The sequence below is a fragment of the Enterococcus sp. DIV1090 genome (genome assembly GCF_050537975.1).
Taxonomy (GTDB): Bacteria; Bacillota; Bacilli; order Lactobacillales; family Enterococcaceae; genus Enterococcus; species Enterococcus faecalis.
Map to the genome: position 1 here is coordinate 503,229 of NZ_CP172917.1, position 57,671 is coordinate 560,899.

At 36.7% G+C, this 57,671-nt stretch carries 47 protein-coding genes, 1 tRNA gene, 1 riboswitch and 1 other annotated feature (2 of these 50 cut by a window edge); of the genes, 35 read left to right on the top strand and 13 right to left on the bottom strand.

Features of this window, described 5'->3' with window-relative positions:
• Nucleotides 1–970, top strand: the 3' portion of a protein-coding gene (locus IGL48_RS02505) for a heavy metal translocating P-type ATPase (protein ID WP_033594587.1). The gene continues 935 nt to the left of window position 1, outside the view; only the last 970 of its 1,905 coding nucleotides appear in the window; the start codon falls outside the window, past its left edge; its stop codon occupies nt 968–970.
• A 35-nt stretch (nt 971–1,005) separates the two neighbouring features.
• Complete coding sequence (locus IGL48_RS02510; RefSeq protein ID WP_002361276.1) at nt 1,006–1,725, top strand: MgtC/SapB family protein; 720 nt, start codon at nt 1,006–1,008, stop codon at nt 1,723–1,725.
• A gap of 47 nt (nt 1,726–1,772) precedes the next feature.
• Here the strand turns inward: IGL48_RS02510 and IGL48_RS02515 are convergent, their stop codons facing one another.
• Both IGL48_RS02515 and IGL48_RS02520 read right to left on the bottom strand, forming a co-directional pair.
• Complete coding sequence (locus tag IGL48_RS02515) at nt 1,773–2,510, bottom strand: amino acid ABC transporter ATP-binding protein (protein ID WP_002355616.1); 738 nt, start codon at nt 2,508–2,510, stop codon at nt 1,773–1,775.
• A 1-nt stretch (nt 2,511) separates the two neighbouring features.
• On the bottom strand, nt 2,512–4,680 hold the full coding sequence (locus IGL48_RS02520; protein WP_002361277.1) for an amino acid ABC transporter substrate-binding protein/permease: 2,169 nt from the start codon (nt 4,678–4,680) through the stop codon (nt 2,512–2,514).
• Nucleotides 4,681–4,958: 278 nt separating this feature from the next.
• Here IGL48_RS02520 and uvrB point away from each other — a divergent pair, with 278 nt between their 5' ends.
• From uvrB to IGL48_RS02560, 8 genes are all read left to right on the top strand, one after another.
• Nucleotides 4,959–6,956, top strand: coding sequence for an excinuclease ABC subunit UvrB (gene uvrB, locus IGL48_RS02525; protein WP_002355618.1), 1,998 nt, complete (start codon nt 4,959–4,961; stop codon nt 6,954–6,956).
• 117 nt (nt 6,957–7,073) lie between these two features.
• Nucleotides 7,074–9,893: an excinuclease ABC subunit UvrA gene (gene uvrA, locus IGL48_RS02530; RefSeq protein ID WP_010821437.1), complete on the top strand. Its 2,820-nt coding sequence runs from the start codon at nt 7,074–7,076 to the stop codon at nt 9,891–9,893.
• A gap of 171 nt (nt 9,894–10,064) precedes the next feature.
• Nucleotides 10,065–10,859: a YusW family protein gene (locus tag IGL48_RS02535; RefSeq protein WP_002398108.1), complete on the top strand. Its 795-nt coding sequence runs from the start codon at nt 10,065–10,067 to the stop codon at nt 10,857–10,859.
• A gap of 165 nt (nt 10,860–11,024) precedes the next feature.
• A complete protein-coding gene (gene rapZ / locus IGL48_RS02540) occupies nt 11,025–11,912 on the top strand; it encodes an RNase adapter RapZ (RefSeq protein WP_002355625.1) in 888 nt (295 codons plus the stop codon).
• On the top strand, nt 11,912–12,907 hold the full coding sequence (locus IGL48_RS02545; protein WP_002355627.1) for a gluconeogenesis factor YvcK family protein: 996 nt from the start codon (nt 11,912–11,914) through the stop codon (nt 12,905–12,907). The genes rapZ and IGL48_RS02545 overlap by 1 nt, the downstream gene beginning before the upstream one ends.
• A 33-nt stretch (nt 12,908–12,940) precedes the next feature.
• Entirely contained in the window at nt 12,941–13,876 is a 936-nt protein-coding gene (whiA, locus tag IGL48_RS02550) for a DNA-binding protein WhiA (RefSeq protein ID WP_002358736.1), read from the top strand.
• 232 nt (nt 13,877–14,108) lie between these two features.
• Entirely contained in the window at nt 14,109–15,032 is a 924-nt protein-coding gene (locus IGL48_RS02555) for a PEP phosphonomutase (protein WP_002358737.1), read from the top strand.
• Between the two features lie 112 nt (nt 15,033–15,144).
• Nucleotides 15,145–15,663, top strand: a complete 519-nt coding sequence (locus tag IGL48_RS02560; RefSeq protein WP_010777424.1) for a DsbA family protein — start codon at nt 15,145–15,147, stop codon at nt 15,661–15,663.
• Between the two features lie 44 nt (nt 15,664–15,707).
• On the opposite strand, the gene clpP is transcribed toward IGL48_RS02560, so the two are convergent.
• A complete protein-coding gene (clpP, locus tag IGL48_RS02565) occupies nt 15,708–16,301 on the bottom strand; it encodes an ATP-dependent Clp endopeptidase proteolytic subunit ClpP (RefSeq protein ID WP_002355633.1) in 594 nt (197 codons plus the stop codon).
• A gap of 195 nt (nt 16,302–16,496) precedes the next feature.
• On the opposite strand from clpP, the gene IGL48_RS02570 reads away from it, so the two are divergent.
• Nucleotides 16,497–17,015 carry a hypothetical protein gene (locus IGL48_RS02570; RefSeq protein ID WP_002355635.1) on the top strand — a complete coding sequence of 173 codons (519 nt, stop codon included), beginning with the start codon at nt 16,497–16,499 and terminating at the stop codon, nt 17,013–17,015.
• Nucleotides 17,016–17,035: 20 nt separating this feature from the next.
• Here the strand turns inward: IGL48_RS02570 and IGL48_RS02575 are convergent, their stop codons facing one another.
• Complete coding sequence (locus IGL48_RS02575) at nt 17,036–17,440, bottom strand: DUF1622 domain-containing protein (RefSeq protein ID WP_002383026.1); 405 nt, start codon at nt 17,438–17,440, stop codon at nt 17,036–17,038.
• A 463-nt stretch (nt 17,441–17,903) separates the two neighbouring features.
• On the opposite strand from IGL48_RS02575, the gene IGL48_RS02580 reads away from it, so the two are divergent.
• The 5 genes from IGL48_RS02580 to IGL48_RS02600 all read left to right on the top strand — a co-directional run bounded on the left by IGL48_RS02580 (nt 17,904) and on the right by IGL48_RS02600 (nt 24,127).
• Complete coding sequence (locus IGL48_RS02580; protein WP_113826016.1) at nt 17,904–20,792, top strand: isopeptide-forming domain-containing fimbrial protein; 2,889 nt, start codon at nt 17,904–17,906, stop codon at nt 20,790–20,792.
• A 24-nt stretch (nt 20,793–20,816) separates the two neighbouring features.
• The gene (locus IGL48_RS02585) at nt 20,817–21,200 is read left to right on the top strand and encodes a bacteriocin (protein WP_002358745.1); all 384 of its coding nucleotides are present in this window, start codon (nt 20,817–20,819) and stop codon (nt 21,198–21,200) included.
• A 167-nt stretch (nt 21,201–21,367) separates the two neighbouring features.
• Entirely contained in the window at nt 21,368–21,877 is a 510-nt protein-coding gene (locus IGL48_RS02590; protein WP_048949523.1) for an SA1002 family membrane protein, read from the top strand.
• 29 nt (nt 21,878–21,906) lie between these two features.
• Entirely contained in the window at nt 21,907–23,694 is a 1,788-nt protein-coding gene (locus IGL48_RS02595; RefSeq protein WP_048949524.1) for a glycerophosphoryl diester phosphodiesterase membrane domain-containing protein, read from the top strand.
• Between the two features lie 25 nt (nt 23,695–23,719).
• Nucleotides 23,720–24,127 carry an NUDIX hydrolase gene (locus IGL48_RS02600; protein WP_048949525.1) on the top strand — a complete coding sequence of 136 codons (408 nt, stop codon included), beginning with the start codon at nt 23,720–23,722 and terminating at the stop codon, nt 24,125–24,127.
• Between the two features lie 188 nt (nt 24,128–24,315).
• Here the strand turns inward: IGL48_RS02600 and IGL48_RS02605 are convergent, their stop codons facing one another.
• Nucleotides 24,316–25,758 (bottom strand): helix-turn-helix domain-containing protein, encoded by a 1,443-nt coding sequence (locus tag IGL48_RS02605; protein ID WP_010824429.1) that lies wholly within the window; start codon nt 25,756–25,758, stop codon nt 24,316–24,318.
• Nucleotides 25,759–25,920: 162 nt separating this feature from the next.
• On the opposite strand from IGL48_RS02605, the gene IGL48_RS02610 reads away from it, so the two are divergent.
• The 6 genes from IGL48_RS02610 to IGL48_RS02635 all read left to right on the top strand — a co-directional run bounded on the left by IGL48_RS02610 (nt 25,921) and on the right by IGL48_RS02635 (nt 32,679).
• Nucleotides 25,921–27,396, top strand: a complete 1,476-nt coding sequence (locus IGL48_RS02610; protein ID WP_010777428.1) for a helix-turn-helix domain-containing protein — start codon at nt 25,921–25,923, stop codon at nt 27,394–27,396.
• A complete protein-coding gene (locus IGL48_RS02615) occupies nt 27,393–28,085 on the top strand; it encodes a winged helix-turn-helix domain-containing protein (RefSeq protein WP_002383033.1) in 693 nt (230 codons plus the stop codon). The genes IGL48_RS02610 and IGL48_RS02615 overlap by 4 nt, the downstream gene beginning before the upstream one ends.
• Nucleotides 28,086–28,097: 12 nt before the next feature.
• Nucleotides 28,098–29,126, top strand: coding sequence for a DUF916 domain-containing protein (locus IGL48_RS02620; RefSeq protein ID WP_010824430.1), 1,029 nt, complete (start codon nt 28,098–28,100; stop codon nt 29,124–29,126).
• Between the two features lie 47 nt (nt 29,127–29,173).
• Complete coding sequence (locus IGL48_RS02625) at nt 29,174–29,833, top strand: WxL domain-containing protein (RefSeq protein WP_010777430.1); 660 nt, start codon at nt 29,174–29,176, stop codon at nt 29,831–29,833.
• Nucleotides 29,834–30,062: 229 nt separating this feature from the next.
• Complete coding sequence (locus IGL48_RS02630; RefSeq protein WP_282853231.1) at nt 30,063–32,273, top strand: lectin-like domain-containing protein; 2,211 nt, start codon at nt 30,063–30,065, stop codon at nt 32,271–32,273.
• Nucleotides 32,274–32,478: 205 nt separating this feature from the next.
• Nucleotides 32,479–32,679, top strand: coding sequence for a cold-shock protein (locus tag IGL48_RS02635; RefSeq protein WP_002355647.1), 201 nt, complete (start codon nt 32,479–32,481; stop codon nt 32,677–32,679).
• 656 nt (nt 32,680–33,335) lie between these two features.
• On the opposite strand, the gene IGL48_RS02640 is transcribed toward IGL48_RS02635, so the two are convergent.
• Nucleotides 33,336–33,407, bottom strand: a tRNA-Arg gene (locus IGL48_RS02640).
• Between the two features lie 58 nt (nt 33,408–33,465).
• Here IGL48_RS02640 and rpoN point away from each other — a divergent pair.
• The 5 genes from rpoN (at nt 33,466) to IGL48_RS02665 (ending at nt 40,740) form a co-directional block, all read left to right on the top strand.
• Nucleotides 33,466–34,797 carry an RNA polymerase factor sigma-54 gene (gene rpoN, locus IGL48_RS02645; RefSeq protein WP_002366210.1) on the top strand — a complete coding sequence of 444 codons (1,332 nt, stop codon included), beginning with the start codon at nt 33,466–33,468 and terminating at the stop codon, nt 34,795–34,797.
• 200 nt (nt 34,798–34,997) lie between these two features.
• Nucleotides 34,998–36,875, top strand: coding sequence for an acyltransferase family protein (locus IGL48_RS02650; protein WP_010824433.1), 1,878 nt, complete (start codon nt 34,998–35,000; stop codon nt 36,873–36,875).
• Between the two features lie 122 nt (nt 36,876–36,997).
• Nucleotides 36,998–37,093, top strand: a riboswitch (SMK box riboswitch).
• Nucleotides 37,091–38,275: a methionine adenosyltransferase gene (metK, locus tag IGL48_RS02655; protein WP_002355656.1), complete on the top strand. Its 1,185-nt coding sequence runs from the start codon at nt 37,091–37,093 to the stop codon at nt 38,273–38,275. Its footprint overlaps the riboswitch before it by 3 nt.
• A 168-nt stretch (nt 38,276–38,443) precedes the next feature.
• On the top strand, nt 38,444–39,910 hold the full coding sequence (locus tag IGL48_RS02660) for an MDR family MFS transporter (RefSeq protein WP_048949526.1): 1,467 nt from the start codon (nt 38,444–38,446) through the stop codon (nt 39,908–39,910).
• Between the two features lie 38 nt (nt 39,911–39,948).
• A complete protein-coding gene (locus IGL48_RS02665; RefSeq protein ID WP_282853292.1) occupies nt 39,949–40,740 on the top strand; it encodes an alpha/beta hydrolase in 792 nt (263 codons plus the stop codon).
• A gap of 80 nt (nt 40,741–40,820) precedes the next feature.
• Here IGL48_RS02665 and IGL48_RS02670 read toward each other — a convergent pair whose 3' ends face one another.
• Nucleotides 40,821–41,483: a TetR/AcrR family transcriptional regulator gene (locus tag IGL48_RS02670; protein ID WP_002358755.1), complete on the bottom strand. Its 663-nt coding sequence runs from the start codon at nt 41,481–41,483 to the stop codon at nt 40,821–40,823.
• A gap of 253 nt (nt 41,484–41,736) precedes the next feature.
• Between IGL48_RS02670 and erfC the strand changes: the two genes are divergently transcribed.
• From erfC to IGL48_RS02700, 6 genes are all read left to right on the top strand, one after another.
• Entirely contained in the window at nt 41,737–43,452 is a 1,716-nt protein-coding gene (gene erfC, locus IGL48_RS02675; protein ID WP_002355662.1) for a multidrug ABC transporter ATP-binding protein/permease ErfC, read from the top strand.
• A complete protein-coding gene (gene erfD / locus IGL48_RS02680; protein ID WP_002358756.1) occupies nt 43,452–45,221 on the top strand; it encodes a multidrug ABC transporter ATP-binding protein/permease ErfD in 1,770 nt (589 codons plus the stop codon). Before erfC ends, erfD begins: the two co-directional genes overlap by 1 nt.
• A gap of 166 nt (nt 45,222–45,387) precedes the next feature.
• Nucleotides 45,388–45,567, top strand: coding sequence for a hypothetical protein (locus IGL48_RS02685; RefSeq protein ID WP_239660141.1), 180 nt, complete (start codon nt 45,388–45,390; stop codon nt 45,565–45,567).
• A gap of 62 nt (nt 45,568–45,629) precedes the next feature.
• Nucleotides 45,630–46,235 (top strand): TetR/AcrR family transcriptional regulator, encoded by a 606-nt coding sequence (locus tag IGL48_RS02690; protein ID WP_002355664.1) that lies wholly within the window; start codon nt 45,630–45,632, stop codon nt 46,233–46,235.
• Between the two features lie 138 nt (nt 46,236–46,373).
• Entirely contained in the window at nt 46,374–47,453 is a 1,080-nt protein-coding gene (locus tag IGL48_RS02695) for an ABC transporter permease (protein ID WP_048949527.1), read from the top strand.
• Between the two features lie 4 nt (nt 47,454–47,457).
• The gene (locus IGL48_RS02700) at nt 47,458–48,126 is read left to right on the top strand and encodes an ABC transporter ATP-binding protein (protein WP_002363221.1); all 669 of its coding nucleotides are present in this window, start codon (nt 47,458–47,460) and stop codon (nt 48,124–48,126) included.
• Nucleotides 48,127–48,183: 57 nt separating this feature from the next.
• On the opposite strand, the gene IGL48_RS02705 is transcribed toward IGL48_RS02700, so the two are convergent.
• The 5 genes from IGL48_RS02705 to IGL48_RS02725 all read right to left on the bottom strand — a co-directional run bounded on the left by IGL48_RS02705 (nt 48,184) and on the right by IGL48_RS02725 (nt 52,237).
• Entirely contained in the window at nt 48,184–48,747 is a 564-nt protein-coding gene (locus IGL48_RS02705) for a class I SAM-dependent methyltransferase (RefSeq protein WP_002355667.1), read from the bottom strand.
• The gene (locus IGL48_RS02710; RefSeq protein ID WP_010824435.1) at nt 48,747–49,715 is read right to left on the bottom strand and encodes a TIGR01212 family radical SAM protein; all 969 of its coding nucleotides are present in this window, start codon (nt 49,713–49,715) and stop codon (nt 48,747–48,749) included. The genes IGL48_RS02705 and IGL48_RS02710 overlap by 1 nt, the downstream gene beginning before the upstream one ends.
• Before the next feature lie 15 nt (nt 49,716–49,730).
• Nucleotides 49,731–50,381 (bottom strand): phosphatase PAP2 family protein, encoded by a 651-nt coding sequence (locus IGL48_RS02715; RefSeq protein WP_002355669.1) that lies wholly within the window; start codon nt 50,379–50,381, stop codon nt 49,731–49,733.
• 171 nt (nt 50,382–50,552) lie between these two features.
• Entirely contained in the window at nt 50,553–51,578 is a 1,026-nt protein-coding gene (locus IGL48_RS02720) for a DUF4097 family beta strand repeat-containing protein (protein WP_002420084.1), read from the bottom strand.
• A complete protein-coding gene (locus IGL48_RS02725; RefSeq protein ID WP_002381265.1) occupies nt 51,578–52,237 on the bottom strand; it encodes a DUF1700 domain-containing protein in 660 nt (219 codons plus the stop codon). The genes IGL48_RS02720 and IGL48_RS02725 overlap by 1 nt, the downstream gene beginning before the upstream one ends.
• 316 nt (nt 52,238–52,553) lie before the next feature.
• Here IGL48_RS02725 and IGL48_RS02730 point away from each other — a divergent pair, with 316 nt between their 5' ends.
• Together IGL48_RS02730 and leuS are read left to right on the top strand one after the other, a co-directional pair.
• The gene (locus tag IGL48_RS02730; RefSeq protein WP_048949528.1) at nt 52,554–54,767 is read left to right on the top strand and encodes an autolysin; all 2,214 of its coding nucleotides are present in this window, start codon (nt 52,554–52,556) and stop codon (nt 54,765–54,767) included.
• 50 nt (nt 54,768–54,817) lie between these two features.
• Nucleotides 54,818–55,050: a binding site (T-box leader), on the top strand.
• A 120-nt stretch (nt 55,051–55,170) separates the two neighbouring features.
• Nucleotides 55,171–57,585 carry a leucine--tRNA ligase gene (leuS, locus tag IGL48_RS02735; protein ID WP_010824437.1) on the top strand — a complete coding sequence of 805 codons (2,415 nt, stop codon included), beginning with the start codon at nt 55,171–55,173 and terminating at the stop codon, nt 57,583–57,585.
• A gap of 55 nt (nt 57,586–57,640) precedes the next feature.
• Here leuS and IGL48_RS02740 read toward each other — a convergent pair whose 3' ends face one another.
• A protein-coding gene (locus IGL48_RS02740; protein WP_002383054.1) for a DUF3955 domain-containing protein crosses the window boundary here: on the bottom strand, nt 57,641–57,671 show its final stretch. Its footprint extends 194 nt past the window's final position; only the last 31 of its 225 coding nucleotides appear in the window; its start codon lies beyond the right edge, outside the window — the gene reads right to left on this strand; it ends in the stop codon at nt 57,641–57,643.

Genomic DNA, 57,671 nt, shown 5'->3' on the forward strand with positions numbered 1-57,671 from the left:
CGTTTTGTTTAAAGGTGGCTCATTCTTATCAAATTTAGCTGAAGTGAAAGCACTCGCTTTTGATAAAACAGGCACACTAACAAAAGGCAAACCTGAGGTCACAGATTATCTTTTTGTTGATGGCTTAGAAGATCGCCAAGACGAATTAGTAGCTGTTTTAACAAATATGGAGAAAAAATCCAATCATCCATTGGCGACGGCGATTGTTAATCGCTTTGAAGCAGAAACAACGGCTTTAAATTTAGAAGTAGAAAATATTGTCGGGGTGGGTTTAGTAACGACCATTGCAGACACAACTTTTAGAATTGGTAAACCATCTAGTTTCGAACAAGTGCCAACAATCATTGAGAAACAAACAACGAAATTAGCGAGTGAAGGCAAAACGGTAGTGTACTTTGCCGAAAATGAACAAGTGATTGGTTTAGTGGCATTGATGGATGTTCCTAATGAAGAAGCAATGAACGCCATTCACTATTTCAAGTCACAAAATATTGAAACAACAATGATTACAGGAGATGCAAAACTTACGGGTGAAGCAGTTGGTCGCTTAGTAGGCGTGGACCAAGTTTTTGCTAATGTTTTACCTGAGGAAAAATCAGCGATTGTTGATCAATTAAAACGCGAAGTAGGAATGACAGGGATGGTTGGTGATGGCATTAACGATGCGCCCGCTTTAGTGAATGCTGACATCGGAGTGGCGATGGGGGATGGTACAGACATTGCTATCGATGTTGCAGACGTGGTAGTGATGAAAAATGATCTTTCTAAATTAGGCTATGCTCACCGTGTCTCAAAACGCTTGAATAAAATTGTGCAGCAAAATATTATTTTTTCAATGTTAGTGGTAGCAACGTTGATTATCTTGAACTTTTTAGGTATTGCGAATATCGCATTTAGCGTACTTATTCATGAAGGAAGTACCTTAGTGGTCATTTTTAATGGCTTGCGTTTATTAGTTAATACAAAATAAGTCAAATAGTCACTTGCAAGAAAGGAGAGAAAGCGATGAATTCTTTAAAAATGATTGAACTTTCTCTCACCGACGTTGTCATTCGGATGGCTCTAGCCGTGGTTTTTGGAGCATTGATTGGGTTAGAAAGAAGTATTAAAAGAAAAGGCTTCGGTATCAGTAGTAATGCCATTTTATGTTTGGCCTCTTGTACGATTTCCATTTTACAGATTCAATCGGTGGATATTTTAGTCGATGTGGTGAAACAAAATAGCGCCTTGGCATCCATTATTTCTATGGATATTACACGATATGGCGCCCAAGTGATTAGTGGTGTAGGCTTTCTCGGTGCGGGGATTATCGTTTTTAGAGAAAGGAAAGTTTCTGGGTTAACGACAGCAGTAATGATGTGGAATGTTACTATTATTGGTTTAGTCATTGGGATGGGCTTTTTAACCATTGCATTTATCAATCTCGTGGCAACTTTGCTAGTATTAGCTCTGGCCCATTTTAAACGAAAAACTCCTTTAAAACGATTGCAGCTTATCGTAAAAATGAAGGAACCCATGATTAAAGAAAGCCGACTGCATGAACAACTTCAAGCTTCTTTAGAAAAAGGGGAGCGCTTAGTAGAATTGACTTTGGAATCCGAACAAGAGGCAGTGACAGCAAAGATTTCTTATGTAGGCAAAGAAGATTTCTGGCATTCCAACTTGCACCATCTCTTAAAAGAAAAAGGGCACGTTCAATCTGTCTCTGTCACGGAAACAATTTAACCATAAAATAAAGCACTTGGGCGCTAGCGCGCGCCAAGTGCTTTTGTTTAAATATTTAATACTTTATCTAAGAAATCTTTTGTTCGAGGGTTTTGAGGATTTTCAAAGACTTGCTCTGGCGAACCATCTTCTAGGAAGTTACCGCCATCAATGAACATTACTCGATTAGCCACTTCTTTTGCAAAGCCCATTTCGTGAGTAACGATGACCATTGTCATTCCTTGTTTTGCTAAATCTTTCATTACACCAAGAACATCGCCAACCATTTCTGGATCAAGGGCTGATGTTGGCTCATCGAAAAGCATAATATCAGGATTCATCGCTAACGCACGTGCAATTGCGACACGTTGTTTTTGACCACCAGATAAAGAATCTGGATAGGCATCTTTTTTATCTGCCAACCCAACACGTTCTAAAAGTTCTAACGCTTTTTTCTCCGCTTCGTCTTTTGATAAGCGGCCTAAATCGGTTGGTGCTAAAACAATATTTTCTAAAATAGATAAATGTGGGAACAAATTGAAATGTTGGAAAACCATGCCGATATGTTGACGGACTTGGTTGATGTCCGTATTTTTATCTGTCAAGTTCGCACCATCAATAATAATGTCTCCGCTAGAAGCTTCTTCTAATTGATTCAAGCAACGTAAAAAAGTACTTTTACCAGAACCAGAAGGACCGATGACGCAGACTACATCGCCTTCGTTAATAGAAACATTAATGTCGTTTAAGACCGTGTTGTCACCATATTTTTTTACTAAATGTTCAACTAAGATTTTTTCAGTCATATTAGTTCACCTTCTTTTCAAGGTTTTTCGCTAATTTAGTTAAGCTAGTAATTAAAATTAAGTAGATTAACGCAATAACGAAGTAAACCATTGTACTTTGTAATGTCCGAGCAACAATAATTTTTCCTGTTTGTAGTAGTTCGATTAAGCCAATTGCTGAAAGGATAGTTGTATCTTTCAATGAAATAACAAATTGGTTAATGAATGAAGGAATCATAATGCGAATCGCTTGTGGTAAAATAATTTTTTGCATTGTCCGATTATAGGAAAGACCCAAACTTCTTGAAGCTTCCATTTGGCCAACTGGAACAGCTTTGATTCCGCCGCGCACAATTTCAGAAATATAGGCACTGGCATTTAAAGTTAATGTGATAATCCCGGCAATGAAGACCGGGATATTAAAGCCAAGCACACCAGGTAATCCGAAATAGATGAAGAACGCTAAGACCATTAAAGGAATTCCACGAATTAAATCAACATAAATGGTTGAAAGTACACGTAATGCTTTGATTGGTGAAACGCTGAATAGCCCAAAAATAACGCCGACAATTAAAGCAAGTACGAAGGAAATCAACGTTAATAGAATCGTCATCCATAAACCGTGTAACAATTGTTTCCAGTTGTTTTGCATGAAGCCAACAAACGTAGATTCGTCAGCTGTTTCTTCTTTGGCTTCGTTGCCATCTTTCACGTAAGTGCCGATAATTTTATCGTATTCACCTGTACGTTTCATTTCTTTTAAGCCTTCGTTAAACATTTCAAGTAGTTCAGGATTTTGCCCTTTTTTGACAGCAAAACCGTAAGAACCACCTTTTTCACGAGGAATTGGTGTCGCTAGTGGTTGATTTTGCGCAACCCCATAGCCAATGACAGGATAATCATCCATCATGGCATCAACTTCGCCAATTTCTAATGCACTGTATAATGCATCAGTTGTGTCTAAATACTTAATTGAGTAATCATATTTCTTTTTATTTTTTTCTAAGAAATCAGCACTTTCAGTACCAATTTTTACGCCGACTTTTTTGCCTTTTAAATCATCATACGATTTAATTTTGTCATTGCCTTTTTTGACCGCAATTTGAATGCCGCTATCAAAGTAAGGAACAGAGAAGTCGAAGGCTTTTTTACGATCATCCGTAATCGTCATGCCTGCAACCATCCCATCTGCTTGACCAGATTCAACAGCTTGGACAGCAGAACTAAAACCAATAAATTTAAATTCAACAGTAAAACCTTGCAATTCAGCTGCACGTTTGACTAAATCTACATCAATTCCGACATAATCGCCTTGGGCATTTTGAAACTCAAACGGAGCAAATGTAGAATCACTAGCAATCACATATTTCTCTTTTTTAGGAGTGATTTTTTTCATCTGTTCGCCAGCGTCTTGTGTGTTTGTTTCATCGCCTGTCGCTAAGTAGTTGTTTAAAATTTTATCATAAGTACCATTGTCTTTAAGATTTTTCAAACCAGCGTTGAACTTTTTGATTAATTCAGGGTTTTGACCTTTTTTCACTGCGAAACCATAAGAACTGCCTGTTTCTTTATCGCCAACTAATTGTAATTTTTGGCCATTTTTAACTGCGTAGCCCAATACAGGATAATCATCAACGATTGCATCCGCTTCGCCGTTTTCTAAGGCTTTATAAAGACCCGTTGCATCGTCAAAATTTTTGATGGTGTAGTCATATTTCTCTTTATTTTTTTCAAGGAAGTTGGCACTTTCAGTTCCAACTTTAGCCGCAACCGTTTTGCCTTTTAAATCATCATATGATTTAATTTTGTCGTTTCCTTTTTTAACCGCTAATTGTAAACCGCTATCGAAGTATGGATCTGAAAAATCAAAGGATTTTTTTCGCTCATCCGTAATACTCATTCCAGCAATCATGCCATCAATTTGTTTAGATTGAATCGCTTGGACTGCACTATCGAAGCCTAATGGTTTTAAATCCACTTCAAAATCTTGATCTTTGGCAATCGCATCTAATAAATCAACGTCAATACCAATGTATTTTCCTTTTGAGTCTTGGAATTCAAAAGGGGCGAATGTTAAATCCGTTCCAATTGTATATTTCTTTCCTTCTGCATGTGCTGAAGTGCCACTAATGAATGTTAGCAGAGTTACCATCATCACAAAGAAAGAAAGTAAAAAGTGTTTCCTTTTCATAAAATACCTCCTAGTTTTGCATATTGAACAATTATATAGTAAGAAATAGGAAGCTGACAAGTATTTGAACGCTAAAAAGAGAAAAAAACTCTAATTTCCTTACATTGTATGTTACAAAATGTAACATAGAAATTAAGAACAAAAGATTAAGATCAGTTGAAGTCCGAAACAGCAAAAGTGGCGAAAATATGTTCGGTATGTTAAACTAATAAGTGGACATTCTGCCAGAATGGGCCGATAATTTAAGAGAAATTAGACACTTTGAGGGGGAGTTATAAATGATCGAAAGAGAAACTTCCAATACCTTTCATTTGGCTTCTAAATATGAGCCTGCCGGAGATCAGCCAGCCGCTATTGCTGAACTAGTTGACGGTGTCAAAGGTGGAGAAAAAGCTCAAATTTTACTTGGAGCGACCGGAACAGGTAAAACATTTACAATCTCTAATGTGATTCAAGAAGTGAACAAACCAACATTAGTGATTGCACATAATAAAACACTAGCTGGACAATTATACGGGGAATTTAAAGAATTTTTCCCAGATAATGCGGTCGAGTATTTTGTCAGTTACTATGATTATTATCAACCAGAAGCATATGTACCCTCAAGTGATACATATATTGAAAAAGATTCCAGTATTAATGATGAAATTGATAAACTACGCCATTCAGCGACAAGTTCTTTATTGGAACGAAACGATGTCATCGTGGTAGCATCAGTTTCTTGTATTTTTGGTTTAGGGGATCCGCGGGAATACAGTCAACAAGTTGTTTCATTACGTGTGGGAATGGAAATGGATCGTAATGAGTTACTAAAAAGCTTAGTCGATATTCAATTCGAACGAAATGATATTGATTTTCAACGGGGGCGTTTTCGTGTCCGCGGTGATGTGGTTGAGATATTCCCAGCTTCACGGGATGAGCATGCGCTACGTGTTGAATTTTTCGGAGACGAAATTGATCGAATTCGTGAAGTAGATGCGTTAACTGGTGAAATTGTCGGCGAAACAGAGCATGTCGCTATTTTTCCGGCAACACACTTCGTGACGAACGAAGAACATATGGAACACGCCATTTCGCAGATCCAAGAAGAATTAGAGGCACGTTTGAAAGTGCTTCGCAGTGAAAACAAATTATTGGAAGCCCAACGTTTGGAACAGCGAACTAACTATGATATTGAGATGATGAGAGAGATGGGCTATACGTCAGGGATTGAGAATTACTCTCGACATATGGACGGTCGCCAAGAGGGAGAGCCGCCGTATACGCTGTTGGACTTTTTCCCAGATGACTTCTTACTTGTAATCGATGAGTCTCATGTAACAATGCCGCAAATTAGAGGGATGTATAATGGCGACCGAGCACGGAAACAAATGTTAGTGGACTATGGTTTCCGTTTACCAAGTGCACTTGATAACCGACCGCTTCGTTTAGAAGAATTTGAACAACATGTAAACCAAATTGTTTATGTATCGGCAACACCAGGCCCTTATGAAATGGAACAAACAGAGACGGTTGTTCAACAAATCATTCGGCCAACAGGTTTACTAGATCCAGAAGTAGAAATCCGCCCAATTATGGGTCAAATTGATGACTTGGTGGGCGAAATTCATGAACGGATCGAAAAAGATCAGCGGGTGTTTGTCACAACCTTAACGAAGAAAATGGCCGAAGATTTAACCGACTATTTCAAAGAATTAGGCTTAAAAGTTAAATATTTGCATAGTGATATAAAAACACTGGAAAGAACGGAGATTATTCGCGATTTACGATTAGGCGAATTTGATATTCTAATAGGTATTAACTTATTACGTGAAGGAATCGATGTGCCAGAAGTTTCCTTAATTGCGATTCTAGATGCGGATAAAGAAGGCTTCTTACGTAGTGAACGCTCATTAGTGCAAACGATGGGACGGGCTGCCCGGAACGCCGAAGGAAAAGTCATTATGTATGCAGATAAAATCACCGATTCGATGCAACGAGCTATGGATGAAACGGCACGACGTCGGGCAATCCAAGAAGCATATAATGAAGAACATGGCATTGAACCAAAAACAATTATTAAAGAAATTCGTGATTTGATTTCTATTTCCAAAACAGCTGATAAAGATGAAACAGTGGTTCAATTGGATAAATCATATGAAGATTTATCAAGACAAGAAAAAGCTGATTTATTAATGAAACTTGAAAGAGAAATGAAAGATGCGGCCAAAGCGTTAGACTTCGAAACTGCAGCCACATTACGAGATACCATTCTTGAATTGAAAGCTGCCAAATAAGTCAACCAACGGATTAAGTAAAAGATACGATGAACCATCGTATCTTTTACTAATCTTTTCTCTATAGAATGACTTGAAATGATTTGACGTAAGAGATTTAGTAAAAGGAGAACATATATGGCAAATGATAAAATTGTGATTCATGGTGCACGCGCCCATAATTTAAAAAATATTGATGTCACGATTCCTCGTGACAAAATGGTTGTTGTAACTGGACTATCTGGTTCTGGCAAAAGTTCATTAGCATTTGATACGCTTTACGCAGAAGGGCAACGACGTTATGTAGAGAGTCTCTCTGCTTATGCGCGACAATTTTTGGGACAGATGGATAAACCAGATGTTGACAGCATCGATGGTTTAAGTCCAGCTATTTCAATTGATCAAAAGACGACAAGTAAAAACCCGCGCTCAACGGTGGGGACGGTCACAGAAATCAATGATTATTTACGATTGTTATTTGCTCGGGTAGGTCATCCAATTTGTCCTAACGATCATATTGAAATTACCAGTCAGTCTGTTGAACAGATGGTTGATAAAGTCTTAGAGCTACCAGAGCGAACAAAAATTCAAATTTTGGCGCCTGTTGTGGTCAAGAAAAAAGGCCAACATAAAAAAGTGTTTGAAATGATCCAACGTGAAGGTTATGTCAGAATGCGGGTGGATGGTGAAACCTATGATGTTAGTGAGGCACCAGAACTTGAAAAAAATAAAAAACATGATATTGCGATTGTGATTGACCGTATCGTTGTGAAAGAAGGTATTCGCTCTCGCTTGTTTGATTCGTTTGAAGCGGCTTTGCGTTTAGCTGAAGGTTACGCAATTGTTGATGTGATTGGTCAAGAAGAGATGTTGTTTAGTGAACATTATGCTTGTCCTTATTGTGGGTTCACAGTCGGTGAATTGGAACCGCGCTTGTTTTCATTTAATGCACCATTTGGCGCTTGTCCCGATTGTGATGGTTTAGGTGTTAAATTAGAAGTGGACAAAGACTTAGTGATTCCAGATCCCACTAAAACCTTGAGAGAAGGAGCCATTGTTCCGTGGAACCCTATTAGTTCCCAATATTATCCACAAATGTTGGAACAAGCAGCCACCAGTTTTGGGATTGATATGGATACGCCATTTGAAGAATTACCTGCAGAGCAACAAGAAATTATTTTAAATGGTTCTGGCGAGAAAAACTTTCATTTTCATTATGAAAATGACTTTGGTGGTGTTCGTGATGTGGAAGTGCCATTTGAAGGGATTTTAAAAAATATTAAACGACGTTATCATGAAACAAATAGCGATTTTACACGAGATCAAATGCGGTTATACATGACAGAATTGACTTGTCGAAGCTGTCAAGGGTATCGTTTGAATCCGCAAGCTTTAGCTGTAAAAATCAATGGCACGCACATTGGTGAAGTCAGTGAATTAGCAATAAAAAATGCGGTCCAATTTTTTGAAGGTGTGTCTTTATCTGAACAAGAAACAACGATTGCTCGGCCAATTTTAAAAGAAGTCGAAGATCGGTTAACCTTCTTAAAAAATGTCGGGTTAGATTACTTAACCTTAAGTCGAGCTGCTGGTACACTTTCTGGCGGAGAAGCACAAAGAATTCGCTTAGCAACACAAATTGGATCAAACTTATCAGGCGTCCTTTACATTTTAGATGAACCGTCAATTGGTTTGCATCAACGAGATAACGACCGCTTGATTGACTCATTGAAAAAAATGCGGGACTTAGGCAATACATTAATTGTGGTGGAACACGATGAAGATACAATGATGGCTTCGGATTACTTGATTGATGTGGGACCTGGTGCTGGACATCTGGGCGGTGAAATTGTAGCCGCTGGTACGCCGGAAGAGGTTGCTAAAAATCCGCATTCATTGACTGGACAATATCTTTCTGGGAAAAAAGTGATTCCTGTACCAAAAGAACGTCGCAAAGGTAATGGCAAAGCGATCAAAGTCACTGGTGCCAGTGAAAATAATTTAAAAAATGTCAGTGTTGAATTTCCGCTGGGTGAATTTGTTGCTGTCACAGGCGTTTCAGGTTCAGGGAAAAGTACTTTAGTCAATCAAATTTTAAAAAAAGCACTGGCCCAAAAATTAAATCGTAATTCCAATAAACCTGGGAAACACAAAAGTATCACTGGCTATGAAGCCATTGAAAAGATTGTTGACATTGATCAAAGTCCAATTGGTCGAACACCAAGAAGTAATCCAGCGACTTATACTAGTGTTTTTGATGACATTCGCGATTTGTTTGCCCAAACAAATGAAGCTAAGGTTCGTGGCTATAAAAAAGGTCGCTTTAGTTTTAACGTCAAAGGTGGCCGTTGTGAAGCTTGTCGCGGGGATGGTATCATCAAAATTGAAATGCACTTTTTACCTGACGTCTATGTGCCGTGCGAAGTTTGTCATGGCAAACGTTATAATTCTGAGACGTTAGAAGTTCATTATAAAGGCAAAAACATTTCTGATATTTTAGATATGACGGTGGAAGATGCCGTAGAATTTTTCAAACATATCCCTAAAATTCATCGTAAATTGCAAACAATTGTGGATGTAGGCTTAGGCTATGTGACATTGGGGCAGCCAGCAACTACTTTATCTGGTGGGGAAGCACAGCGGATGAAGCTAGCGAGTGAACTTCATAAAAATTCTAATGGGAAAAACTTTTATATTCTGGATGAACCAACAACAGGCTTGCATACCGATGATATTGCGCGGTTGCTTCTAGTATTAGAGCGTTTAGTGGAAGCGGGCAATACCGTTTTAGTGATTGAACATAACTTGGATGTCATCAAATCTGCGGATCATGTGATTGATCTAGGGCCAGAAGGTGGCGACGGTGGTGGGACAATCGTGGCGACAGGAACACCAGAAGAAGTTGCTAAAGTCAAAGACAGTTACACAGGATATTATTTAAAACGTGTTCTGAAATAAACATTAATGATTAGATAAAGAATCTTGTTTTTATGGGAAACAAGGTTCTTTTATTATAAAATAACAAATATTTTTTAACGAAAATTAAAAATAAATGTTGACTTAATGTGTAATTAAAAGATATACTATGTTTGTTAACAAAATAACAATGAACACGAAGGGAAGTCTTAAATGAAAAACAAAAAAATAACAACAGGTTTATTAACAGCAGGAATGGTCTTAGCTATCGGAATCACACCTTTTGTACATAGTAACACAATGGAAGCAGCGACCTTAATTTCACAATCAGACCATGAAAAAGTAATGGGCTTTACCAAGAAAGACTTAAAAGAAGCAACGGGCATTCAATTGGAGCCGGCGACAGTACAAGCCGTTCATCAGGAATTAAAGCAACAAATCACCTGGGAAACATTAGGCTATTCCACAATTGATGCGCAAAATATTGCGACACGTTTTACACAAAATACATATCAGGCTCTGGGGATTTTAACAGATATCGCCAACCATTCAGACCTTCAATTGAAAGTCATTACCATTAATAATCCCTATCTAGCAACAGCTAAAATTGGTACCTTTAAGTGGGAAACTGTAACTCCTGAAGTTGGTGGGGACCATGAAACAGCAGACAATGAACTAACCACACCGACACCAACTGTTGCCAGTCTTCAAGAGATTGATGTAGAAATCGAATACGACGAAAATGAAATTGAGTTCACCTATGAAATAAAATCGAACGGAACAATTGAAGCAACGTATGAAGATGAATCTGCTGATTTAGAATTAGAAGGTAAGGCAGCACAAGACAAAATCATGACTCTTTTAGATGGATTGTCAATCAAAACAGCTACAAATGAACAAATTAAAGAACACATTACGAAAAAGTTAGCCGTGAATGAACAAGTAAAACAATTTGAGTTTGAAGCTAATTTTACTGATAAAACAGAAATTGAGTTTGTATTAAAATAACACAGAGTTATATAGTATAATTCAGCAATTAAAACAGCATTGACAAAAATGTCAATGCTGTTTTTCTATGAAAGAATAGAAATCTTTATAAGAATGATTGAAAAGCTTTCTTTGATACGCCCGGGGTGTTATAATATAGTGATGCAAGTGAAGGGAGTGTTGAATATGCCAGAAAATTTACAACTGGTTATTATTACAGGAATGAGTGGCGCTGGAAAAACAGTCGCTGTTCAAAGCTTTGAAGACATGGGCTATTTCTGTATCGACAATTTACCACCAAGCTTAATCCCAAAATTTTGGGAATTAATTAAAGAATCTGGAAAAGTTACCAAGATTGCGTTAGTGATTGATTTACGTTCACGGACCTTCTTTAGAGAAATTCAGGATATGTTAGTCGAACTTGAAAATACTAATTTTATTGATACAACGATTTTATTTTTAGATGCCACCGATGAAGAGTTGGTTTCTCGTTATAAAGAGACACGGCGTGCGCATCCAATGGCGATGGATGGTTTAGTGACAGAAGGTATTCGTAAAGAACGTGCAATGCTGGAAGAAATCAAGGCGGATGCTCAGTTGGTTATTGATACCACGGACTTGTCCCCTCGTCAATTGCGGGAACGTTTGAATAAAGAACTAGCAACGAGAGAGACACACGAATTTCGAGTGGAAATGGTGTCCTTCGGCTTTAAATATGGTTTGCCGATTGATGCAGATATCGTTATGGATGTTCGCTTTTTACCTAATCCCCATTATATTGATGAACTACGGCCGTTAACTGGAATGGATCAACCTGTTTATGATTATGTGATGGGCTTCCCAGAAACAGATGAATTTTATACAAAATTTATCGATTTACTGCGAACAGTCTTACCTGGATATAAAAAAGAAGGTAAAAGTAGCGTTACCATTGCAATTGGCTGTACTGGCGGACAACATCGCTCTGTTGCATTGACAGAACGTGTTGGCGCTGAATTAAAAGAGGAAGATTACCATGTAAATATTACCCACCGCGACCGCTTAAAAAGAAAAGAAACGGTTAATCGCTCTTAATGAAAACCTATCGAATTCGTAAACCGAAGATTGTGGTTGTTGGTGGTGGAACAGGCTTGCCAGTAATTTTAAAAAGTTTAAGAAATCAAAGTGTTGATATTACTGCCGTCGTAACGGTCGCTGATGATGGCGGTAGTAGTGGCGAGCTTCGTTCCTCTATTAATAACATGACACCTCCGGGAGATTTAAGAAATGTTTTAGTGGCATTGTCAGATATGCCACAATTATATGAAGATATTTTTCAATATCGTTTTGATAAATCAGATAGTCATTTTGCCAATCATGCAATCGGTAATTTAATCATTGCTGCTGTCTCAGAAATGAGAGGAAGTACGTATGAAGCGATTCAATTGCTTTCAAAAATGATGCATGTTGATGGACGGATTTATCCATCATCAGAACGGCCATTAACGTTACATGCCGTATTTAAAGATGGCTCAGTGGCGGTGGGAGAATCAAAAATTGCACTGGATCGCAAGACAATTGACCATGTGTTTGTGACAAATACACACGGAGAAGAACAGCCAAGAGCTGCGCGCAAAGTCGTCAAAGCAATTGAAGAAGCAGACATGGTCGTGTTAGGACCAGGGAGTCTTTTTACAAGTATTTTACCTAATTTAGTTATTACAGAAATTGGTGAAGCCATCAAACAAACGGCAGCCGAAGTAGTCTATATTTGTAACATCATGACCCAAAAAGGGGAAACGGAACATTTTACGGATGCCGATCATGTTCGTGTCTTAAACGAGCATCTACAAGCGCAGTTTGTTGATACAGTGTTGGTTAACACAGAAAAAGTACCAGAAAATTATATGGATCCTGAAATTTATGATGAATATTTAGTTCAAGTAAAGCATGATTTTCAAGGATTACGTGAAGAAGGTTGCCGAGTCATTTCGACAGACTTTTTAGAATTAAGAGATGGCGGAGTTTTTCATGATGGGGAAAAAGTTGTTGAAGAACTTTTCCGTATCGTATTTGGAACGAAATATTAATTAATCAAAAGAATCAAGAGAGGAGGAGCTTAGATGTCTTTTGCCTCGGATGTCAAAAAAGAGTTGACTGGTTTAGAAGTCCATCGAGAACACGCGAAAGCAGAATTAGCAGCATTAATTCGGATGAACGGCTCACTTAGCTTAGTTAATCAACAGTTTGTCTTGAATGTACAAACGGAAAATGCTGCAATTGCTCGTCGAATGTATTCATTGCTGAAAGATCATTACCATGCACAAGCAGAATTATTAGTTCGTAAAAAAATGAAACTAAAGAAAAATAATGTTTACATTGTGCGTCTAAAACAAGATACACAAAAAATTCTAGCTGATTTGGATATTATGGATGGGGTCGTTTTTAATGGCAATGTGTCAAATGAAATCATGGGTAACGCGCAAAAAATGCGTTCCTATTTACGTGGAGCCTTCATGGCTTCTGGCTCAGTTAATAATCCGGAAACAAGTCGCTATCATTTAGAAATTTTTTCAATTTATGAAGAACACAATAATGATATTTGTAAGATGTTGAATTACTATGACTTAAACGCTCGAACATTGGGACGCCGAAATGGGTATATTTGTTATTTAAAAGGTGCTGAAAAAATTGCCGACTTTTTAACATTAATTGGTGCCACGAACTCTATGTTGAAATTTGAAGATGTCCGGATTGTCCGTGATATGCGGAATTCAGTAAATCGTTTAGTAAATTGCGAAACAGCGAATTTAAATAAAACCATTGATGCGGCTTCAAAACAAATTGAAAATATTCAATTTATTGAAAGTACAGTAGGGCTGACGTCATTACCAGAGAAACTTCAGGAAATCGCAGAATTACGGTTAGAGTATCCAGAAGTTAGTCTCAAAGAACTAGGGGAAATGATTCCTTCAGGAGCTATTTCTAAGTCAGGTATTAATCATCGTATTCGAAAAATTAATGAATTTGCAGAAAAATTACGAGAAAAAAGTGCGTAACTTTTCTGCTCCAGAAGTGAAGAATAACATTTCCGTTTGAAGTGCTATCCTTCACTTTTTCTTTAAGCGTGTAAAAAAAATAAAGTGTGCAAAAAGTGTGTAGTACTGAAGTGTAGTGTTTACCTGTGGTTTAAAGAAACGACGTTGGCACGAATGTTGCATGTAATAAAATGCAAGCGATTACTTATTGCTGTTTTTAACTAAAACATTAAAAACTATTGGAGGGGTCAAAATGGTTCAACGATTAATTAGTGCAAATGCATCAGAAATCAAACGGATGTCAAAAGAAGAGCTGTTTCAGAGTATTAAAGCGAGCGAAGGGCGCGTAATTTTATCGGAAAATGTGGTAGTTCATCCATCCGTAGCAGGTGATATCACTTGTGCGGAAATGTCAAAAGCATATGGCGCAGACATGATTTTATTGAATGTTTTCGATGTTAATCAACCGATTGTAGTAGCCGCTTATGAAGGGCAATATACTGCGGAAACATGTGTCCCTAATGATGAGGTTGTTCATCGTTTGAAAGAACTAGTCGGTTTACCGATTGGCATGAATGTCGAACCTGTTGATGAAAATTTAGACTTAGCTTCAACGAGAGTTTCGATTGAACCAGGTAGAAAAGCATCGGCAGCTACTTTCAAAAAAGCCAATGAACTGGGTTTGGATTTTATCTTATTGACAGGTAATCCAGGAACTGGCGTGACCAACGACTTGATTGCTAAGAACGTGGCCTTAGCCAAAAAACATTTTGACGGTATCATTATTGCCGGAAAAATGCACAGTTCAGGCGTAGATGAACCAGTGGTCAGTTTAAAATCAGCTGAACAATTTATTGAAGCGGGCGCTGATATTGTCTTAGTCCCAGCAGTCGGCACGGTTTGGGGCATCGATGATCAACAAGTCAAAGAAGTTGTGGATTTTGCACATTCAAAAGGAAAATTAGTTATGAGTGCCATTGGAACTTCACAAGAAAGTGCTCAACCTGAAGTTATCCAAGCAATCGGCATTAGAAATAAAATTTTAGGCGTAGATATTCAACATATTGGCGATGCCAATATGGGCTTAGTTGGTATTGAAAATATTAAAGAGCTTTCTGATGCGATACGTGGGAAAAGACATACTGTTGCTAGAATGGCTCGTTCGATTAATCGTTAAAAAAGTGAACAGAGGCACGAATTCAGAAAATTTGAATTCGTGTCTTATGATTTTTTTATTGAAAAACGGTATACTAAAAGAGAAATAAAGGTTTGAAAGGATGAGGTTTTTTATGGATATTTCAGTAATTGATGCAACAAAAGTTAACACAGAAACAGGGCTTCACATTGGTGAGCGAAATGCCCCTGTCAAAATGATAGAATTTATCAATGTTCGCTGTCCTTATTGCAGAAAATGGTTTGAAGAGTCTGAGGAACTGTTAGCACAATCTGTCAAAAGTGGTAAAGTTGAACGTATCATTAAGTTGTTTGATAAAGAAAAAGAAAGTTTACAACGCGGCAATGTGATGCATCACTACATTGACTATTCAGCGCCTGAACAAGCACTGTCAGCATTGCATAAAATGTTTGCTACGCAAGATGAATGGGGAAACTTAACCTTAGAAGAAGTAGCGACGTATGCTGAAAAAAATCTGGGCTTAAAAGAACAAAAAGATGCAACGCTTGTTTCCGCAGTGATTGCTGAAGCCAATGCGGCGCACATTCAATTTGTGCCAACGATCGTCATTGGTGAGCATATCTTTGACGAAAGTGTTACTGAAGAAGAATTACGAGGATACATTGAAAAATAAAAAAAATGGAAACAGCGACTGTCGCTGTTTCCATTTTTTTATTTTTAATTTAAGGCGCTACTATTTTCCATTACTTCATCGATTAAACCATATTCTTTTGCTTGTTCGGCAGTCATATAGTTATCACGATCGGTATCACGTTCAATCACTTCAATTGGTTGGCCAGTTCGTTCAGCTAAAATTGAATTTAAACGTTGACGAGTATCTAAAATGTGACGAGCAGCAATTTCAATTTCTGTTGCTTGCCCTTGAGCGCCACCAAGTGGTTGGTGAATCATGATTTCCGCATTTGGTAAAGCGAAACGTTTGCCTTTTTGACCAGCTGTTAATAAGAAGCTACCCATTGAAGCCGCCATTCCTAATACGATCGTTTGGACATCCGCTTTAACGAAATTCATGGTATCGAAAATCGCTAAGCCTGCAGAAACGCTGCCACCAGGAGAGTTAATGTACAAGTAAATGTCTTTTTCTGAATCTTGGGCATCTAAGAATAATAACTGTGCAATCACTGAGTTTGCCACATTATCATCGATAGGGCCGCTTAGCATAATGATGCGGTCTTTTAATAAACGAGAGTAAATGTCATAAGCACGTTCACCGCGAGATGATTGTTCAATAACTGTTGGAATTAAATTCATAAGTAAATCCTCCTATATAAAGAAACTTTTAAAGTCATTCTATCACAAAGCACTTTGAATGCCTATGAAAAGTATACCTCTTTGGTCAATAAAGGTCAACGAAGTCGCTTGAAAAATTTTGTGTCATTTTTTATCCGAAACTTTTGGATTATGTTATACTAAAATGGAAAATTAGAAAAGAGCGAGGGGAAAAATATGTTTGTTTTTATCGCCGGAATGGTCGGTGTAATCGTCGGTGCGCTAATAGTCACAGCAAGTGCCGCCTTACATTCATCTTACAAAGAGCGAAAAGAAGTACGTTATCGTGAACTAGAACATTTGGTTAAAGAAATTGAATCATTGAATTTATTAAATAAAAAAGTCAAAGAAATTTTACAAAAGCGTGAATTATATATAGACAGATCAATTGAATACTTATCGATGGATGATTGTTTCATCAGCATCGATGATTTTATTTATTTGGAATCATTTTCTGCTCAAAATAATTTTTACTTACCGACGTACTTAATTGAAGAATTTTTCAAAAAAATTGCGCATCGTAAAGTCATTTTGACGGCCAGCGAAGTTGCTGAAATGGGTGGTCACACCTATAAAGGCGGCCGTGTTATTTTAGAAAATTTTTCAGACGAAATTTTAGCAATTATTGAAGATAAAAAACGTAAAATGCAGCGTTTGTCTAACGAACCACTTCATTATTTTAAAGCGATTAAATAAAAAAAGAACCAGCGTACCCGCTAATTTTTTGGGGTATCTGGTTCTTTTTCTTGTTGTTCCATATCGGTCATAGTGTCTTCAATTTCTTTATGTAAGAAATAAGAAATAACTGTACGAATGATCACCAAGGTTGCCAATTTCAAAATATCTTGAAAAGTTGGTTTGACAATGGATTCAATAATATCAGCAGCAATTAAAATTTCTAAACTTAACAGAATGTAGCTACCAAGGAAGTTTTTGATGAACGTATTCATTTTGGTTAAGGTAAAGCGGCTTTGATTTTGTCGTTCACTTTTAATGAAATCTTTTCCTGCTAAACAAACACCCCAAACTAAAACAATAATAGAAAAAACATTCAGTCCTAAAATACATAGCTCAAAAAGTGGGGTTAAAAGCGTCATTAACTGATGGGGCCACTCATTCATCGTATTCACTCCTACCAAAAAGCCTTTTCTTTAACTATAACGAAACGGCTGACTAACGTCAAATATTGTTGAAATAAACAGGCTAAACTATTCAGCGTATAGAAAAAAACTAAGAAAATTATGAATAGCATCTAACAATTAAGTAAAAGGATTGTAAAGGTTCTTTTACTTTTTTGTGTAAAAAAAGACTTTTAAAAGGAATCAGGTGTCAAAAAGTAAGTGAAAACCAACTTTGTCAGTGGATAGTCTTTTCATTAATTTTTAAAAGACAAATTTTACGTTTTCAAGAGCCGAATACTGCCAAGTTTTAGCCTTTAAAGGTGATAGAATCAGAAATTGAGTAAGAGATGTGTCACAAAAACAAGGAGACACATCGACTTGATGAAAGATTTAAGGAGCTGTAGTTGAAGTAAAGAGAAGCAAGTGTCCCAAACACTAGCGAAAGAAAATAGGGAGGATTAAAATGTTTAAGAAAGCAACGAAATTATTATCGACAATGGTGATTGTCGCTGGAACAGTTGTGGGAAATTTCAGTCCCACATTGGCTTTAGCTGAAGGAGCGGTTAAAGCAGGAGATACAGAAGGAATGACCAATACGGTGAAAGTGAAAGACGACAGTCTGGCTGATTGTAAACGGATATTGGAAGGACAAGCTACTTTCCCAGTTCAAGCGGGTGAAACGGAACCAGTCGATTTAGTAGTTGTTGAAGATGCCAGTGGTAGTTTTTCAGATAATTTTCCACATGTAAGACAAGCGATTGATGAAGTGGTTCAAGGCTTATCTGATCAAGACCGCGTGATGCTGGCTTCATATCGCGGCGGAAAACAATTTATGTTTCCTGATGGAAAGACAAAAATTAATTCAGCTGATTATGATATGAATGTGCGCGTCAATACGCAATTGACTTATGATAAAAGCCAATTTGTCTCTGGTTTTGGAGACGTTCGGACGTATGGTGGTACGCCAACCGCCCCAGGATTGAAACTCGCTTTAGATACGTACAATCAAACACACGGAGATTTAACGAATCGAAAAACGTATTTCCTATTAGTGACAGATGGGGTCGCTAATACACGTTTAGATGGTTACTTGCATAAAACCAATACCAATGATTCAATCAATGAATATCCAGATCCAAGACATCCTCTTCAAATCTCAGTGGAATATAGTAATGACTACCAAGGTGCAGCAGCAGAAGTTTTAGCGTTAAACCAAGAAATTACTAACCAAGGCTATGAAATGATTAATGCGTATTGGGAAAGTGTTGAATCTTTAAGTTCAGTGAATTCATACTTTGATAAATATAAAACAGAAGTGGGTCCTTTTGTAAAACAAGAGTTGCAACAAGGATCTAGCACACCAGAAGATTTTATTACAAGCCAATCTATTGATGATTTTACAACCCAATTAAAACAAATTGTCAAAGATCGTCTGGCTCAATCGACACCAGCAACAGCTTCATTAACAATTGCTGATCAATTTGACATTCAATCGGCGACCGCTACGGACGATGCTGGAAATGATGTGCCTGTTCAAATTAACGGACAAACCATTTCGGCAACTAGTACAGAAGGTTACGTAGGAAACATCACGATTCACTACGAAGTCAAAGAAAATACAGCGATTGATGCAGCAACCCTTGTAAGTAGTGGGACAATGAATCAAGGAACAATTGCTAAGGAATTTCCAGAAGCGATGATTCCTAAAAATGACAATGCGCATGCGTGTGACGTGACGCCAGAAGATCCAACGATTACAAAAGATATCGAAGGCCAAGAACATTTAGACTTAACTAATCGTGACCAAGAATTTAAATGGAACGTCAAAACAGCCTTTGGCAACGAAACAAGCACGTGGACCCAAGCCAGCATGGTAGATGACATTAATAAAATGTTAGACATCACTGATGTAAAAGTCACTGATGAAAATGGTAAAGATGTTACAGCCAATGGCACAGTAACACAAGAAAATAACAAAGTAACTTTTGAAATGAACAAACAAGCAGACAGCTATGACTATTTGAGTGGTCACACATACACAATGACCATCACCACTAAAATTAAAGCTAGCGCAACGGACGAAGAATTAGCGCCTTATATTGAACAAGGTGGGATTCCCAACCAAGCCGACTTAAACTTTGGCAATGAAGGTGACGTGTTACATTCCAACAAACCAACCGTAACACCGCCACCTGTTGATCCAAATATTACTAAAAACGTAGAAGGACAAGAACATTTAGACTTAACTAATCGTGACCAAGAATTTAAATGGAATGTCAAAACAGCCTTTGGCAACGAAACAAGCACGTGGACCCAAGCTAGCATGGTGGATGACATTAATAAAGTGTTAGACATCACAGACGTGAAAGTCACAGATGAAAATGGCAAAGATGTTACAGCTAACGGCAAAGTAACACAAGAAAATAACAAAGTAACTTTTGAAATGAACAAACAAGCAGACAGCTACTCATACTTAGCTGGACATACGTACACAATGACTATTACCACTAAAATTAAAGACGGCGCAACCGACGAAGAATTAGCGCCTTATATTGAACAAGGCGGGATTCCCAACCAAGCGGACTTAAACTTTGGGAACGAAGGTGACGTGTTGCATTCCAATAAACCAACGGTAACACCACCTGCACCAACACCAGAAGATCCAACGATTACAAAAGATATCGAAAATCAAGAGCACTTAGATTTAACCAACCGTGAAGATAGTTTCGATTGGCATGTCAAAACAGCCTTTGGCAACGAAACAAGCACGTGGACCCAAGCCAGCATGGTGGATGACATTAATAAAGTGTTAGACATCACAGACGTGAAAGTCACCGATGAAAATGGTAAAGATGTTAAAGCTAACGGCACAGTAACACAAGAAAATAACAAAGTAACTTTTGAAATGAATAAAAAAGACGACAGTTATACCTACTTAGCTGGTCACACATACACAATGACTATCACCACTAAAATTAAAGCTAGCGCAACGGCCAAAGAATTAGCGCCTTATATTGAACAAGGCGGGATTCCCAACCAAGCCGACTTAAACTTTGGCAATGAAGGTGACGTGTTACATTCCAACAAACCAACAGTGACACCGCCTGCACCAACACCAGAAGATCCAAAAAAACCTAAACCTAAACAACCGTTAAAACCGAAGAAACCGTTGACGCCTACAAATCATCAAGCACCAACGAACCCAGTCAATTTTGGAAAATCAGCAAGTAAAGGAATTCATTTACCAATGACTAATACAACAGTAAATCCACTTTACATGATTGCAGGTTTAATTGTCCTTATAGTGGCTATTAGCTTTGGCATAACAAAAAATAAAAAAAGAAAAAATTAAACAAACTAAAAAGGAAGAAAAAACATGAATAAAAAAATTTCGTTCAGTCTGTTAATTTTGTTACTTAGTTTGTTGGTAGGTTTTACATTTATTCCGCATAAAAAGGAATTAAGTTTCAATGAGTATCAAGAAAAAAAACACTCTGGCGAAACATTTTATGTTGTTTTAAAAAAGAAAAACTGTTCAGATTGTCAGGATTTCGAGAAACTATTACAAGCACCTAAACAGGTTTACTATGTAGAATTAACCAACAAAGAGACCATGAAGGAATGGTCAACATTTATCCGAGAAAATAAAGTTTTACATGTGCCATCTATGTTTAAAATAGATAACGGCCATCTCAAGAAAATTGATGGAGAAGGAGATGCGAATCAATTATTCGCAAACTATCAAAAAATAACGAAGTAAAAAGAATAAAAAGACAAGACAAGTTTTCTTTATTAGGAAACTTGTCTTTTTTATAGTGATAGTCGTTTATTAAATAACATGTGAAATATTTTACAAATATATTTTGGTTTGATAAAATAAACGCAAACATATGAATTTATTTTCATTTGTTTTGAGAGGAGGAACGAATGATTGAATTGATTTTACTTTTGTCGGTGATTCTTTTAGGTTTATTGATTGGAAATAAAAGAGTTGATAAGTGGCTTTTTCTTAAGGCATTACTTTTGTTTTCTGTTATGCTAAGTGTGAGCATCTTAATTTCGGTAGCTATGTATTTATTATTAACAATAGGCGTTGCAAACGTAATAGGGCAGTGGTTAGAGTCGTTATTTCTTTTAGGGATAGTCGTTATCATCAGTACGAGTCTTTTGTTATATTTTTTATTGAATTTAACGACGAAAAAAATTGTTTTACCCATCACTTTAATGAAAATAATTGAATCTTATATTCAATGGGTATTGATTTATGTTACTATTTATCAAGTGATTTTTGATCAGTTTATTGTTTCTTCAGAAGTAAAAAATACGTTACAAGGGACTATTGATGAGCCAGTCGCAATCATTATTGTTATTTTGCCATCATTTATTTCAATTTGGATTGCCGTTGTTTTATTTAGGATTCGTATGGAAGAACTTTAATCAGATACTTTTAGAATGGAGGAGTTTGTATGTCTGCTTGGCAAACATTTAAAAATGGAACAAGGCAATTTTTTAAAGACATCTTGCAGTACTTATGGTTATTTTTTACTTTAAATGTCTTATTATTATTGGTGGGTGGGGCTTTTAGTTGGGCTACTTCCAACGCACTAAAAACTCAAGGTATTCCTTATCTTTCGTTTAATAACCTGAATTTACTGTTAGAAAAGCCGCTTGCTCTGGTGTTATTAATTCTCTTGTTGTTACTTTTTTTAGGTGCAGTTTTTTATCAGTTTACCTTTTTATTATTAGGGATTTTTCAAATACGGCAAGACCATCGCTTTCATTTTAAAGGAGTTACCAAGGCATCTTTTAAGGTTCTTAAAAAGCAAGGTGCCCGTTCGTGGTTATTCTTTTTCGGTTATTTTGTTGTCATTGTCCCTTTTGGTAACCTGATTTTCCAAAGTAATCTATTGACGAAATTTGTGATTCCAGATTTTATTGTTGAATTTTTGTCCCAACGAATTCCTTACTTGGTTGGGTTACTGGCCTTTGGGTTATTAGTCTGGTATTTAGCTATTCGTTTCATTTACACGCTTCCATTAATGATTCTGGAGAGAAAAAAAGCGGGCGAGGCAGTTAAGGCTAGTTGGTCAATGACAAACAAACGATTATGGTTCATTATTCGTAATATTGCATTTGTGACGATCGCGGTATTTGTTTCAACGTATGTTATTTATGTGTTACTTTATCTTCTACAGTTGAAGTTAGATACCTTGAGCGATACCATTAGCTTGCTAGGTGGGATTTTAAATTTAACCGTTGTCCAATTTTTACAGTTTGTCTCTAATGCTTGGCTTTCAGTATTACTGATTAATTTCTTATATACACAATTAAATGTTCAAGCAGAAACGACGACAAAAATTTCCTTTGACAAAGAAACCAAACGTAATAAATTAGTGACTATCGGGATGGGCCTAGGACTATTCACCATTTTTGGCGGCTATATAATTTTCAACGCTGTTTACTTAACAGGGCTATTAGAATCAAAACCTTTGATTATTTCGCATCGAGGGGTCACCAATAGTAATGGGGTACAAAATACTATTCCTGCTATGGAAAGAACCATTAAATTTAAACCAGATTATATTGAAATTGATGTTCAAGAAACCAAAGACCATCAATTTGTTGTGATGCATGATGCCAACCTTCAAGAACTCGCCGGCGTTGATGGCACGCCGCAAGAATTTACGTTGGCTGAATTAACAAAAATGACCGTTAAAGAAAATGGCCAAGAAGCACCAATTGCCAGTTTTGATGATTATTTAGCGAAAGCAAACCAAGCCAAACAAAAATTACTAGTAGAAATTAAAACGTCTAAACAAGATAGTCAAGGTGCGCTTTCTAACTTTATTGAAAAATATGAACGTCCTCTGATAAAGAATAACCATCAGGTTCAATCTCTCGACTACAATGTGATCAAAGCGTTTAAAAAAGCCAAATCAAAAGTAAAAGTTAGTTTTATTTTGCCCTATAATTTCACTTTTCCAGAAACACAAGCTGATTTGTATACAATGGAAGCTACTACGTTGAATGATACCTTCATTTTAAAAGCTGACCAACAGAAAAAAGCAGTTTATGCTTGGACAGTTAATGACTCAGAGGTACTAAGTAAAATGCTCTTTATGGACGTTGCTGGAGTGATTACCGATGATTTGGAGCTGGTCAATGAAGAAGTCAATGACTTTGAAAAAAATCCATCGTATGCGGATCGTATTTTGCATTATATTTTTATGCTGCCAAGTGTGGCTTCTCAATAAAAAATGAAGAAGAGGGTTAAACGAAATGAAAAAAGAATTTTCGCGAGTACTTCTTAAAAATCAATCAGATGAAATTCTTATTTTAAAAGATCGGCCAGACACATGGAATTTCCCTGGCGGAAAACAAGAACTTGGTGAATCAGCGCTGGAATGTGCGATTCGTGAAATGAAAGAAGAATTAGCAGTGGAAATTACTGAACTTGAAGAAATTTTTACTGGACCACTCGTTTTTGATTCAATCGTTTGGCAAGGACATTTTTATTTTGCCAAACAAGCCCAAGGAAAAGTTACCCTGAACGAACCAAATAAAATTAAAGGCGTACAATTTATTAAGCGGTTTGAGGAAGTAAATTTTTCACCAGAATTAGCTCCGTTATTTGATTATTTAGCGCATAGTGATTATTTAAAGTTAAATAAAACTAACTGGAAATAGAGAGAATAGGAGTGTTTTTTGCTAGGGCTTTGTCAGAAAATTTGAAGAAGACATAGTTATTTGTTTTATCTTTTTACAAATAAAATTTTTCAGATATATTAGCATCAGAAAGTACAGAATCTAAAAAAGTTGCCATTGTTCCATAAACGTTGGAATGATGGCAACTTTTTATTAATAATTTGTTTGAATTAAGTAGTGGTGGTTAACCATTTAGAGTAGTAACTGGCAATTTCTTCTAATTGAGCATTTGTGGGAAATAAAGAGCAACAGATGATGTTTCGTTCTACCACATCTGGAATTGGAATATTCGTTAATAGTAAATCATAGGACGCTACAACTTCTTTTAAATCAACAGAAGAATCTAAAGTGAATAAGTTGTCAATTGCTAAGATATCCCTAAAACGCTCAGTAAAAAATTTTTTCATAAATAAATTATGTTCAATATCTGTAAAAAAATAGATACCCGTTTTCATTTTCGGAGGCAGTTTATTTAAAGAGGCTTGTAATTCATCCCAACGAATAATTAAGTGATAGATAAATTCATAAAATCTATCAATAGATTTATCATTAAGTATTTTTTTTAGAAAAGGAACACATTTGTCGTAAAAATAAGGATAATGATGAGTTAAATTTTCTAAGAAAAATTTATATTTTGGGAAAAGAATAAAAGCCTCTCCATAATCGGAAACAGAAAGATTATACAAATAAAGAACTATTGCATGGTAATTAGGATTACTGATTGCTAATGCTGTGGCTAGATAATCCAGTAGTTGCTCGATCTGTCTCTTTCTTGTAAGTACTTGTTGATTTTCTTTAGATAAGAAAACTAACTCTTTATAAGATTTCAGATAATGACCATTAAAGAAAATAGATTCTAAGCTATGAAAGAAAGAGGTATCCGTTTTGATAGAAAAGTAGCGGTCGAATAAATGAGAGTAATCAGCAAGATTGGAATAAAGTTGTCTATTTTCAGAAAAGAATGCTAAACTACCTACTTGTTTAAATCTAAGCACGATTGAATAGACATAAAAACTAAATTTATCGATATCAATGTTTCCAGCAAATTTGAGAATAGGTAAAGACTCCTCAAATAGTTGATTAAAAAAAATATTCTGTTCTTTTGAAAGAAGTTGAGTAGATGTCACATAGGATTCTTTCAAGAATGCTATAAAAAAATTTATTATTTTCGTTTCATCGCCACTGAAAGTAAGTGGTGACGTTTGAATTTTAAAGCTAAACTTTTCTAAAAGTATCTGATTGATACGAGTAATCATTCGCTTAACTGTTGAATTGCTGACGTATAGTGCTTCTGCTAACGCCTCAGTCGAAGGATAGGTGTTGAAAATTAGTTGCTGTAGGAGCCTAAATTCAGGGGCTACTTGTAGAAAACAACTATATACATATTCTATGTTTGTATTGTTTGGAAAATGTAAAAAATATTCTAGGTTTGCAGTTTTAATAATTTCACAGGGAGAAATAATGCTGTTCAAATCAGCTAAATCATTAAGCAAGGTTGTATGATTATATTGGAAGTGCTCTTGGATGGTTGTTAATTTTTGATAAGGATTGTCGTACAAAAAATCAATTACTGTTAATTTTCTTTGGAAAGAATCAGATAATAAAGCTCTCATAAATATTATCCTCCATGTTTTCCGCTCAAAATTTATAATTTTTCTTCTATTTTTTGAGCCAAAATTTTTATGCGAATAGAATATACTGTATAAAGTAAAACTATTTGTGGAAAAGATAGTAATTTAATTAAAAAATTTTTTTATATGAATTGGAGTTTTAAGATGAGTAAAAATTTTATTACATATGAAAAATTTGAACAATTTTTAGAAAAACAGGATAAAAATGTTTATGATATTTTAAAATTCATTGCGAGCAGTGAAAAAGTATCGCTTACATATGAAGAATTATATGAAATAACAAATTTATCGGTTCAGACACTGTATGAGTTACTTCGTAAATTTATAGAAATACTTCCAGTGATAGATAAGAATCAATCCTTAAGTGTTCACATAGAAAGTTATAATTGTTATTCATTTCATAAAAAGCCAAGTTTTACTTTGGATTATTATTTTGCCGTTTTTCTCAGAAGAAGTCAATATTATCGTATCCTTATAGATTTATTGTATGGGAAGCAACGGACGATTGAACAGTACACTGAAAAATTATTTATTAGTGAGTCTTCAGTCAAGCGAACGATGAAGCAGTTAAGAGAAATTTTGGATGGATTTTATCTGAAAATCATTAAAAAAAATAAAAAGTATCTCTTAGTAGGCGATGAAGAAAAGATTCGCTATTTTTATTTCATTTTATTTAAAATTAGTAGCAATGCACCGGATGATCTATATTCTGAAGAATCAATAAAACGAATACAAACAGATTTTCAAAAAATCTATCCTAATATTACCCAGAATACGTTAGAAAACTTTTTATATTTTTTACATGTTACTAAAATCCGAATGGCGCATGACTTTCGTTTGCAAGCAAAAGAAAATCACTTTGAAGTAATTAATCGATTATTTACGCTGAAAGATTTTGAAACCCAGTTAGGGAAATATATTTTTTTTAATGATGCGATGAATAATCAAGTTGAATTAGAATGTTTATACTTTTTTATCAGTACTGATGAGTTATTAACAATTGAAACAATTTTAAGTGTTTCCGCTTATCTTTCTCCAGCTATCTTATCGGAAGAAGCTTTTTTGATTGGGAATACAATTCTTTATCAGCTTTCTCAATATTTTGACATAAAGTTTAGTCCAGAAGAATATTTCTATCTCGGTGCAAATTTTTATTTAAAAATAAAAAAGAGTGAAATTTTTTATTACTATCACTTTGAAAAAAAGTATTTAGATAAACCTATTGAGAAATACATCAATAAGTTATTTTCCGATTTCTCAAAATACTTTGAACGAAATACTGGAGAAAAGCTGCCTTTACCAGTTGACTATCTTCAATTAATTCTCTTAGAAATACTTTTAGAAAAAGATAAAAAAATTAGCGTGTTAGTTTACAGTGCGCTTGGAGATAGGGACAAAGTTAGGATTGAGAAGAAACTACAAAAGTTTATTACAATTCCTATACGTTTTGTTAATCGTTTAGAAGAAAACCCACAATTGATTATCTCTAATCGTTATCTGAAAAGTAATCAGAAGATTCCGATTTTTTATATTAGAAATTACTTTATGAACACTGAATTAAACAATATCTCAAAGTTTGTAGAAGAATTGTATTTTTTAGAGAAAGGATATAACCAATGAAAGTGAATATAATTTGTATCGGTAATAATTTGAATAGTATTTATAAAGATGAAATAGAAGAATATTTTGCGGAAAGTAACCATTATTCAGAGAAGGAATTAAAAAATATCAAGCCAAATAAAGAGGAGATTTATCTTATCTATCACTCGAATGAAGTAGAGAATGATTTGAAATATGAAGTGATTATAGCATTGTGTAAGAATTTTAAAGTACCTATCTTTGTTTTGTCGGATTGTCTGTCCTGTTCCGAGCAAATCATCTATTTGAATTTAGGGGTCATGGGTTTTCTGACAACAAAATTTACACCAGCAAATATCAAAACAATTTTAGCGAATAATTATTCTTTTTTCCAAGAATTGAATCAACAAACTGAGGCGATAGAGGCTCCCTTAAATTTTCAAATAAATTCACAAGAAAGAAGTCTGCGCATAGGTGATTCAAAACAAGTTCAATTAACAAGGTTAGAATTTAAATTTTTTAATTCTTTGTATCATAAAAAAGGCCATGTTGTGAATTATGAAGAAATCGCAAAAAATATATGGGAAAAAGAAACGTTTGAGAAAAAAGATACAGTTCGTTTGTCAATTATTGCTAAGCACGTCAGAGAAAAACTACGAGAAATTGCTGGGAATTCAGACTATATTTATACGGTGCGCTCGATTGGTTATAAGTTTAAAGAAAGCTGTTAAGGAGGAGTTCTTATGGTAAAAAAAATTAGTTTATTCATGATGATTTTTATGGCAATTGCTGGTTATGGTCTTTCGGTCTGTGCTGAAGAAGATCAAGCAATTCCATATAGTGCCACAGCAATCATTCCTGAGAACCAACTAAATAAAAATGTCAGTTATTTTGATTTACTTGTTTCAAAAGGAGAAAAACAAATAGTAACTATTCAAATAAACAACAGTAGCAACAAAAAAATAAAAATAAAAATCACACCCAATACAGCTAAAACAACTAGGAATGGAACGATTGACTATTCTGGTATGGATTTAAAGAATACGGATAATCTAAAGTATCAGTTTGATAAACTCGTATCAAAAGAGCAAGTGGTCTCGATTGAACCTCATACAAAGAAAAACGTTGATTTTGTATTATCTATACCAAGGGAGGAGTTTCCAGGGATTATTTTAGGTGGATTTTATATTCGAGAAGAAAAAGATGAACAACAGGTAGAGTCTTTAAATAAGACTGTTCAAATTACTAACGAGTTTTCTATGGTTATTGGCTGTCAATTAAGAATGAATGAGGAAAAAGTGCCCAAAGATTTTCAATTAAACAAAGTTAAACTGGGTACGTATGGTGGCTATTTTTCAATTATTTCTTCTATTTCTAATGTTTCTCCGTCGTTAGTTTCATTCTATTCTGTTGAAAAAACGATTCAAGATATGAATAGAAAAGAAATAGCAAAGTTTAAAAAAGAAGGGATTTACATCGCACCTAATAGTATTTATGAAGCGCCAGACAAAATTGAGGAAAACAAGCTTAAACCAGGTAAATATAAGATGCTACTGACGATAGAATCGAGAGATAAAAAAAACAAATGGCGTTTATCTGAGGATTTTGAAATTACATCTAAAGAGAAAAAAGGTGTCCAAAATGAAGCAATACCGAGTACCAAAATCAGTAATCGAAAAATTATTTATTTAGTCACCTGTATCTGGTTTGGGCTAGTTATTTTATTACTTATGATATTACTTTTAAGAAAGAGAAGAAATAGGGATAGATAAGAACGAGTTGTTCTTATTTATATATATATTATTTAGGAGGAAGAAAGATGAAGAAAACGATTTTATTTTCAATGTTAGTGGGATCAACATTATTTTTAGGTAAGGAGGCTTTGGCAGTTACACCTGCAATTTCAGAAGGAACTGCGACATTACAAGCACTTACGGAAGAGGAGGCTGGCCCAGTTACGCCGCAAATTACAGATCCAGAAAACCCCAACGGAACGGGTCAAACTGGCCTTCTAACATTGGACGCTGTTCCTAGTTTTGATTTTAAGGGGGAAGGATTATCCGGTCAATTTATGGACACATTAACACCAACCCAAATTGAAAATGGGTATGAAAAAAATGCTCAAATTACAGATCGAAGAGGAACTGGAGCAGGTTGGAATTTAAGTTTAAATATCTCAAGCTTTAAAAGCGCGGATGTCGCACTCAAGGGAGTTAATATCACAATTCCCGTTAGTCTTGAAGCGGGAACAGATAATACCTCTGCAGCCCCGTCAATTGTTAAATCAATTTCTGGTATCGTAGATCCGGTTTCAGGATTTGATGCGGGAACGGTTGTGTCAGCCAATGTCGGTGAAGGATACGGGACTTGGATTTCTAAATTTTCTGGTGCATCTTTGAATATTGCAGACGGGAATTCAGCTGGTAGTTACAAAAGCACTTTTACTTGGACAATCGCGCAAGTTCCAATTGGTGAATAGCAAACAGACGCATCCAACTTACTATAGTAGATTTACTTGGACGTTGTCACTCATTCCACAATAGGAAAGTGAAGAAACCATTAGGAGGGATTATTAATTGAAGTGTAATTTAATAAAAGGATTTAGTTTGTTGTGTTTACTCGCTTATTTTTTAATATTTTCAAGTAGTGTTCAAGCAGATGAGACAATACCAAACAGAGTCTCACTAGATGGAATTTTTACAACAAACTTGGGAGTATCTAATAATTCCTCCGAAGTGGTTGATGATGTCGGCGTTATTACGAATGGTCTGCCAAATCAAGTAGGAGCACTCTGGAGTACAGAATATAATTTATTGGATTTTAAAAAAGATTTTAATATGGTTGCTTATGTTAAACAGACTGGGGTTGCTGGTGCTGCCGGTGATGGTATGGTTTTTCTTTTACAAGGGGCCACGCCAGAATTAAAATGGTTTACCTATTCGGGGGCTTCAATGGGAGCGCTTGGGGAAAATAAGTATAAAGGCACCTTAGGTATTCCTAATTCTATTGGGATAGAGTTTGATTTATATGGCAATCGAAGTTCACAGGACGGTTTTTTTGATAATGGTATTTCTGGCGTATATAAAAATAGTCATATTGCAGTCATTTATCCAGGAATGGAAGCAGGTTATCAAGATAATTATGTGCTTTTAGGCACGTCAACAAGATATGTAAAGCATGATAATTTGATTACAGATGTTGACTTAGCTAACGGAAATTGGAATAGGTTAGATTTACATTGGCAAACAAACGAGTCGGATTTTACGAAGGGCGTTTTGGCGTATCAAATTAATGGGGGTACGCCAATCATCATAAACTCTGAAATATTGAACGCGCAAGTTTTTTTAAATGGCAGTGTATCAACGGCTTATTGGGGATTTACTGGATCAACAGGACCTACATATAAAGCTGTTCAAAATGTTGTTTTTCAAAGAGTACCAGGTTTGGTGGACGCAAAAGTAAAGATGAACGTAGTAAACAAAGACGGTCAAGAATTTCCAAACGGTGCAGTGCTAGAAGGCAATACAACCTATACAGTAAATGTTACAGCAGACTGGTTGGACGGCAAGCAGAACTGGCAAAATATTTTACTAGAAACAACTTTACCTGAAGGAATAGAAGTAGTTCCTGATACGACGACCATTGATGGAAATAACATATCAGATACTTTAATTTGGTCAGCGAATACGTTAAAGACGAGCGACAATCAAATTCCGCCATTAGGTAATAAACAAGAGAACACACAAACTTCTTCTACCATAAGTTTTAAAGTGAAAACTAAAAATGATAATTTTACCAATCAGAATATTACAAATCGTTTTTCTGGAAGAAATGCGATTTATAATTTAGAACCTTATACGTTTACTATCAAGCCTGTAACGCTAAGTGCTACAATTACATCACCTAAAGATCAAGCGGTTATTGTAGATAATAATTTAACTGAATTATCGATTGAAATCAGTTGGATAGCGAAAGGTACCGCTTCTATTACGCAAGCGATTGGTTATGCGCAAGGCGGAGAACTTCAGCTTGTTACATTAAACCAAGAAACGATCACGAATGAAGAAGGTAATTTTTCTTATGATATGATCGAAGCATTCAAAAAATTGTCATATGGTGAATTTTCGGTTGAGTATTTATTGAAAAATGAAAATAATTTATCCACTTCTTCTAAAATCACATTGTTTAAACAGAATGCTCCATCAGTTTCGTTAAAAGAAACTGAGCAAAGTAATACTTTTTACAAGGGCAGTCCAATAAAAATACCTGTTTTAGTAGAAGATAAAGATAGTTCTTACTTAGATATTATAATGGAGGTAGAAGGGCAAAGTGAACCATATCGACAAACAATTGAACATATTCCTGGTGAGACACAAGAAGTAGAATTGAACTATGATACCTCACTTTTAACACCAGGAATCTATACGTTGAAGATATATTGCATGGATTCAGAAAAAAACAAATCTGAAATTCTCTCTTTAGATGATATATATCTAGAAGGATTTTTAGCATTTGAAAAAGTGCCACAAGCATTTAGTAGCGATGCATTGAAAATTGGTGGAAATCCTGAAAAAGTTACTAATATAGGGGAAATAGCGATAACTGATAGTCGTGTAAAACGTGACAATTGGCTATTGGAAGCCCATTTAGTAGATTCAAATTTCGTCAATACAGCAAGCGGAACGTCAAAAGCGTTAACTGCATCTAATAATTTTTTCTATTATCAGTTAGATGGACAAATTACATCCATTAGTACGGAACCAGTGACTATTTTACGGAGTAATCCTACTGATACAGCAACTAGAATCACAGTCAATCAAGAACAAGCGAATGGTTTTTATTTTAACCCCAATAATGCAATGGGAATCGGAACGTATCAAGGGAAAATTCAGTGGAATCTAATCTCAGCCCCAACATAAGTTGAAAATAAGTAATTTTTCTTGTTTAGAAAGTCCAAGGAAGAGTCGTGGGCATTGTTTATTCCTAATAAATGTGTTATAGTAATTAAGTAATCAATTTTGATAAGTAATTTGAGTTATATATTTAAAAACTATACTTCTCCTTTTGCCACTCAACATTTTTTGCAATAACTTGCATATTTTTATGCACTAGGAGGAAATATATATGAACAACGGTACAGTAAAATGGTTTAACGCAGACAAAGGTTTTGGATTTATTACAGGTGAAGATGGCAATGATGTATTTGCACATTTTTCAGCTATTCAATCAGATGGATTTAAAACTTTAGATGAAGGCCAAGCAGTAACTTTTGATACTGAAGAAGGTCCACGCGGCTTACAAGCAACGAACATCGTAAAAGCTTAATAATGAGTGAAAACGGACCATGTGTTGGTCCGTTTTTTTGATAGCTGTTGTCTGATCTCGCCATTAATTACATAGCAAAACAAAGCAGATGCCATTTAAAGGAGGAGAATCTGAAGATGACCTTAACTGAGCTGTTACTTGTAAGTGGATTATTTTGGCTAGTAATCATAATTGGTGTGATTGCGGGTAGTATATTTCTAATTAAGTATTTTAGAGGTCGGAGCTGAACGGTTCTGTTCCCGCCAATTATCAGGTTTTAAGCCTGGGACAAAAATCCAAAGTGATTTTTGCCCTAGGTTCTTTATTTAATTAGGGTATCAAGTTTTAGGTAAAATAATTAACAAATTAAAAGCAATTTACTATATAATCAGAAAGGGATCTTTAAGAGAGAAGCAGGTGTTTGCTTGTCGTAATACTTTGTTTAGCAGATAGAAAAAGGAAACGTTATGCGTTACAATAGGAACGGAGGAATTTTAGCCTTATTGGATTTTTAGCTGAAGCAGAACAAATGTTGTCGCGCTAAGTGCGATTGAGCTTGCCACAAGCAACATTTAAAAAAACTACGGATAGAAAAATCATTCCTAAACAAGAAAAAAACACTCTATAGATGAATAAAGAGTGTCTAGAAACGTTGATAAATCAACATATTTAAATAACGCGCCCTGAGGGAATCGAACCCCCGTCTCAAGAACCGGAATCTTACGTGATATCCACTACACTAAGGGCGCGGCACGAATACTAGTTTAGCTGATATTGACAAAAATTACAAGAGGGAGGACGAAAATAATGAAATTTGAGCAACGAATGTCCCAACAACAAAAACAAGTCCAGAAGTTGGCCATGACTCAACAGCTTCAACAATCTATTCAAATTTTACAATTTAATACGGAAGAACTCGCTGCCTTTGTTGAAGCGAAAGCACTAGAGAATCCATTAATTGATTTACAAGTAGACACGCAGTACACCACAGATTTTCCGATAACTAGTCGTTCTTATACCAACCAAGACGAAGAAAATAATTATATGAATCAAATTCCAGACTATCATTTATCATTATTTGAGTCTTTAATTGATCAAATTCATTTGAATTACCGCGATACATACTTGCGAACATTGGTTTTGTTTTTAGTAGAATATATAGACGTGAATGGTTATTTAACGATTTCGTTAGAAGAAGCGGCAGAGAAAACCGAAGCAAGCGCCATTCAAATGCTAGATGCATTAACTTTGTTACAACAGCTAGATCCAGCAGGTGTGGGGGCACGCAATTTACAAGAATGTTTGATGCTACAAACAGAACGAGACGATACCGCGCCTAATTTAGCGTATATTTTATTGGAGGAAGAGTTTGATGCCTTAGTGAGTCGTAAATGGGGCCCGTTAGCTAAAAAATTCGGGATTGAATTAGCAGAAATTCAATTGATCTTTGATTATATACAAACGTTATCGCCAGCGCCAGGGAATATTTTTGATGCGACCGAGGAATTGTATATTCGACCAGATTTAACTGTCCGAATCAAGGAAGATCGAATAGTGGTGATTTCCAACAAAGCCGGTCGACCGACATTAAATTTTCAAGAAAATTATTTCAAACGAATGCAAGAGACTGACGACAAAGAAGTCCAAGAATATATTAAGGATAAGAAAAACGAATTTGAATGGTTAGAGCGCGCAGTGAATCAGCGGGGGGATACAATTTTACGTGTAGGGCAAGAAATTGTGCGCCGCCAAGAAGCCTTCTTTTTAGAAGCAGATCGGCCATTAAAACCAATGACTTTAAAAGAAATTGCGGATGCTTTGTCTATTCATGAATCGACAGTTAGTCGTGCGGTCAATGGAAAATATCTAGAAACCACGTTTGGCGTCTTTGAATTGCGCTCATTCTTCTCCACAAGTATTCTTTCATCAGAAGAAGATGGCGAGGATGTCTCAACAACGATGGTTAAAAAGCAACTACAAAAATTAATTGATGAAGAAGTAAAAAGTAAACCGTTATCTGATCAAAAATTAGTCGAGCGATTAAAAGATTCAGGCATGGAAATATCCCGGCGAACGGTGGCAAAGTATCGTGAAGCCTTAGGGATTCCATCTTCATCTAAACGAAAACGATATGAGTAAACAACCAAAGCTTATGAGTGATTTTCATAAGCTTTGGTTGTTTTTTTACAATTTAAAAAATGTTGGTTTTTTGAATTGTAAAAAAAGCCTAAAGGAGACAAAGTTTGCTTGCCATTTCCTAGGAAAAAACGTATATTAAAGTTACTTGCTTCTTTAAATAAAGGAAAAGAATAATTTTATAGAAAAGTTGGAAAGCACAAATGAATCAGACAGCAAATAGCAAGAAAAAACGCTATATTACAGGTTTTGATGGCATTCGGACGATCGCTGTAATTGGCGTGATTTTGTATCACCTTTTTCCCCAAGTCATGCGAGGTGGCTACTTAGGTGTTCCGGTTTTCTTTGTTGTTTCAGGTTATCTTATTAACGACTTGTTGCGGCAAGAATGGGCAGAAAATCAGACCATTGATTTAAAAGGATTTTATGTGCGAAGGATGAAACGGCTGTATCCAGCATTAATTGTGATGCTTTTAAGTGCAGTTAGTTATATTACACTCTTTCAGCAGGATTTATTAAACAATATTCGCAGCGTTGTCGCTAGTAGTGTTTTTTATTACAACAACTGGTGGCAAATTTTTAAAGGGTTTTCTTATTTTGATGGATTTGCGACACAATCGCCATTTGTACATATTTGGTCATTGGCAGTTGAAGCGCAAAATTATTTAATTTGGCCATTACTTTTTATTCTTCTGGAACGCTTTGTTCGTAAGCGCGGTCGAATTTTCAGTTTAGTTTTAATCGGCGCCTTAATTTCGGTGACGCTGATGGCCGTTTTATATGTTCCTGGCGCAGATCCTACACGTGTCTATTATGGAACAGACACACGTGTTTTTTCTATTTTACTAGGTAGTGCATTGGCGTATGTTTGGCCAAGCACACGTTTGAAAGAAGAAATTCCAGAAGCCTCTAAAAAAATCTTAAATGGCGCTGGTTTAAGTGCCTTAATTCTTTTAGTATTAGCCTTTTTAACATTATCAGATCATACAAATTTTGTTTATTATGGCGGCATGTTTTTAATTAGTTTGGCAGCCACTGTCTTAGTGGCCGTCACTGCACATCCAGGGGCAGATATGAATCGTTGGTTAACGAATCCAATCTTTACGTGGATAGGTAAACGGAGTTATGGCATTTACTTGTATCAATTCCCAATCATGATTTTTTATGAGGCCAAAATTAAGACCTTATCGGACCATGTTTTTCTACATTCATTGGTTGAAATAGCATTAATTTTAGTAGTGAGCGAATTGTCTTATCGTTTTATCGAACATCCACTGACACGATTGTCTTATAAGGATGTCTGGACTCAATTCACTGAGTTCTTACGGAAACCGTGGGACCTTCGTGAAAAAGGGACAATGGCCTTTATGACAGTGATTAGCGTGATTGCAGTATTCGGTTTAATTGTGGCCCCAGCAAACGCTAAAAGTGCGCAACAAGAGCAACTAGAAAAAAATATTGCGAAAAATCAGCAAAAAATTGAAGAACGTAAAAAAGAAGTCCAAGAAAGTGGCACGAAAAATAGTAGCACGTCCACAGAAAGTAGTACAAAACCGAGTGAAAGCCAAGACGTTCTACCCACACAACTTACACCAGAGCAAGTAAAAAAAGCGCAGAATTTAGAAATCACAACTATTGGTGATTCTGTTATTCTAGATGGTGCTAGCGGGTTACAAGATATTTTCCCTAAAATGATTATCGATGGGGAAGTGGGCCGTCAATTGTATAGTAGCATTTCACTAATTGGTGAACTAGACAAAAAGAAAATGCTCAAAGATACTGTTTTAGTGAGTTTAGGTACGAATGGTCCTTTTACAGAGGCACAATTTGATGAATTTATGAAAGCGTTAGGTAATCGAAAAGTTTATTGGATTAATGTTCGCGTTCCAACTAGAAGATGGCAAAATCAAGTGAATAGTTTACTTAGTCAAATGGACAAAAAATACGATAACTTAACGGTCATTGACTGGTTTAATTATAGTAACGCCCATGATGATTGGTTTTATGATGACCGAGTTCATCCAAATGTGGCAGGTGGCGAGCAATATACACACTTTATCGCGGAGAAAATTTTACAGTAGCAAGAAACTTCCAGCTCAGATGAAAGGGGCTGGAAGTTTTTTGTTATAGGAAAAGCAAATATAGGTAATTTAATGATTTTCTTGAAAACCTAAGCTTTTTTTTTAGATATCTGGTATACTGTTTTTGTTACAAGTTCCCGAAAGGATTTAGCAAGTAATTGTCGTTACTTACTAAAGATGCCTTGTAACCGAAACTATTTAGGGGGAATAACATTATGACAGAAAGACATTTATTTACATCAGAATCCGTTTCAGAAGGACATCCAGATAAGGTAGCTGACCAAGTCAGTGATGCAATTTTAGATGCGATTTTGGAGAAAGATCCGATGGCCCGCGTGGCATGTGAAACATCCGTAACAACTGGTTTAGTCCTAGTATTTGGAGAAATTTCTACAACAGCTTATGTAGATATCCAAAAAATTGTTCGTCAAACTGTGAAAGATATTGGTTATACACGAGCAAAATATGGATTTGATGGAGAGACTGTCGCAGTTCTTGTAGCAATCGATGAGCAATCACCTGATATCGCTCAAGGGGTTGACGCAGCCTTAGAAGTGCGTGATCAAGATGAAAAAGACGATATTGGCGCTGGTGACCAAGGCTTAATGTTTGGTTTTGCTGTTGACGAAACACCAGAATTAATGCCATTACCGATCGCGTTAAGTCATCGTTTGGTTCGCCGTTTAGCAGAATTGCGGAAGGAAAAAGTCTTACCTTACTTACGTCCTGATGCAAAATCTCAAGTAACAGTGGAATATGATGATCAAGGTCAACCACAACGTGTGGATACGATTGTCATCAGTACACAACATGATGATGAAACAACCTTAGAACAAATCGAAAAAGATATTAAAGAACAAGTAATCAATGAGGTGATTCCTCATGAACTTTTAGATGATGAAACAAAATACTTTATCAACCCAACTGGTCGCTTTGTAATCGGTGGCCCTCAAGGAGATGCCGGCTTAACTGGTCGTAAAATTATCGTTGATACTTATGGCGGTTATGCTCGTCATGGCGGCGGTGCTTTTTCTGGAAAAGATGCAACCAAAGTTGACCGCTCTGCTAGTTATGCTGCGCGTTATATCGCGAAAAACATTGTTGCTGCTGGTTTGGCGAAAAAAGTAGAAGTCCAATTAGCTTATGCAATTGGTGTGGCGCAACCAGTGTCTATTTCTATTAATACGTTTGGTACGAGTGATCTTCCAGAAAGTAAATTAATCGAAGCAGTTCGTAAAAACTTTGATTTACGTCCAGCAGGTATTATTGAAATGCTAGATTTACGTCGCCCAATTTATAAACAAACTGCGGCTTATGGTCATTTTGGTCGAACAGATATTGATTTACCGTGGGAACAAACAGATAAAGTTGAAGCGTTAAAAGCTAGTTTAGCTGAATAATTAAATAAAAAAACAAGAAGTCAGCCAATACTTGGCTGACTTCTTGTTTTTTTTGCAATAATTTTTTTATGAAAAAGCATTTTTTTAAGACATTTTGTTCTTTTTTGTATAGAATAGCTATGGAGCAATTTAGAAAATTGACAATTGAATAGAAAAGGATGTGAATAAATGGCAAAAGAAACAAATGTTAAGTTAGTCACGGTGAGTGTTTTTGTGGCAACATTTATGACAGCCATTGAAGGGACCATTGTGTCTACTGCGATGCCAACGATTGTCGGCTCGTTACATGGCATGGAAATTATGAACTGGGTATTTTCAATTTATTTATTAACGAATGCGATGTTAACACCGATTTATGGGAAACTTGCGGATAAAATTGGTCGTAAACCTGTCTTCATGATTGGCATTATCATTTTTATTTTGGGCTCCTCGTTGTGTGGCTTTGCTCAAGATATGTTGACCTTAATTATTGCCCGCGCAATTCAAGGTGTGGGGGCAGGCGCAATTTTACCAGTTGCATTAACGATTATTGCCGATATGTATACATTGGACAAGCGAGCGAAAATTTTAGGTTTAAACAGTGCCGCCTGGGGAATTGCTAGTATTTTTGGTCCGTTAGCAGGTGGTTTTATTGTAGATACAGTCGGTTGGCATTGGATTTTCTTCATTAATGTTCCTATTGGACTTGTTTTATTGGGCTTGATTAGTATTTTCTTAGTTGAACCAAAGCGGGAACGGACCAAGATGCCAATGGATATTTTGGGCAGCGTTACTTTGATGGCAGTGTTGCTAACGTTATTGCTAGGTTTTCAAATGATTAGCGATAATGGTTTTACATTAGTAACATTTGGTTGTTTGAGTTTGAGTGTGCTCTTTTTTGTAGCGTTTGTGATGATAGAAAAACGCGCGCAAGACCCAGTGATTGATTTGCATTTATTTAATCAACCAACGTTTGTTTTAGTAAATCTTATTGCAGCGCTTATTAGCGGTTTCTTAATGGGGATTGATGTCTACATTCCGATGTGGATGCAAGGTGTCTTAGGAAAAAGTGCAGGAATTGGTGGCTTAGTTTTAGCGCCTATGTCGTTACTTTGGATGGCTGGATCATTTATAGCAAGTAGCTTTATGGAAAAATATGCTATGAAAAAAGTCTTAACGATTGGGTTATCGATTCTATTAGTCGGGGCCATCTTTTTAGTGGTAATGCCAATGGCCGTTCCGTTTTGGCTTTTCTTTGTAGTGTCTTCTGTCTTAGGAGTTGGTTTTGGGATTACTATCACAACGACTACGGTGACAGCACAAAGTACAGTGGAGCCTGAAAAAATGGGGGTTGCAACATCGTTTAATACGTTGGTGCGTACAATTGGGCAGACTGTGATGGTGTCAATTTTTGGTGTGATTTTAAATGCAGGAATGTTTGCGAAATTGGAAGCGAGCGCGTTAAACGTCGATGCAGATGTCATGAATCAATTAGTGAATCCACATACTGCAAATTTAATTCCAGCTACGTTGTTAAAACCATTACGCGGTATCCTCTATGCAGGTCTGCATAATGTTTACTTAGTCGGTGCGGGCTTAGTTGTTGTCGCTCTTTTGTTAAATATTTTTGCAAAAGCGCAACGAGCGAAGGTTTAGTGGTACACTAATAGAAAGAGTATTGGAGGGAAAAGTAGATGGCCTTTTTACAAGCAAATATTTATTCAAATGTATTGGAAATGGAAGTGAATGTGAACGTAATTTTACCACAAGAAACGGTAAAAAAAGTGGGCACAAGTACCCAAGCAGCATTGACAGATATTCCCGTGTTGTATTTATTACATGGGATGGGAGGGAATCACAGTGTCTGGGCTCGCAGAACCTCTATTGAGCGGTATGTCGCTGATTTGGGGATTGCTGTCATTATGCCGTCCACGGATTTAGCTTGGTATACGGACACACAATACGATATGAACTATTGGACGTTTATCTCAGAAGAATTACCGAGAATTTGTCATCAACTCTTTCCACAGTTAAGTACAAAACGAGAAAAAAACTTTGCCGCTGGTTTGTCAATGGGTGGTTATGGCGCCTTGAAATTAGGATTAGCGAAACCAGAATCTTTTGCAGCCGTTGCTTCTTTGTCTGGGGCAGTTAGTTTATCATCCACTAGTTTTGGGGAATTATTAAAAGTCCGTAAGCGAAGCTATTGGGAAGGTATTTTTGGCCCGTTAGATCAAATTGAAGGTTCCATTCACGATCCGCTGTATTTATTACAACAATTAGTAGAAAGCCAAACAGAAATGCCCCAATTTTACCTTTGTTGTGGGGAGCAAGATATGTTACTTTCTGCTAATCAACAGATGGCTCAAGCGTTGGAACAGGCACAGGCAAGTTACACTTTTGAAACTGGACCAGGAGAACATGATTGGGTTTTCTGGGATGAATGGATTCAAAAAGCCTTGGCTTGGCTACCAATACCAAAATAGAGAAAGTAGTTTTCGCCATTTATTTTAAAAGTTAACCCTTGGTCCGTCAGTCATTTCGACTGACGGACCAAGGGCTTTTTTTATTTCGATGAAGAGGTGTTGTCTGCTTGCAACCCATCTAAGTAGGTTTTAACGGCTTGAATAAAGGCGGATTTTTGGTGGATGGAGTGTCGAAATTGAATGCTTTCCTCCATGTACGTTAACTCATTGTCGGAGACATATTGTTTCATGTGCAGCACTTGTTCTTTTAAATAGTCATCTCCGTTCAATACTTGCGAAACGAGCTGTTTTTCCTCCGTTGCGTCCATAATCATCCCAAATAAAAGATGTTGTAAAGACGTTACTGCTAAATGAGTCATTTCTGGTGAAAAACCTGCTTCTCTTAAAATGCCCATCATTTGATTCAAATGGCGTAATCGTTGGGGATAGGCAGGGACGGTTTGGATTTCGATAGCTACGGCACAGGGAAATTGTTGATAGAGATCATAATAGTTTTCCATGAAGGCTAGTAAGTCAGAATACCATTCACCACATAATGCAGGTTCTTGAAAGTGCTCTTCAATCGCTTCAGCCATACTTTGAAGTAAGGCTTGCTTATTTTTAAAATACCAATAAATTGCGGGCGCCTGTACACCAAGCTGTTTGGCGACTTTACGCATAGAAAGTTGTTCTAAAGTGGGACTTTTTTCTAACAAAGAAAATGCGGCTGCAATAATCGTGTCTTTTGATAATTTCGGTTCCATGATTTTAGCTCCTATTAAACGTTATCTTCGTAAGTTTATCAAAAAGAAGGTACACTTTATGATAGGAAAAACTTGTGAAAAATTAACTTGTTCGCTTGTATTTTACCACTAAAAATGGTAAATTATGAATCGGCCTTATTTTACAGTGTTAAATTGGTGAAGTCAATGAGCAAATTGATTTTTTTGTAATGGGGAAGAATTCGCAGACCAACACTGAAGAAGCAGGGAACTATTTTAAGAAAGTAGGGATAAGATGGACCTTATTATTCAACACGCCAAAAAATACAAAGGCTCGGTAGTTATTGCCTTGTTGGCGGTGATCGTAATGGTTGTCTCAGCACTTTGGCAACCAAAATTGTTACAACAAGTGTTGGAAGCAATTATGAATGACGATAGCGACAAAATGAAAAACTTAGGGATTCAATTAATTGCCATTGCAGGATTAGGACTCGTTGCAGGGGTTATTAATACAATTTTTTCTGCCAAAGTTGCCCAAGGTGTCAGTGCTGACATTCGTGAAGCAACTTTCCGCAAAATCCAAACCTTTTCATTTGGCAATATCGAAAAATTTTCAGCAGGTAACTTAGTTGTTCGTTTAACAAATGACGTTACTCAAATTCAAAATGTCATTATGATTGCGTTGCAGACACTTTTTAGAATTCCTTTTTTATTTATCGGGAGTTTTATTTTAGCGATGCTAACCTTGCCACAACTATGGTGGGTGATTGTTGCACTTGTCATCGCAGTTATTTTGATTTCTATGCTGTCCTTTTCGCAAATGGGCAAGCATTTCATGATTATTCAAAACTTGATTGATAAGATTAATGGTATTGCAAAAGAAAATTTGTTAGGCATTCGTGTCGTCAAATCATTTGTTCAAGAAAAAAATCAATTGTCACGTTTTACAAAAGTGAGTGAAGAATTAACCACCCATAACTTAATCGTAGGTAGCTTATTTGCTGTGATGATTCCAGCGTTTATGTTGGTGGCGAACTTAGCTGTTGTAGGCTCAATTTTCTTTGTGAGTAACTTAGTCAAGGACGATCCAACTTTAATCGGTGGTGTCGCTTCCTTTATGAACTATTTAATGCAAATCATGATGGCGATTATTATCGGCGGAATGATGATGATGATGACTTCTCGTGCCGCTGTTTCCATTAAGCGGATTAAAGAAGTGATGGAAACAGAACCAGATGTTACCTACAAAAAAGTCCCAGAACAAGAGTTAATTGGTAGTGTTGAGTTTGATCACGTATCTTTCCGTTATCCTGGGGATGAAGAAGATACCTTGAAAGACATCTCTTTCTCTATTCAGCCAGGTGAAATGATTGGGATTGTGGGCGCAACTGGCGCTGGTAAATCTACATTGGCACAATTAATTCCACGTTTGTTTGATCCGACAGAAGGAAAGATTGAAGTTGGTGGTGTCGATTTACGAGAAGTGAACGAACACAGTTTACGAAAAACAGTTTCCTTTGTGTTGCAAAAAGCAATCCTGTTCTCTGGAACGATTGCGCAAAATCTACGCCATGGTAAACGTGACGCTTCTGAAGCGGACATGGAACGGGCTTCAGGCATCGCCCAAGCCAAGGAATTTATTGAAAAATTAGCAGAAGGTTATGATGCACCCGTCGAAGAACGGAGTAATAACTTTTCTGGTGGACAAAAACAACGGTTATCAATTACAAGAGGTGTGATTGGTGAACCTAAAATTTTGATTTTAGATGATAGTACCAGCGCGTTGGATGCTCGTTCGGAGCGGTTAGTCCGAGAAGCGTTGGATAAAGAGTTAAAAGAGACTACCACGATCGTTATTGCCCAAAAAATTTCTTCTGTTGTCCATGCAGATCGTATTTTAGTATTGGATAATGGACGTTTAGTCGGGGAAGGCACGCATGAAGAATTAGCAGCTACGAACCCCGTGTATCAAGAAATTTATGAAACTCAAAAAGGAAAGGAGGAAGCTTAATGACTGATTTAATAAAAGCTAGTAAATTTTTCTATCATTATTTAAAACGTTACAAAGTTTCTTTCCTCTTTATTTTCTTAGCAATTTTCGCAGCGACTTATTTACAAGTCAAAGCGCCGCAATTCGTTGGGGAAGCTATTCAGGAATTAGCGAAATATGCGGTTAATGTGATGCAAGGAAAAGACGATAAAAGTGCGTTCGTTTCTGTCATTTGGAAACTACTCATTTTTTATGTCTTAACTAGTGCCGCTAGTTTCATTTATAGTATTCTCTTTACACAAGTCGTGGGGAAATCGACAAACCGCATGCGGATTGGTTTGTTTAATAAATTAGAAAAATTGACGATTCGTTTCTTTGATTCTCATCAAGATGGTGAAATTTTAAGTCGTTTTACTAGTGATTTAGACAACATCCAAAACAGTTTAAACCAAGCGTTGCTACAAGTATTAACCAATATAGCCTTATTGGTTGGTGTCTTAATCATGATGTTCCGTCAAAATGTGGAACTAGCATGGGCCACAATTGCTTCTACGCCGATTGCGATTTTAATTGCGGTCTTTGTGATTAGCAAGGCGCGTAAATATGTCGATTTACAACAAGATGAAGTGGGTAAATTAAATGGCTATATGGATGAAAAAATTAGTGGGCAACGTGTGATTATCACCAATGGCTTACAAGAAGAAACCATTGACGGCTTTTTAGAGCAAAATGAAAAAGTTCGTGCAGCTACGTATAAAGGTCAAGTGTATTCAGGATTACTTTTCCCAATGATGCAAGGAATGTCATTAGTCAATACGGCGATTGTTATTTTCTTTGGTGGTTGGTTAGCAATCAATGGCTCTGTTGATCGTGCCGCTGCGTTAGGTTTAGTCGTTATGTTTGTCCAATATTCCCAACAATATTATCAACCATTGATGCAAATTTCTTCAGGTTATAGCATGATTCAATTAGCTGTTACAGGCGCTCGTCGTTTAAATGAGATGTTTGATGAACCAGATGAAATTCGTCCCGAAAATGGCGAAAAATTAGAAGAGATTAACAAAGCTGTGGCTTTAAATCATGTTGTTTTTGGCTATAATCCAGAAACGCCTGTGTTGAAAGATGTTTCTATTCATGTGGATAAAGGTGAAATGGTCGCTTTGGTCGGACCGACAGGCTCAGGAAAAACAACGATTATGAATTTAATGAATCGCTTTTATGATGTGAATGAAGGCGCCGTGACGTTTGATGGTGTGGACATTCGTGAAATGGATTTAGATAGCTTGCGTTCACATGTAGGCATTGTTTTGCAAGAGTCCGTTCTATTTTCAGGAACAATTCGTGAGAATATTGCTTTTGGTAAGCCAGAGGCCACGGATGAAGAAATTGTTCAAGCAGCGAAACAAGCGAATATCCATGAATTTATTGTAAATCTTGAGCAAGGCTACGATACTGAGATTACGGAAGAGAATAACCTTTTCAGTACGGGGCAAAAGCAATTAGTAAGTATTGCACGAACGATTATTACCAATCCAGAATTATTAATTTTGGATGAAGCAACAAGTAATGTTGATACAGTAACAGAAGCTAAAATCCAAAAAGCGATGGACGAAGCAATTAAAGGGCGCACCAGTTTTGTGATTGCCCATCGTTTGAAAACGATTCTAAATGCGGATCGGATTATTGTTTTACGAGACGGTGAAGTCATTGAAGAAGGCAACCACCATGAACTAGTTGAACAAGATGGATTCTATGCGGAACTTTATAAAAATCAATTTGTTTTTGAATAAGTCGAAAAAGAAGCAAAATGAGTCATTCTCATTTGCTTCTTTTTTTGCTATGCTAAATAGAAAAAGGAGATATATCAATGGGGAAAATGAGGAATGTACGGCAATTACGGCGCACGTTTTTGGTGCTAAATACTTTATTTGTACTGAGTGTATTCAGAGAGAATCGATGGAAAAATCAGTGCTGCTTTTTTGGTTGTTGGCTAATAGTTTTTTATCTGGACTGCAGTGGTTGATTTATTTTGGGGGCGAAAAAGGCTGGCTGATACATCTGCAGTGGTGGTATTATTGCGCGATTCTTCTCCAAATAGTAGACACATTGATTGTATATTTTTCGTTTTTTGTATAAAGGTCTCTCGTTTCTTGCCGGAGAATATGCTAAAATAAAAAGCAGCAGGGGGCGAGAAAACCATGGAAAAGCCAAATAAACGCAAAGCTGATTTAGAACGTACACGGCAAATTATTTTGTCTGTCGCTTCTGAATTATTCATGACAAAGGGGTTCAAAAATACCTCCACTCGTGAAATTGCTTTAAAAGCGAACATTACCCAACCGAATCTCTATCACCATTTTAAAAATAAAAAAGAACTGTATTTAGCTGTGATTGAAGAATTAACGTCCCGTGTTCAGGAAGAATTAGTCCCAATTGTTTCTGGAAATGCATCAGTAGAAGAAAAACTTTATCAATTAATCAAAGTTTTGTTAGATGAACATCCGACCAATCTTTTCTTAATGTTGAACGACATGTTTCAAGAAATGGGCCCTGATTACAATCGTACGCTGTATCAAATTTTCAAAAAAACCTATATCAATAATATTGCGGCTATTTTTGAAAGTGAACCTGAAACCAATTGCTTACAAGAGGGCATCAGTGTAGATGATGCAACTCGGTTTATTTTATATAACGTTAGTGCATTATTAAGTATTGAAAAAACGTACCAGCGAAAAACAGTGGATGACGATGTCAAAAAATTTATTCAATTTATGCTACATGGCGTTCTGAAAAGTCACAAATAAAAAATAGAGAAGCCCTGTTGAAAAACAGACTTCTCTATTTTTTTGTAAAATTCACTTATCAATCGATAAATAATTATTGATTTATCGATTGATAAGTGATATAGTTTATTTCGAAAAGAAGAAAGAGGTGAACCATTCATGTTTTTAGGATTTAATGAAATGAAGTATTCAAAAGGACGGTACGTCCTTGTAGTCTTGGTAATGGTCTTGATTGCTTGGTTAATTTTTATTTTGTCAGGTTTAGCGAACGGTTTAGCTCAAGGAAATCGTTTAGCCGTAGATCAATGGCAAGCGAATCAAGTGGTTTTATCAAAAGAGGCCAATAGTAATTTAAATGTATCAGTGTTAGATGAAAACGTGAAAGAAACGATTTCAGGAGGCAAAATTGCACCGATTGGTCAACAATCTTTAGCCATCCGCCCAGCAGATGATAAAAAGGCTGAATTAACGAATGTTAGCTTATTTGGGATTGAAAATGAAAGTTTTTTAATGCCAAAAGTGATTGAAGGAAACGCATTTACTGATAAAAATCAAGTGATTGCTTCAGAAACATTGAAAAATCAAGGATTTAAAATTGGCGACAAATTAACTGCAGGGAAATATGATGAGCAATTAGAAATTGTCGGCTTTATTTCTAAAAGTAGCTATAACATTGTGCCAGTTATTTACACTTCTCTGGATACTTGGCGGTCAATTAAATATGGTGACAATCCAGCAATGGCCAAAATGGTTAATGGTTTCATTGTTTGCAGCAAGGACAACGCGGAAGTTAAAACGACTAATAAAGACAGCCAAGTTCTTTCAATTTCAGATTTTATTGAAAAACTACCAGGATACAGCGCTCAAAACTTGACCTTGGATGGCATGATTTATTTCTTGATTGTGATTGCAGCGTTCATTATCGGTATTTTTATCTTTGTGATGACTTTACAGAAAACAGCAATGTTCGGTGTCTTAAAAGTTCAAGGGGTGCCGACTAGTTTCTTAGCAAAGGCAGTCATGCTACAAACCGCTTTATTGGCTGTTCTAGGAGTGGCGATTGGTCTTGCTTTAACGGGAATTACCGTGCTCTTTTTACCAGAAGCGATGCCTTATGCAACTAATGGACCACGCATGATTTTGTTTAGTGTACTATTGATTTTATCTGCATTAATTGGCGGGGCATTTTCAATTCGAACGATTGCTAAAATTGATCCGTTAATCGCGATTGGAGGTTAAAGACATGGCAAATGTTTTAGAAATGAAAAATATTTATAAAAAATATGGTGAAAAACATACAGAAGTGATCGCGTTAAAAGAATTATCTTTTGCGGTTCAGCCAGGTGAATTTGTCGCAGTAATTGGTCCTTCTGGTTCTGGTAAAAGTACCTTTTTAACGATTGCAGCTGGTTTACAGGCACCGACAAGTGGTGAAGTCATTGTTGGCGGGCAATCACTAAATAAGTTAACGAAGAAGCAACGTTTGGCGCAACGTTTTCAAAAAATCGGCTTTATTTTACAAAGCTCTAATTTGGTGCCATTCTTAACAGTGGAAGATCAATTTCACTTAATTGAAAAAGTTGATAAGTCACGTAAAAATAGTGAATTAAAAGAGCAATTGTTAGAGACGTTGGGTTTAAAAGAATTACGAAATAGTTATCCTCGTGATCTCTCTGGTGGGGAAAGACAACGGGTAGCCATTGCGTGTGCATTGTATCATGAGCCAGACGTAATTTTGGCAGATGAACCAACGGCTAGTTTAGATACAGAAAAGGCATTTGATGTTGTCCAATTACTAGCGAAAGAGGCCAAAGAGAAAGATAAAGGGATTATCATGGTGACACATGATGAGCGTTTGTTGAAATACTGTGATCGAGTGGTTCGTATTCGTGATGGTGAATTGACAGAGTAACAAAACAAATAAAAGAGAACATGATCAGATTGCTGGAGACAATCCGACCATGTTCTCTTATTTCTTTTCAATACAGAAAAGAACAGGTGGCTGATTTTTTTGATTGATAAACTCATAACGTAAGACACTGTAAACATCTTGTGGTAAGGCTTGCGTGTAATTCGTGACCAAATCAAGTTCCTCTGAACCACCTTCGTGGCCATAATAAACGACTAAAATAATGCGACTTCCTTTTACCAAATGAGGCAGTAACCCATCTAACGCCTGTTTAGTCGTAGCGGGTTTTGTAATAATTTCCTTATTACTTTTAGGTAAATAGCCTAAGTTAAAAATAGCGGCAGTGATTTCTGTTTCTTCATCTAGGACAGCATGAAGATGTTCATGTCCTAATGGAAATAACGTAGTTTGTGGGAGTAAATTAAGTTCTGTTAACTTTTGTTCTGTATTGATCAACGCTTCTTTTTGGATATCAAAGGCGAAAACTTCACCAGAAGGGCCAACCAGCTCTGCTAAGAATGCTGTATCATGACCATTTCCCATTGTTGCATCAATGACGAAGTCGCCAGGTTCCACTACTTCTTTTAAAAGTTGGTGACTAAAATGTAGGGCTGTTTGTAGCATTAATTGAAAACTTCCTTTCTTGAAATGACAGTATATTTTCCTTGATAACTGTTGCGGCGTTTCATTTCCGCATCAATCGCATTGAGGACTTCCCATTTTTTCAAGCTCCACATCGGTCCGATAATTGTTTCAAAGGGAGCATCGCCTGTCAAGCGATGAATAACAATTTCGGGTGGAATCATTTCTAACTGATCACAAATCACTGAAACATAGGCTTCTTTGCTCATCAATTGTAAGCGACCTTCATTATAATCCCGCATCATTTTGGTATTTGTCATTAAATGAAGTAAGTGCAGTTTAATCCCTTGGATATCTGAATCCTGAATAGTTCGCCGCACATTTTCGCGCATCATGGCAGGTGTTTCCCCAGGTAGCCCGTTAATTAAATGTGTACAGACCCGAATCCCGTGTTTCCGTAATTTAGCCACACCATCTAGATATGTTTGATAATCATGAGCGCGATTAATGGCAGCGCTAGTTTCCTCAAACGTGGTTTGCAAACCCAACTCTACCCATAAATAAAAGCGTTCGTTTAATTCAGCTAAATAGTTCACCACCTCATCAGGCAAACAATCAGGACGGGTACCAATGGATAAACCAACGACGCCTTTTTCATTGACTACTTGTTCAAACCGATGACGAATAACGTCAACGGGCGCATGTGTATTGGTGAAATTTTGGAAGTAAACAATGTATTGATCGACAGTTGGCCATTTTTGATGCATCAATTGGATTTCTTTTTGAAATTGAAGCGGCAGGGGATCGCTAGGTGCAACAATCATGTCGCCTGAGCCAGAAACACTACAGAACGTACAACCACCTTTGGCAACCGTCCCATCACGATTGGGGCAATCAAAGCCACCATCAATTGGCACTTTAAAAATCTTTTCACCAAACTGTTGACGAAGTGCATAGTTCCAAGTGTGATAGCGTTTATTTGGATCATCTGAATAAGGAAAAATTTGCATAATCAAGACTTCTTTCTAGCGTTGTTTGCTTTGAAATCGCCAAACAAAGCGTTTTTCTAAATAAATAGGGTAACTTAATAACAACCAAGCTAAACCAAGACAAAAACCACCTAAGATATCGCTAGGGAAATGGACACCTAAATAGATTCGACTAACCCCAATCATGAAAATCCCAATACCTAGTAAAATTTGCACACAAAGGCGGACCGTTTTATTTTTAATGAAAATTGGCAGAATCAATAAAATTGTGCCGTAGAACAAGGTGCTTCCGACAGCATGTCCGCTAGGAAAACTATACGTATGTTCAGTTACTAAATGCTCCAAAGTAGGACGTTGGCGCATAAAGAATAATTTTAATAAAGAATTACCTACGCCAGCAATTAAGGCAGTATTAATAAAGAGCCATAATGCTTCAGCATAATATTTCCAAACAATAAACAGAGCAATGACAACGATTGCTAAGATGATAATCGTCAATGAATTGGCAAATTTGGTGTACCAAATAAAAAAGTTATTTAGCTGTGGAAAAGGACGACGAACAAAGGAAGTAATCGTCTGATCAAAGCCTTTTAGCCAGGTTGGATAAAAACGAACAACATAGCCTAAAAACATAAATACTAAAAGAAAACAACTACCTGCAAATTGATAATAAAGTTTGTTTTTCATAAAAAATCCTTTCAAAATTTAATCGCAACAATCCGTATTATACCATCAAAAGAGTAAAAAATTAAAAGATAATTTCATTGCCTGATTTGGAGGGGATACAGATATTAAAAAAGTTCTGGCACCACAATCTCTCATTGTGGTGCCAGAACAGATGTTTTAACTGGCGCATGTTTATTGATTATCGTCGTCAGGAGTATCAACGGTAATATCGCCGAATTCGCTAGAAAGGTTAAACTCTGTATCCGCACGACCATTCTTATAAGATGTTCGCTCTTTGTTTAAAAGTTGAACATCGCCTAATTTTGATTCCCCTTTGATTGAAATGTTACGCAAAATTTCTCCAGAATTTACATAAATATCTCCATGGACAAGAGCGACAGTTAATTTTTTAGGCACAGCAGGCATGTCTAAAGAAAAATCACCATTTTCACTTGAAAAGTTAGCTTCTCCTTTGAAATCATAGACGCTAATATCGCCATCTGTCGTTGTTGCTTGGATGTTTCCACGAGCATTTTGCACTCGAATATCACCAGAAGTAGTCGTATTTTTGATTTCATCGAAATAGGCTGAATCCAACGTTATATCGCCGTCAGTGGTTTCAACTGTTGCTGTTTTAGCGGAAGTATCCGCTGAAAGGTAGATACCATCTGAAGAGTTAAGCGTCATTTTTTTGGCTTTAACGCCCGATAGACTAACATAAGAATTTGGTAGATTAGTTGTTAATTCGTCTACGTTAAAAGCATTCAATGAAACTTGTGAATGGGTTGAGCCATCAATCACTAACTTTTTCACGTTATTAGGAATCTGGACACTCACGTTCGGTGTGAGGTCATTAAAAATGCCAATATTAAAAAATGACAACTCGGGTTGGTTTTGTGTACGAGTGGTATTGATGGTTGCTGTTATTTTATTTTTTTCTTCTTTGACATCTAAGGTGCCTTCAGCTTTTGAATAAAAGGCATTATTCGGTGATCGTAATCCCATGTTGTTACTATCAGTTTTATAAATGGTATAAGGGCCTTTGCCTTTTAAGGATAAGTGAAGTTCTTCGCCTGCTTGTTTATTTTTTAGTGTATAACTTTCTTTTAGCGGCGTGACTGATTTTTCCGCTTGCTTGTAATAATAGACGGCGCCAGATCCACCAATTAGCATCGCTAAGACAGCAATGGATAAGAGAATCCCTGTTGTTTTTTTCATTAGATATCACCTCGTAAAACAGCAATGTTCCATTGGAAATAACGCTTAAAGACATGTGCTGAAAATTTTAAAATTGGTAGAAACAGTAACCAACCAATGATTGATGCACCAAATAAAAAGAGACTCATAGATAATTGGAAAAAGGAAGCGGCATTTGCTTGGGTAATAACACTATAAATACCATAAATTGGTGAAAATAAAGTTGCAGCTCCGGCAATGCCACAACCGACGTACATTAAGGCAATCCCTAAAATAACCCAAAACATGAAGAAAAAATTTAAACAGAAAATACCAAGCACTTGGAAAAATCGGGTTAGCGGCCGATGTTGTGGTCGTTGATAGTAAGGAGAATCATTATCATAGTAAAATTCAGATTCTTCTTCATAGGGATGATCATAAGCAGGTGTAGCCGCTGGAATTTCTTGCCAGCCATTATTTTCAATTTTTCGTTCCGTCAATTCAATGCCTTGTTCTTTTAAAATTTCTTCTGCGATAACCCGTGGTTTCCCCAATGATTTTGCCACTTGTTCTTCTGTTTCGCCTTCGGCAACACGAGCATCAAATAACGCCTTGTATTTCGCAAGAATAATAGCTTGATCTTTTGGATTTAACGCTTTTAAATAAATTTTCAGCTCAATAATAAAATGTTCTTTATTCATTCCGCTCCCTCTTTCTACACGATTCATTTCTCATCTTAAACTATAATTTCTTTTTGGGCGAATAACAAGAGGAATTAAAAAAATCAGACTAAGGTAAAGAAGCATCTACAACTAAAGTCGCAGTTTTTTTCCGAGTAGTAACAAGAGAGTAAATCCATGTTAAAAAACATTACTTCTTTACAATCTAGTTACAGTAATATGAAATTTTGTTGAAGTGTTTTTAATTAGCCAGAAAAAAAGGTATACTTGTTATAATAACAAAACTAAAAAATTACATTTACATATAAGTTAAAAAAGGAAAGTTGGGGACGTATCAATGAAGAAAGAATCAATGTCACGTATCGAAAGAAGGAAAGCACAACAAAGAAAGAAAACGCCAGTACAATGGAAGAAGAGCACTACTTTATTCAGCTCGGCGTTAATTGTTTCATCTGTAGGAACGCCCGTTGCGTTACTACCAGTGACTGCTGAGGCAACAGAAGAGCAGCCAACAAATGCGGAAGTTGCCCAAGCACCTACTACGGAAACTGGCTTAGTAGAGACACCAACAACAGAAACTACGCCAGGAACTGCGGAACAACCGACAACGGATTCGTCAACAACGACTGAATCGACAACTGAATCATCAACAGAAACACCAACAACACCAAGTACCGAGCAACCAACAGTTGATTCAACTACACCTGTGGAATCAGGAACGACTGATTCTTCAGTAGCAGAAATCACGCCAGTAGCTCCTTCAGCAACCGAGTCTGAAGCAGCGCCTGCGGTTACACCCGATGATGAAGTAAAAGTACCAGAAGCTAGAGTAGCTTCTGCGCAAACTTTTTCAGCGTTATCACCGACGCAAAGTCCTTCAGAATTTATTGCCGAGTTAGCTCGTTGTGCACAACCTATTGCGCAAGCCAATGATTTATATGCATCAGTGATGATGGCTCAAGCAATCGTTGAAAGTGGTTGGGGAGCAAGTACGCTATCTAAGGCACCAAACTATAACTTATTTGGGATTAAAGGCAGCTACAATGGACAATCTGTCTATATGGATACATGGGAATATTTAAACGGCAAATGGTTAGTGAAAAAAGAACCTTTCCGTAAATATCCTTCTTACATGGAATCATTCCAAGATAATGCGCACGTGCTAAAAACAACTTCTTTCCAAGCGGGCGTTTACTATTATGCTGGGGCTTGGAAAAGCAATACAAGCTCGTACCGCGATGCAACTGCTTGGTTAACAGGTCGTTATGCGACAGATCCTAGCTACAATGCTAAATTAAATAATGTCATTACCGCATATAACTTAACTCAATATGATACACCATCTTCTGGTGGAAATACTGGGGGCGGAACAGTTAACCCAGGAACAGGCGGTTCTAACAATCAATCAGGAACGAACACGTACTATACTGTAAAATCAGGAGATACCTTGAATAAAATTGCCGCGCAATATGGTGTGAGCGTTGCTAATTTACGCTCATGGAATGGCATCTCTGGCGATTTAATTTTCGTTGGTCAAAAACTCATCGTGAAAAAAGGTGCTTCAGGTAACACTGGTGGCTCAAACAACGGTGGCTCCAACAATAATCAATCAGGAACGAACACGTACTATACTGTAAAATCAGGGGATACCTTGAATAAAATTGCCGCCCAATATGGCGTGAGCGTTGCTAATTTACGCTCATGGAACGGCATCTCTGGCGATTTAATTTTCGTTGGTCAAAAGCTCATCGTGAAAAAAGGTGCTTCAGGTAACACTGGTGGCTCAGGCAACGGTGGCTCTAACAATAATCAATCAGGAACGAATACGTACTACACAATTAAATCAGGCGATACCTTGAACAAAATTGCCGCCCAATATGGCGTGAGTGTTGCTAATTTACGCTCATGGAATGGCATTTCTGGCGATTTAATCTTCGCTGGTCAAAAAATTATTGTGAAAAAAGGTACTTCAGGTAACACCGGTGGCTCAAGCAATGGTGGTTCTAACAATAATCAATCAGGTACGAATACGTACTACACGATTAAATCAGGCGATACCTTGAACAAAATTTCTGCACAATTCGGTGTTAGTGTGGCTAACTTACAAGCCTGGAATAACATCAGCGGTAGTTTGATTTTTGCTGGTCAAAAGATTATCGTGAAAAAAGGCGCCAACTCAGGTTCAACGAATACGAACAAGCCTACGAATAATGGTGGCGGTGCGACAACATCCTACACGATTAAATCAGGCGATACGTTGAATAAAATTTCTGCACAGTTTGGCGTGAGTGTCGCTAATCTACGTTCATGGAACGGGATCAAAGGCGATTTAATTTTTGCTGGTCAAACAATTATCGTGAAAAAAGGCGCTTCTGCAGGTGGCAATGCTTCTTCAACAAATAGTGCATCAGGCAAACGCCATACAGTTAAAAGCGGTGATTCACTTTGGGGCTTATCAATGCAATACGGAATCAGCATCCAAAAAATCAAACAATTAAATGGCTTAAGCGGGGATACAATTTATATTGGTCAAACTTTAAAAGTTGGTTAATTTAAGATTGAAAAAAATAGCTATCTTTGGTAACATGAGTCTTATAATAGAAAAAAACAATGAGAAGGAATAGTAGAAAGAACCATGTGATAGAGAGCGTATGGCTGGTGGAAATACGTACAGAAGCTTTTGAACTCGCCTTTAAGTTACTTTTTTGAACAAACCAAGTAGAAAAAGTCGGTGACGATCGTTAAGACGTTTGAGGTTAAGGTGACGGTGACTGACCGTTTCTTTGACGAATTTAGGTGGTACCACGTTGCATTTGTATGTTCACGTCCTATAGGAATTTTTCCTATAGGACTTTTTTTTATCACTAAGTGGCTAGTTTAAGTCAGAATAGTGACAATGGCTGCAGGTGGCAAATTGTAAGAATGAAAAATTTTATATTACTAGGAGGAATAACATGAGCTACAATCACAAAGAGATTGAGAAGAAATGGCAAAAATATTGGGCTAAGAACAATTGTTTCAATACATTGGACGACCCAAATAAAGAAAAATTTTATGCACTAGATATGTTTCCCTATCCATCTGGACAAGGCTTACACGTAGGTCACCCGGAAGGCTATACAGCAACCGATATTCTTTCACGTATGAAACGTGCGCAAGGCTATAATGTGTTGCATCCAATGGGCTGGGATGCGTTTGGTTTGCCAGCAGAGCAATATGCGTTAGATACAGGAAATGACCCAGCTGAATTTACTAAGAAAAATATCGAAACATTCCGTCGCCAAATTAATTCACTAGGATTCAGCTATGATTGGAATCGCGAAATTAATACCACTGATCCTGAATATTACAAATGGACACAATGGATATTTACAAAATTATATGAAAAAGGGTTAGCTTATGAAGCAGAAGTTGCAGTTAACTGGGTACCTGAACTAGGAACTGTTATTTCAAATGAAGAAGTCATTGATGGAAAAAGTGAACGTGGCGGTTATGATGTGGTTCGCCGACCAATGCGTCAATGGATGCTGAAAATTACTGCTTATGCAGATCGCTTATTAGAAGATTTAGAGCTTGTTGATTGGCCAGAAAGTATTAAAGATATGCAACGAAATTGGATTGGACGTTCTGAAGGAGCCAATGTGACCTTTAAAGTCGCTGGTACAGAAGAAAGTTTCACGGTGTTTACAACCCGTCCTGATACCTTGTTCGGTGCAACCTATACTGTTCTAGCTCCTGAACTAGAACTAGTGAAAAAAATTACGACATCTGAACAAACAGCAGCTGTAGAAGCATATATTGAAGAAACCTCAAAAAAATCTGATCTAAATAGAACGGATTTAGCAAAAGAAAAAACAGGTGTTTTCACAGGTGCGTATGCTATAAACCCGGTCAATGGCCAAGAAATTCCAATTTGGATTGGCGATTATGTTTTAGCAAGCTATGGCACAGGCGCAATCATGGCGGTCCCAGCGCATGATGAACGGGATTACGAATTTGCGAAAACATTTGGCATTGATATCCTACCAGTAATCGCAGGTGGCGACATTACAACAGAAGCCTATACAGGTGATGGACCGCATATCAATTCTGATTTCTTAAATGGATTAAACAAAGCAGAAGCCATCGCTAAAATGAATGAGTGGCTAGAAGAAAATCACGTAGGGAAAAAAGAAGTATCTTATCGTTTACGTGACTGGTTATTCTCTCGTCAACGCTACTGGGGTGAACCAATTCCTGTGATCCATTGGGAAGATGGAACAACCACAACGGTTCCTGAATCTGAGTTACCTCTACGTTTACCAGTAACCTCGGATATTCGCCCAAGTGGAACTGGGGAATCGCCATTAGCAAACATTGATGAATGGGTCAATGTCGTCGACCCTGAAACTGGCATGAAGGGAAAACGTGAAACGAATACTATGCCACAATGGGCTGGAAGCTCTTGGTATTACTTACGATTCATTGATCCTCATAATAAAAATGAAATTGCTGATTTTGAAAAATTAAAACGTTGGTTACCAGTTGATATCTATATTGGTGGTGCCGAACATGCGGTGTTGCATTTACTTTATGCTCGTTTTTGGCATAAATTCTTATATGATATTGGTGTGGTTCCTACCAAAGAACCTTTCCAAAAATTATACAACCAAGGTATGATTTTAGGAGAAAACAACGAAAAAATGTCTAAATCACGTGGCAATGTTGTAAATCCCGATGATGTGGTGGCTAAATATGGTGCGGATACGTTACGTCTTTATGAAATGTTCATGGGCCCATTAGATGCTTCCATTGCTTGGAATGAAAATGGCTTAGAAGGAAGTCGTAAATTCTTAGATCGCGTTTGGCGTCTGATTGTTGATGAAGAAGGCAAAATGCGTGACCGAATTACCACAATTAATGATGGCCGTTTAACGAAAGTTTATCACCAAACGGTTAAAAAAGTGACAGAAGATATGGCAAACTTGCACTTTAATACAGCGATTTCTCAATTAATGGTTTTTGTGAATGAAGCGAATAAAGTGGATGCCTTACCTTATGAATATGTGGAAGGATTTGTCCAATTACTTGCGCCAATCGCGCCACATATTGGTGAAGAACTATGGCAAATTTTAGGTAACGAGGAAAGTTTAACTTATGTCCCTTGGCCAACCTATGATGAAGCAGCCTTAGTAGAAGATGAAGTGGAAGTAGTTTTCCAAGTGAACGGAAAATTACGTGGCAAACAAAATGTCGCTCGTGGGTTAAGCAAAGAAGAATTAGAACAAATTGCAATGAACCATGAAGCTGTTAAAGAATTTATTGAAGGAAAAACAGTGCGCAAAGTGATTGCTGTTCCAGATAAATTAGTAAATATTGTTGCAAATTAAGTTTACATGTTTTTATTAAAAAAAGAGCCGGACGTGTCAAAACGTCCGGCTCTTTTTAAGGTTGTTTTGTTTTACCTTTTTGATTC

What these genes read in the sequence shown, in the direction of transcription:
- IGL48_RS02575 (WP_002383026.1), bottom strand. Translation starts at nt 17,440, where the DNA reads ATGAATGAGTGGCCCCATCAGTTAATGACGCTTTTAACCCCACTTTTT.
- IGL48_RS02660 (WP_048949526.1), top strand. Translation starts at nt 38,444, where the DNA reads ATGGCAAAAGAAACAAATGTTAAGTTAGTCACGGTGAGTGTTTTTGTG.
- IGL48_RS02715 (WP_002355669.1), bottom strand. Translation starts at nt 50,381, where the DNA reads ATGAAAAACAAACTTTATTATCAATTTGCAGGTAGTTGTTTTCTTTTA.
- IGL48_RS02610 (WP_010777428.1), top strand. Translation starts at nt 25,921, where the DNA reads ATGAGTAAAAATTTTATTACATATGAAAAATTTGAACAATTTTTAGAA.
- IGL48_RS02620 (WP_010824430.1), top strand. Translation starts at nt 28,098, where the DNA reads ATGGTAAAAAAAATTAGTTTATTCATGATGATTTTTATGGCAATTGCT.
- IGL48_RS02600 (WP_048949525.1), top strand. Translation starts at nt 23,720, where the DNA reads ATGAAAAAAGAATTTTCGCGAGTACTTCTTAAAAATCAATCAGATGAA.
- IGL48_RS02595 (WP_048949524.1), top strand. Translation starts at nt 21,907, where the DNA reads ATGTCTGCTTGGCAAACATTTAAAAATGGAACAAGGCAATTTTTTAAA.
- uvrB (WP_002355618.1), top strand. Translation starts at nt 4,959, where the DNA reads ATGATCGAAAGAGAAACTTCCAATACCTTTCATTTGGCTTCTAAATAT.
- IGL48_RS02685 (WP_239660141.1), top strand. Translation starts at nt 45,388, where the DNA reads ATGGAAAAATCAGTGCTGCTTTTTTGGTTGTTGGCTAATAGTTTTTTA.
- IGL48_RS02615 (WP_002383033.1), top strand. Translation starts at nt 27,393, where the DNA reads ATGAAAGTGAATATAATTTGTATCGGTAATAATTTGAATAGTATTTAT.
- erfD (WP_002358756.1), top strand. Translation starts at nt 43,452, where the DNA reads ATGACTGATTTAATAAAAGCTAGTAAATTTTTCTATCATTATTTAAAA.
- IGL48_RS02545 (WP_002355627.1), top strand. Translation starts at nt 11,912, where the DNA reads ATGAAAACCTATCGAATTCGTAAACCGAAGATTGTGGTTGTTGGTGGT.
- leuS (WP_010824437.1), top strand. Translation starts at nt 55,171, where the DNA reads ATGAGCTACAATCACAAAGAGATTGAGAAGAAATGGCAAAAATATTGG.
- IGL48_RS02555 (WP_002358737.1), top strand. Translation starts at nt 14,109, where the DNA reads ATGGTTCAACGATTAATTAGTGCAAATGCATCAGAAATCAAACGGATG.
- IGL48_RS02560 (WP_010777424.1), top strand. Translation starts at nt 15,145, where the DNA reads ATGGATATTTCAGTAATTGATGCAACAAAAGTTAACACAGAAACAGGG.
- rapZ (WP_002355625.1), top strand. Translation starts at nt 11,025, where the DNA reads ATGCCAGAAAATTTACAACTGGTTATTATTACAGGAATGAGTGGCGCT.
- IGL48_RS02510 (WP_002361276.1), top strand. Translation starts at nt 1,006, where the DNA reads ATGAATTCTTTAAAAATGATTGAACTTTCTCTCACCGACGTTGTCATT.
- IGL48_RS02535 (WP_002398108.1), top strand. Translation starts at nt 10,065, where the DNA reads ATGAAAAACAAAAAAATAACAACAGGTTTATTAACAGCAGGAATGGTC.
- IGL48_RS02705 (WP_002355667.1), bottom strand. Translation starts at nt 48,747, where the DNA reads ATGCTACAAACAGCCCTACATTTTAGTCACCAACTTTTAAAAGAAGTA.
- IGL48_RS02580 (WP_113826016.1), top strand. Translation starts at nt 17,904, where the DNA reads ATGTTTAAGAAAGCAACGAAATTATTATCGACAATGGTGATTGTCGCT.
- IGL48_RS02690 (WP_002355664.1), top strand. Translation starts at nt 45,630, where the DNA reads ATGGAAAAGCCAAATAAACGCAAAGCTGATTTAGAACGTACACGGCAA.
- IGL48_RS02515 (WP_002355616.1), bottom strand. Translation starts at nt 2,510, where the DNA reads ATGACTGAAAAAATCTTAGTTGAACATTTAGTAAAAAAATATGGTGAC.
- IGL48_RS02725 (WP_002381265.1), bottom strand. Translation starts at nt 52,237, where the DNA reads ATGAATAAAGAACATTTTATTATTGAGCTGAAAATTTATTTAAAAGCG.
- IGL48_RS02625 (WP_010777430.1), top strand. Translation starts at nt 29,174, where the DNA reads ATGAAGAAAACGATTTTATTTTCAATGTTAGTGGGATCAACATTATTT.
- erfC (WP_002355662.1), top strand. Translation starts at nt 41,737, where the DNA reads ATGGACCTTATTATTCAACACGCCAAAAAATACAAAGGCTCGGTAGTT.
- clpP (WP_002355633.1), bottom strand. Translation starts at nt 16,301, where the DNA reads ATGAATTTAATTCCAACAGTTATTGAACAATCATCTCGCGGTGAACGT.
- rpoN (WP_002366210.1), top strand. Translation starts at nt 33,466, where the DNA reads ATGAAATTTGAGCAACGAATGTCCCAACAACAAAAACAAGTCCAGAAG.
- uvrA (WP_010821437.1), top strand. Translation starts at nt 7,074, where the DNA reads ATGGCAAATGATAAAATTGTGATTCATGGTGCACGCGCCCATAATTTA.
- IGL48_RS02585 (WP_002358745.1), top strand. Translation starts at nt 20,817, where the DNA reads ATGAATAAAAAAATTTCGTTCAGTCTGTTAATTTTGTTACTTAGTTTG.
- IGL48_RS02730 (WP_048949528.1), top strand. Translation starts at nt 52,554, where the DNA reads ATGAAGAAAGAATCAATGTCACGTATCGAAAGAAGGAAAGCACAACAA.
- IGL48_RS02665 (WP_282853292.1), top strand. Translation starts at nt 39,949, where the DNA reads ATGGCCTTTTTACAAGCAAATATTTATTCAAATGTATTGGAAATGGAA.
- IGL48_RS02700 (WP_002363221.1), top strand. Translation starts at nt 47,458, where the DNA reads ATGGCAAATGTTTTAGAAATGAAAAATATTTATAAAAAATATGGTGAA.
- IGL48_RS02720 (WP_002420084.1), bottom strand. Translation starts at nt 51,578, where the DNA reads ATGAAAAAAACAACAGGGATTCTCTTATCCATTGCTGTCTTAGCGATG.
- IGL48_RS02650 (WP_010824433.1), top strand. Translation starts at nt 34,998, where the DNA reads ATGAATCAGACAGCAAATAGCAAGAAAAAACGCTATATTACAGGTTTT.
- IGL48_RS02590 (WP_048949523.1), top strand. Translation starts at nt 21,368, where the DNA reads ATGATTGAATTGATTTTACTTTTGTCGGTGATTCTTTTAGGTTTATTG.
- metK (WP_002355656.1), top strand. Translation starts at nt 37,091, where the DNA reads ATGACAGAAAGACATTTATTTACATCAGAATCCGTTTCAGAAGGACAT.
- IGL48_RS02605 (WP_010824429.1), bottom strand. Translation starts at nt 25,758, where the DNA reads ATGAGAGCTTTATTATCTGATTCTTTCCAAAGAAAATTAACAGTAATT.
- IGL48_RS02670 (WP_002358755.1), bottom strand. Translation starts at nt 41,483, where the DNA reads ATGGAACCGAAATTATCAAAAGACACGATTATTGCAGCCGCATTTTCT.
- IGL48_RS02635 (WP_002355647.1), top strand. Translation starts at nt 32,479, where the DNA reads ATGAACAACGGTACAGTAAAATGGTTTAACGCAGACAAAGGTTTTGGA.
- IGL48_RS02520 (WP_002361277.1), bottom strand. Translation starts at nt 4,680, where the DNA reads ATGAAAAGGAAACACTTTTTACTTTCTTTCTTTGTGATGATGGTAACT.
- IGL48_RS02570 (WP_002355635.1), top strand. Translation starts at nt 16,497, where the DNA reads ATGTTTGTTTTTATCGCCGGAATGGTCGGTGTAATCGTCGGTGCGCTA.
- IGL48_RS02695 (WP_048949527.1), top strand. Translation starts at nt 46,374, where the DNA reads ATGTTTTTAGGATTTAATGAAATGAAGTATTCAAAAGGACGGTACGTC.
- whiA (WP_002358736.1), top strand. Translation starts at nt 12,941, where the DNA reads ATGTCTTTTGCCTCGGATGTCAAAAAAGAGTTGACTGGTTTAGAAGTC.
- IGL48_RS02710 (WP_010824435.1), bottom strand. Translation starts at nt 49,715, where the DNA reads ATGCAAATTTTTCCTTATTCAGATGATCCAAATAAACGCTATCACACT.